This is a genomic window from Caulobacter sp. Root1455, assembly GCF_001426905.1.
Taxonomy (GTDB): domain Bacteria; phylum Pseudomonadota; class Alphaproteobacteria; order Caulobacterales; family Caulobacteraceae; genus Caulobacter.
Window position 1 is genome coordinate 111,866 of sequence record NZ_LMFQ01000021.1, and the last position, 54,949, is coordinate 166,814.

At 69.5% G+C, this 54,949-nt stretch carries 58 protein-coding genes (1 of these 58 only partly in view); 31 read left to right on the forward strand and 27 right to left on the reverse strand.

The genetic code is table 11. The features are described 5' to 3' along the window. Positions 1-45: 45 nt before the first annotated feature. Together gatA and gatC are read right to left on the reverse strand one after the other, a co-directional pair. Positions 46-1,518, reverse strand: coding sequence for an Asp-tRNA(Asn)/Glu-tRNA(Gln) amidotransferase subunit GatA (gene gatA / locus ASD21_RS12675; RefSeq protein ID WP_056441473.1), 1,473 nt, complete (start codon positions 1,516-1,518; stop codon positions 46-48). Positions 1,519-1,520: 2 nt separating this feature from the next. After that, positions 1,521-1,808 carry an Asp-tRNA(Asn)/Glu-tRNA(Gln) amidotransferase subunit GatC gene (gatC, locus tag ASD21_RS12680; RefSeq protein WP_056441476.1) on the reverse strand — a complete coding sequence of 96 codons (288 nt, stop codon included), beginning with the start codon at positions 1,806-1,808 and terminating at the stop codon, positions 1,521-1,523. Between the two features lie 200 nt (positions 1,809-2,008). On the opposite strand from gatC, the gene ruvX reads away from it, so the two are divergent. The 3 genes from ruvX (at position 2,009) to pyrC (ending at position 5,104) form a co-directional block, all read left to right on the forward strand. After that, a complete protein-coding gene (ruvX, locus tag ASD21_RS12685) occupies positions 2,009-2,503 on the forward strand; it encodes a Holliday junction resolvase RuvX (protein WP_056441479.1) in 495 nt (164 codons plus the stop codon). A 161-nt stretch (positions 2,504-2,664) separates the two neighbouring features. Beyond that, the gene (locus ASD21_RS12690) at positions 2,665-3,666 is read left to right on the forward strand and encodes an aspartate carbamoyltransferase catalytic subunit (protein WP_056441482.1); all 1,002 of its coding nucleotides are present in this window, start codon (positions 2,665-2,667) and stop codon (positions 3,664-3,666) included. A 136-nt stretch (positions 3,667-3,802) separates the two neighbouring features. Further along, positions 3,803-5,104: a dihydroorotase gene (gene pyrC / locus ASD21_RS12695; protein WP_056441486.1), complete on the forward strand. Its 1,302-nt coding sequence runs from the start codon at positions 3,803-3,805 to the stop codon at positions 5,102-5,104. A gap of 223 nt (positions 5,105-5,327) precedes the next feature. On the opposite strand, the gene ASD21_RS12700 is transcribed toward pyrC, so the two are convergent. Further along, positions 5,328-5,966 carry a glutathione S-transferase family protein gene (locus ASD21_RS12700; RefSeq protein ID WP_056441489.1) on the reverse strand — a complete coding sequence of 213 codons (639 nt, stop codon included), beginning with the start codon at positions 5,964-5,966 and terminating at the stop codon, positions 5,328-5,330. Between the two features lie 253 nt (positions 5,967-6,219). Between ASD21_RS12700 and plsY the strand changes: the two genes are divergently transcribed. The 6 genes from plsY to ASD21_RS12730 all read left to right on the forward strand — a co-directional run bounded on the left by plsY (position 6,220) and on the right by ASD21_RS12730 (position 14,008). Further along, positions 6,220-6,867, forward strand: a complete 648-nt coding sequence (gene plsY / locus ASD21_RS12705) for a glycerol-3-phosphate 1-O-acyltransferase PlsY (RefSeq protein WP_056441492.1) — start codon at positions 6,220-6,222, stop codon at positions 6,865-6,867. After that, a complete protein-coding gene (gene dprA, locus ASD21_RS12710) occupies positions 6,867-7,967 on the forward strand; it encodes a DNA-processing protein DprA (RefSeq protein ID WP_056441495.1) in 1,101 nt (366 codons plus the stop codon). Before plsY ends, dprA begins: the two co-directional genes overlap by 1 nt. Positions 7,968-7,969: 2 nt before the next feature. Next, positions 7,970-9,643 (forward strand): M61 family metallopeptidase, encoded by a 1,674-nt coding sequence (locus ASD21_RS12715; protein WP_056441498.1) that lies wholly within the window; start codon positions 7,970-7,972, stop codon positions 9,641-9,643. An 84-nt stretch (positions 9,644-9,727) separates the two neighbouring features. Continuing rightward, positions 9,728-10,744, forward strand: a complete 1,017-nt coding sequence (locus ASD21_RS12720; protein ID WP_056441500.1) for an alpha/beta hydrolase — start codon at positions 9,728-9,730, stop codon at positions 10,742-10,744. Between the two features lie 176 nt (positions 10,745-10,920). Further along, the gene (topA, locus tag ASD21_RS12725) at positions 10,921-13,596 is read left to right on the forward strand and encodes a type I DNA topoisomerase (RefSeq protein ID WP_056441503.1); all 2,676 of its coding nucleotides are present in this window, start codon (positions 10,921-10,923) and stop codon (positions 13,594-13,596) included. A gap of 49 nt (positions 13,597-13,645) precedes the next feature. Next, positions 13,646-14,008, forward strand: coding sequence for a hypothetical protein (locus ASD21_RS12730; protein ID WP_056441506.1), 363 nt, complete (start codon positions 13,646-13,648; stop codon positions 14,006-14,008). Positions 14,009-14,011: 3 nt separating this feature from the next. Here ASD21_RS12730 and ASD21_RS12735 read toward each other — a convergent pair whose 3' ends face one another. Then, positions 14,012-15,055, reverse strand: a complete 1,044-nt coding sequence (locus ASD21_RS12735) for an alpha/beta fold hydrolase (RefSeq protein ID WP_056441508.1) — start codon at positions 15,053-15,055, stop codon at positions 14,012-14,014. Positions 15,056-15,234: 179 nt separating this feature from the next. On the opposite strand from ASD21_RS12735, the gene rnr reads away from it, so the two are divergent. Then, the gene (gene rnr / locus ASD21_RS12740; protein ID WP_056441511.1) at positions 15,235-17,559 is read left to right on the forward strand and encodes a ribonuclease R; all 2,325 of its coding nucleotides are present in this window, start codon (positions 15,235-15,237) and stop codon (positions 17,557-17,559) included. A 26-nt stretch (positions 17,560-17,585) separates the two neighbouring features. On the opposite strand, the gene ASD21_RS12745 is transcribed toward rnr, so the two are convergent. Together ASD21_RS12745 and ASD21_RS12750 are read right to left on the reverse strand one after the other, a co-directional pair. Then, the gene (locus ASD21_RS12745) at positions 17,586-18,632 is read right to left on the reverse strand and encodes an SGNH/GDSL hydrolase family protein (protein ID WP_056441513.1); all 1,047 of its coding nucleotides are present in this window, start codon (positions 18,630-18,632) and stop codon (positions 17,586-17,588) included. Positions 18,633-18,663: 31 nt separating this feature from the next. Next, positions 18,664-19,959 (reverse strand): amidohydrolase, encoded by a 1,296-nt coding sequence (locus ASD21_RS12750; protein WP_082554778.1) that lies wholly within the window; start codon positions 19,957-19,959, stop codon positions 18,664-18,666. A gap of 212 nt (positions 19,960-20,171) precedes the next feature. On the opposite strand from ASD21_RS12750, the gene ASD21_RS12755 reads away from it, so the two are divergent. The 4 genes from ASD21_RS12755 to ASD21_RS12770 all read left to right on the forward strand — a co-directional run bounded on the left by ASD21_RS12755 (position 20,172) and on the right by ASD21_RS12770 (position 22,512). After that, the gene (locus tag ASD21_RS12755) at positions 20,172-20,900 is read left to right on the forward strand and encodes an NUDIX hydrolase (RefSeq protein WP_056441519.1); all 729 of its coding nucleotides are present in this window, start codon (positions 20,172-20,174) and stop codon (positions 20,898-20,900) included. A gap of 21 nt (positions 20,901-20,921) precedes the next feature. Further along, positions 20,922-21,368, forward strand: a complete 447-nt coding sequence (locus ASD21_RS12760) for a DUF6265 family protein (protein ID WP_056441522.1) — start codon at positions 20,922-20,924, stop codon at positions 21,366-21,368. An 81-nt stretch (positions 21,369-21,449) separates the two neighbouring features. Beyond that, on the forward strand, positions 21,450-21,617 hold the full coding sequence (gene rpmG, locus ASD21_RS12765) for a 50S ribosomal protein L33 (RefSeq protein WP_007673017.1): 168 nt from the start codon (positions 21,450-21,452) through the stop codon (positions 21,615-21,617). Positions 21,618-21,720: 103 nt separating this feature from the next. Continuing rightward, the gene (locus tag ASD21_RS12770; protein ID WP_056441525.1) at positions 21,721-22,512 is read left to right on the forward strand and encodes a glutaminyl-peptide cyclotransferase; all 792 of its coding nucleotides are present in this window, start codon (positions 21,721-21,723) and stop codon (positions 22,510-22,512) included. A gap of 88 nt (positions 22,513-22,600) precedes the next feature. Here the strand turns inward: ASD21_RS12770 and ASD21_RS12775 are convergent, their stop codons facing one another. Both ASD21_RS12775 and divK read right to left on the reverse strand, forming a co-directional pair. Beyond that, positions 22,601-23,965 carry a PleD family two-component system response regulator gene (locus ASD21_RS12775; protein WP_056441528.1) on the reverse strand — a complete coding sequence of 455 codons (1,365 nt, stop codon included), beginning with the start codon at positions 23,963-23,965 and terminating at the stop codon, positions 22,601-22,603. 4 nt (positions 23,966-23,969) lie between these two features. Continuing rightward, positions 23,970-24,338: a cell-cycle response regulator DivK gene (gene divK, locus ASD21_RS12780; protein WP_029916211.1), complete on the reverse strand. Its 369-nt coding sequence runs from the start codon at positions 24,336-24,338 to the stop codon at positions 23,970-23,972. 122 nt (positions 24,339-24,460) lie between these two features. Here divK and ASD21_RS12785 point away from each other — a divergent pair, with 122 nt between their 5' ends. Continuing rightward, complete coding sequence (locus ASD21_RS12785; RefSeq protein ID WP_056441531.1) at positions 24,461-25,108, forward strand: hypothetical protein; 648 nt, start codon at positions 24,461-24,463, stop codon at positions 25,106-25,108. Next, positions 25,105-26,361 carry a DNA polymerase IV gene (locus ASD21_RS12790; RefSeq protein WP_056441534.1) on the forward strand — a complete coding sequence of 419 codons (1,257 nt, stop codon included), beginning with the start codon at positions 25,105-25,107 and terminating at the stop codon, positions 26,359-26,361. Before ASD21_RS12785 ends, ASD21_RS12790 begins: the two co-directional genes overlap by 4 nt. A 145-nt stretch (positions 26,362-26,506) precedes the next feature. Here ASD21_RS12790 and rodA read toward each other — a convergent pair whose 3' ends face one another. The 6 genes from rodA to ASD21_RS12820 all read right to left on the reverse strand — a co-directional run bounded on the left by rodA (position 26,507) and on the right by ASD21_RS12820 (position 33,697). Continuing rightward, positions 26,507-27,664 carry a rod shape-determining protein RodA gene (rodA, locus tag ASD21_RS12795; RefSeq protein WP_056441537.1) on the reverse strand — a complete coding sequence of 386 codons (1,158 nt, stop codon included), beginning with the start codon at positions 27,662-27,664 and terminating at the stop codon, positions 26,507-26,509. Continuing rightward, entirely contained in the window at positions 27,661-29,715 is a 2,055-nt protein-coding gene (gene mrdA, locus ASD21_RS12800) for a penicillin-binding protein 2 (RefSeq protein WP_056441541.1), read from the reverse strand. The genes rodA and mrdA overlap by 4 nt, the downstream gene beginning before the upstream one ends. Before the next feature lie 4 nt (positions 29,716-29,719). After that, positions 29,720-30,229, reverse strand: coding sequence for a hypothetical protein (locus ASD21_RS12805; protein ID WP_056441543.1), 510 nt, complete (start codon positions 30,227-30,229; stop codon positions 29,720-29,722). 1 nt (position 30,230) lies between these two features. Continuing rightward, complete coding sequence (gene mreC / locus ASD21_RS12810) at positions 30,231-31,337, reverse strand: rod shape-determining protein MreC (protein WP_056441546.1); 1,107 nt, start codon at positions 31,335-31,337, stop codon at positions 30,231-30,233. A gap of 48 nt (positions 31,338-31,385) precedes the next feature. Continuing rightward, positions 31,386-32,429 (reverse strand): rod shape-determining protein, encoded by a 1,044-nt coding sequence (locus tag ASD21_RS12815; protein ID WP_004623009.1) that lies wholly within the window; start codon positions 32,427-32,429, stop codon positions 31,386-31,388. 371 nt (positions 32,430-32,800) lie between these two features. Continuing rightward, a complete protein-coding gene (locus ASD21_RS12820; protein ID WP_056441549.1) occupies positions 32,801-33,697 on the reverse strand; it encodes a DMT family transporter in 897 nt (298 codons plus the stop codon). 136 nt (positions 33,698-33,833) lie between these two features. Here ASD21_RS12820 and ASD21_RS12825 point away from each other — a divergent pair, with 136 nt between their 5' ends. Beyond that, positions 33,834-34,307 carry a hypothetical protein gene (locus ASD21_RS12825; protein WP_056441550.1) on the forward strand — a complete coding sequence of 158 codons (474 nt, stop codon included), beginning with the start codon at positions 33,834-33,836 and terminating at the stop codon, positions 34,305-34,307. A gap of 3 nt (positions 34,308-34,310) precedes the next feature. On the opposite strand, the gene ASD21_RS12830 is transcribed toward ASD21_RS12825, so the two are convergent. After that, positions 34,311-35,885: a 2-isopropylmalate synthase gene (locus tag ASD21_RS12830; RefSeq protein WP_056441552.1), complete on the reverse strand. Its 1,575-nt coding sequence runs from the start codon at positions 35,883-35,885 to the stop codon at positions 34,311-34,313. Positions 35,886-36,222: 337 nt separating this feature from the next. Next, positions 36,223-36,933 (reverse strand): TVP38/TMEM64 family protein, encoded by a 711-nt coding sequence (locus ASD21_RS12835; protein ID WP_056441553.1) that lies wholly within the window; start codon positions 36,931-36,933, stop codon positions 36,223-36,225. A 275-nt stretch (positions 36,934-37,208) separates the two neighbouring features. Here ASD21_RS12835 and ASD21_RS12840 point away from each other — a divergent pair, with 275 nt between their 5' ends. The 3 genes from ASD21_RS12840 (at position 37,209) to ASD21_RS12850 (ending at position 39,333) form a co-directional block, all read left to right on the forward strand. Next, entirely contained in the window at positions 37,209-37,874 is a 666-nt protein-coding gene (locus ASD21_RS12840) for an AAA family ATPase (RefSeq protein ID WP_056441554.1), read from the forward strand. Between the two features lie 176 nt (positions 37,875-38,050). After that, positions 38,051-38,737, forward strand: a complete 687-nt coding sequence (locus tag ASD21_RS12845) for an AAA family ATPase (protein WP_056441555.1) — start codon at positions 38,051-38,053, stop codon at positions 38,735-38,737. 62 nt (positions 38,738-38,799) lie between these two features. Beyond that, positions 38,800-39,333: an NADPH-dependent FMN reductase gene (locus ASD21_RS12850; RefSeq protein WP_056441556.1), complete on the forward strand. Its 534-nt coding sequence runs from the start codon at positions 38,800-38,802 to the stop codon at positions 39,331-39,333. A 181-nt stretch (positions 39,334-39,514) separates the two neighbouring features. On the opposite strand, the gene ASD21_RS12855 is transcribed toward ASD21_RS12850, so the two are convergent. Beyond that, entirely contained in the window at positions 39,515-40,126 is a 612-nt protein-coding gene (locus ASD21_RS12855) for a hypothetical protein (RefSeq protein ID WP_056441557.1), read from the reverse strand. A 263-nt stretch (positions 40,127-40,389) separates the two neighbouring features. On the opposite strand from ASD21_RS12855, the gene ASD21_RS12860 reads away from it, so the two are divergent. From ASD21_RS12860 to ASD21_RS12880, 6 genes are all read left to right on the forward strand, one after another. Next, positions 40,390-41,592, forward strand: a complete 1,203-nt coding sequence (locus ASD21_RS12860; RefSeq protein WP_056441558.1) for a pyridoxal phosphate-dependent aminotransferase — start codon at positions 40,390-40,392, stop codon at positions 41,590-41,592. 117 nt (positions 41,593-41,709) lie between these two features. Continuing rightward, entirely contained in the window at positions 41,710-41,856 is a 147-nt protein-coding gene (locus ASD21_RS24465; protein ID WP_200941434.1) for a hypothetical protein, read from the forward strand. 10 nt (positions 41,857-41,866) lie between these two features. After that, on the forward strand, positions 41,867-42,127 hold the full coding sequence (locus tag ASD21_RS12865; protein ID WP_056441561.1) for a hypothetical protein: 261 nt from the start codon (positions 41,867-41,869) through the stop codon (positions 42,125-42,127). 76 nt (positions 42,128-42,203) lie between these two features. After that, entirely contained in the window at positions 42,204-42,389 is a 186-nt protein-coding gene (locus ASD21_RS12870) for a hypothetical protein (protein ID WP_056441564.1), read from the forward strand. A gap of 77 nt (positions 42,390-42,466) precedes the next feature. Next, entirely contained in the window at positions 42,467-43,540 is a 1,074-nt protein-coding gene (locus ASD21_RS12875; RefSeq protein WP_056441567.1) for a sensor histidine kinase, read from the forward strand. A 96-nt stretch (positions 43,541-43,636) separates the two neighbouring features. Continuing rightward, the gene (locus ASD21_RS12880; protein WP_056441570.1) at positions 43,637-44,239 is read left to right on the forward strand and encodes a CAP domain-containing protein; all 603 of its coding nucleotides are present in this window, start codon (positions 43,637-43,639) and stop codon (positions 44,237-44,239) included. A 32-nt stretch (positions 44,240-44,271) separates the two neighbouring features. Here ASD21_RS12880 and ASD21_RS12885 read toward each other — a convergent pair whose 3' ends face one another. Continuing rightward, positions 44,272-44,913, reverse strand: a complete 642-nt coding sequence (locus ASD21_RS12885; protein ID WP_056441573.1) for a glutathione S-transferase family protein — start codon at positions 44,911-44,913, stop codon at positions 44,272-44,274. A gap of 91 nt (positions 44,914-45,004) precedes the next feature. Then, entirely contained in the window at positions 45,005-45,241 is a 237-nt protein-coding gene (locus ASD21_RS12890; RefSeq protein WP_056441575.1) for a DUF2171 domain-containing protein, read from the reverse strand. Between the two features lie 200 nt (positions 45,242-45,441). On the opposite strand from ASD21_RS12890, the gene ASD21_RS12895 reads away from it, so the two are divergent. Both ASD21_RS12895 and ASD21_RS23375 read left to right on the forward strand, forming a co-directional pair. Continuing rightward, positions 45,442-46,455, forward strand: a complete 1,014-nt coding sequence (locus tag ASD21_RS12895; protein ID WP_056441578.1) for a DUF6807 family protein — start codon at positions 45,442-45,444, stop codon at positions 46,453-46,455. 3 nt (positions 46,456-46,458) lie between these two features. After that, positions 46,459-46,635 (forward strand): DUF4169 family protein, encoded by a 177-nt coding sequence (locus ASD21_RS23375; protein WP_082554749.1) that lies wholly within the window; start codon positions 46,459-46,461, stop codon positions 46,633-46,635. Between the two features lie 164 nt (positions 46,636-46,799). Here ASD21_RS23375 and ASD21_RS12900 read toward each other — a convergent pair whose 3' ends face one another. Both ASD21_RS12900 and ASD21_RS23940 read right to left on the reverse strand, forming a co-directional pair. Next, positions 46,800-48,008 (reverse strand): outer membrane protein assembly factor BamB family protein, encoded by a 1,209-nt coding sequence (locus tag ASD21_RS12900; protein ID WP_056441581.1) that lies wholly within the window; start codon positions 48,006-48,008, stop codon positions 46,800-46,802. 91 nt (positions 48,009-48,099) lie between these two features. Further along, complete coding sequence (locus ASD21_RS23940; RefSeq protein WP_156390622.1) at positions 48,100-48,261, reverse strand: hypothetical protein; 162 nt, start codon at positions 48,259-48,261, stop codon at positions 48,100-48,102. A gap of 95 nt (positions 48,262-48,356) precedes the next feature. Here ASD21_RS23940 and ASD21_RS12905 point away from each other — a divergent pair, with 95 nt between their 5' ends. Continuing rightward, positions 48,357-49,271 carry a LysR substrate-binding domain-containing protein gene (locus ASD21_RS12905; protein ID WP_056441584.1) on the forward strand — a complete coding sequence of 305 codons (915 nt, stop codon included), beginning with the start codon at positions 48,357-48,359 and terminating at the stop codon, positions 49,269-49,271. On the opposite strand, the gene modA is transcribed toward ASD21_RS12905, so the two are convergent. The 4 genes from modA to ASD21_RS12925 all read right to left on the reverse strand — a co-directional run bounded on the left by modA (position 49,268) and on the right by ASD21_RS12925 (position 53,198). Next, positions 49,268-50,044 (reverse strand): molybdate ABC transporter substrate-binding protein, encoded by a 777-nt coding sequence (gene modA / locus ASD21_RS12910; RefSeq protein ID WP_056441588.1) that lies wholly within the window; start codon positions 50,042-50,044, stop codon positions 49,268-49,270. The two genes, ASD21_RS12905 and modA, sit on opposite strands and share 4 nt — an antisense overlap. 32 nt (positions 50,045-50,076) lie before the next feature. Further along, complete coding sequence (locus ASD21_RS12915) at positions 50,077-51,705, reverse strand: OprO/OprP family phosphate-selective porin (protein WP_056441592.1); 1,629 nt, start codon at positions 51,703-51,705, stop codon at positions 50,077-50,079. A 309-nt stretch (positions 51,706-52,014) separates the two neighbouring features. Further along, positions 52,015-52,419 carry a nuclear transport factor 2 family protein gene (locus tag ASD21_RS12920; RefSeq protein WP_056441595.1) on the reverse strand — a complete coding sequence of 135 codons (405 nt, stop codon included), beginning with the start codon at positions 52,417-52,419 and terminating at the stop codon, positions 52,015-52,017. After that, complete coding sequence (locus ASD21_RS12925; protein WP_056441598.1) at positions 52,416-53,198, reverse strand: Coq4 family protein; 783 nt, start codon at positions 53,196-53,198, stop codon at positions 52,416-52,418. The genes ASD21_RS12920 and ASD21_RS12925 overlap by 4 nt, the downstream gene beginning before the upstream one ends. A gap of 112 nt (positions 53,199-53,310) precedes the next feature. Between ASD21_RS12925 and ASD21_RS12930 the strand changes: the two genes are divergently transcribed. Continuing rightward, positions 53,311-53,538: a ribbon-helix-helix domain-containing protein gene (locus tag ASD21_RS12930; protein WP_056442407.1), complete on the forward strand. Its 228-nt coding sequence runs from the start codon at positions 53,311-53,313 to the stop codon at positions 53,536-53,538. Here the strand turns inward: ASD21_RS12930 and ASD21_RS12935 are convergent. After that, positions 53,535-53,771, reverse strand: a complete 237-nt coding sequence (locus tag ASD21_RS12935; protein WP_056441601.1) for a hypothetical protein — start codon at positions 53,769-53,771, stop codon at positions 53,535-53,537. The two genes, ASD21_RS12930 and ASD21_RS12935, sit on opposite strands and share 4 nt — an antisense overlap. An 11-nt stretch (positions 53,772-53,782) precedes the next feature. Continuing rightward, on the reverse strand, positions 53,783-53,983 hold the full coding sequence (locus ASD21_RS12940; protein WP_056441605.1) for a hypothetical protein: 201 nt from the start codon (positions 53,981-53,983) through the stop codon (positions 53,783-53,785). Positions 53,984-54,118: 135 nt separating this feature from the next. On the opposite strand from ASD21_RS12940, the gene ASD21_RS12945 reads away from it, so the two are divergent. Next, positions 54,119-54,949, forward strand: the start of a protein-coding gene (locus ASD21_RS12945; protein ID WP_056441608.1) for an ATP-dependent helicase. The gene runs 1,590 nt beyond the window's last position; 831 of the gene's 2,421 nt are visible here — the first part of the coding sequence; the start codon lies at positions 54,119-54,121; its stop codon lies beyond the right edge, outside the window.

Consider the following 54,949-nt stretch of genomic DNA (forward strand, 5'->3'; position numbering starts at 1 on the left):
GCTCCTCGCGGGGCCGCCCTTTTCGATGTCCGAGCTAGCGGCGGATCACCACCACTTGTCGGCCTTGGCCGTGAAGCCGGCGGCCTTCTCGATGGCGCCCGCCACCGAGAACACCGTGCCCTCGTCCAGCGGCTTGCCGATGATCTGCAGACCCAGCGGCAGGCCGTTGGCGTCCAGGCCGGCCGGCAGCGACAGGCCCGGCAGGCCCGCCAGGTTCGTCGTCACCGTGAACACGTCGTTCAGGTACATGGCGATCGGGTCGTTGCTGTTCTCACCCAGGCCGAACGCCGCCGACGGCGCCGTCGGGGTCAGGATGGCGTCGCACCTTTCCCAGGCGCTGTCGAAGTCCTCGGCGATGCGGCGGCGCACCTTCAGGGCCTTCAGGTAGTAGGCGTCGTAATAGCCGGCCGACAGCACGTAGGTGCCGATCAGGATGCGGCGCTTGACCTCGTCGCCGAAGCCCTGGGCGCGGGTGTTCTCGTAGACCTCGGTCAGGTTCGCGCCCTCGGCCCGCAGGCCGTAGCGCATGCCGTCGTAGCGGGCCAGGTTCGACGAGGCCTCGGCCGGGGCCACGATGTAGTAGGCCGGCAGGGCGTACTTGGTGTGCGGCAGGCTGATCTCGACGATCTCGCAGCCGGCCTCCTTCAGCCACGCGATGCCGTCGGCCCACAGCTTCTCGATCTCGGCCGGCATGTTGTCGACGCGGTATTCCTTGGGGATGCCGATCCGCAGCCCCTTGACCGACTTGCCGACGAAGGCGGCGAAGTCCGGCACCGGCACGTTCAGGCTGGTGGAGTCCTTGGGATCGTGGCCGCTCATCGAGGTCAGCAGGATCGCCGCGTCCTCGACGGTCTTGGCGATCGGGCCGGCCTGGTCCAGCGAGCTGGCGAAGGCCACCGTGCCCCAGCGCGAGCAGCGGCCGTAGGTCGGCTTGATGCCCACGGTGCCGGTGAACGACGCCGGCTGGCGGATCGAGCCGCCGGTGTCGGTGGCGGTGGCGCCCAGGCACAGGTCGGCGGCCACGGCGGCCGCGGAGCCGCCCGAGCTGCCGCCCGGGGTCAGGGCCTGGTTGGAGCCGGACTTGCGCCACGGATTGATCACCGGGCCGTAGGCGCTGGTCTCGTTGGACGAGCCCATGGCGAACTCATCCAGGTTCAGCTTGCCCAGCATCACCGCCCCGTCGCGCCACAGCTGGCTGGTGACGGTCGACTCGTAGTGCGGGACGAACGGCTCGAGGATCCGCGAGGCGGCCGTGGTCGGCACGCCGTCGGTGCAGAACAGGTCCTTGATGCCCAGCGGGGCGCCGTCCAGCCGGCCGGCCGCGCCAAGCGCGCGTCGGGCGTCCGAGGCGGCGGCCATCGACAGGGCCTTCTCGGGCGTCTCGTACAGGAAGGCGTTCAGGCCGCGCGCGGCCTCGACGGCCTCGATGTGGGCTCGGGTCAGCTCGACCGAGGTGAAGTCCCCGGCCTCCAGCCCGTCCAGCGCGCCCTTGAGGGTGAGAGAGGTCAGCGAAGTCATTGCTATTCAACCACCTTCGGGACCACGAAGAAGCCGCCCACCGACTTGGGGGCGTTGCCGGTGACGATGTCGGCGTCGCCGCCCATGGTCACCACGTCGTCGCGCAGCGGCAGGCCGGCGTGCACGACGCTGGTCAGCGGCTCGACCCCGTCGGTGTCGACCTCGGCCAGCTGCTCGATCCACGTCATGATGCCGTTGAGCTCCTGGGCCAGGGCCTCGATGCGCTCTTCGGGTTCGGCGATGCGCGCGAGCCGCGCGACCTTCCGCACGGTGGCGGCGTCAATGGCCATGGGGGCCTCCTGAAATTCGAGCGTGTGGGTTAGCCGTCATACGTCTTGGTTTCAAGGCGCGGCTTTGGCTTTCAACCTCATCCTGAGCTTGTCGCCCCTCCGAGTTTGGCTGGCGAAGCCAGCCAGGGGGACGAGGTTGACGCGCCGTGCGTCGTCCTCGTCCTTCGACAAGCTCAGGATGAGGACGTAAGAGTGGGTCCATGCCCGTCCTAGACATCGTCGAATTCGCCGCCGCCCTCCCCGACTTCGTGCCGATCGTCGGCCTGGACCCGGGCGAGAAGACCATCGGCGTGGCCGTGTCCGACGTCACCCTGACCGTCGCCAGCCCCCTGGCCCTGATCAAGAAGACCAAGTTCAGCGAGGACGCCGAGGTGCTGTTCAAGCTGATGGGCAGCCGCAAGGCGGCCGGCATCGTCATCGGCCTGCCGATGAACATGGACGGCACCGAGGGCGTGCGCTGCCAGTCCAACCGCGCCCTGGGCCGCAACCTGCTGCGCCTGCAGCCCCACCTGCCGATCACCTTCTGGGACGAGCGCCTGTCGACGGCGGCGGTGACCCGGGTGCTGATCGACGAGCACGACGTCAACCGCAAGCGCCGCGCCGAGGTGGTGGACAAGATGGCCGCCGGCTGGATCCTGCAGGGCGCGCTGGAGCGGATCCGGGGCATCCACGAGGCGGCCGGCAAGGGCTTTTAGCGTGGTGCGTCCTTCGAGGCTCGCCTGTGGCTCGCACCTCAGGATGAGGACCTCAGCACAGTCTTCCTCATCCTGAGGCGCCCGCGCAGCGGGCCTCGAAGGACGCACCGCGACCGACGAATCCTTCCCTCCCCGCCCAAAGCCGCCTATGACGCCCACTCATGACGGCCAAAACCCCGCCCCATGAGCCCGCCGACCCGATCGAGACGATCCGCAAGCGCATCTTCTCGTTCCCCCGGCGCCATTTCCTCTCGGCCGGCGACCTGAACGCCTTGCAGGCCACGGATCTGCTGGACCTGGCCGACGCCTTCGTCGCCCTCAATCGCCAGACGACCAAGTCTCTCGACCTCCTCAAGGGACGGACGCTGATGAACCTGTTCTTCGAGAACAGCACCCGCACCCAGTCCAGCTTCGAGATCGCCGGCAAGCGCCTGGGCGCCGACGTCGTCAACATGAGCCCGCGCACCTCGTCGATCACCAAGGGCGAGACCCTGATCGACACCGCCGTCACCCTGAACGCCATGCGCCCCGACCTGCTGGTCGTGCGCCACGCCTCGTCGGGCGCGGCCAGCCTGCTCTCCCAGAAGGTCAGCGGCAGCGTGATCAACGCCGGCGACGGCCAGCACGAGCATCCGACCCAGGCGGTGCTGGACGCCCTGTCGATCCGCCGCGCCTTCGGCCGGGTGTCGGGCCTGACCGTGGCGATCTGCGGCGACGTGCTGCACAGCCGCGTGGCCCGCTCCAACGTCGCCCTGCTCCACACCCTGGGCGCCAGCGTCCGGCTGGTCGGACCGCCCACCCTGATGCCGGCCCAGGCCGAGCGCTGGGGCGTGACCGTCCATCACGACATGAAGGCCGGCATCGCCGGGGCCGACGTGGTGATGATGCTGCGCCTGCAGCTGGAGCGCATGCAGGGCGCCTTCGTGCCCTCGACCCGCGAATACTTCCGCTTCTACGGCCTGGACCGCGAGAAGCTGGCCCGCGCCGCCCCCAAGGCCAAGGTCATGCACCCGGGCCCGATGAACCGGGGCGTCGAGATCGATTCCGACGTCGCCGACGATCCCGAGATCAGCCTGATCCAGGACCAGGTCGAGATGGGCGTCGCCGCCCGCATGGCCGTCCTGGCCTCCCTTGCCCACCGGCTCGAGGAGAACGGCCAATGAGAGGCCCCGCGTCCTTCGAGGTTTGGCTGCGCCTCGCACCTCAGGATGAGGGATTCAGCAGCAACAGAGTTCCTCATCCTGAGGCGCCCGCGCAGCGGGCCTCGAAGGACGCACCGCGCTCGACCGAGACCGCCGCATGAACGCCCCCCAACCCCTCGCCCTGATCAACGCCCGCCTGGTCGATCCCGAGAGCGGCTATGACGGCCCCGGCGGCGTCATCGTCTCCGAAGGCGTGATCTCGGACGTCGCCAAGGGCCGTGAGTTCGGCAAGCTCGGCAAGGACGTCCGGGTCATCGACTGCGGCGGGGCCATGCTGGCTCCTGGCCTGATCGACCTGCGGGTCAAGACCGGCGAGCCCGGGGCCGAGACCAAGGAAACCCTGGCCAGCGCCGCCAGGGCCGCTGCGGCCGGCGGGGTGACCAGCTTCGTCGTCCAGCCCGACACCGATCCGGCCGTCGACGATCCCAGCGTGGTCGACTTCATCCTGCGCCGCTCGCGCGACATCGACGCCGCCCGCATCCTGTGCGCCGGCGCGGCGACCAAGGGGCTGATGGGCGAGCAGATGGCCGAGATCGGCCTGATGCGCGAGGCCGGCTGCGTCTATGTGACCGACGCCGACAAGCCCATCGTCGACAGCAAGGTCATGCAGCGCATCCTGACCTATGCCAGGGGCTTCGACACCTTGCTGGCTCACCGCCCGATGGATCCCTGGCTGGCCAAGGGCGGCGCCGCGGTCGGCGGCGAATTCGCCGGCCGCATGGGCCTGCCCTCGATCTCGCCGATGGCCGAGCGGATCATGCTGGAGCGCGACGTCGCCCTGCTGGAGGCCACCGGCGGCCGCCTGCTGGTCGACCAGATCACCAGCGCCCAGGCCCTGGAGACCCTGGCCCGCGCCAAGGCCAAGGGCCTGCGCATCCACGCCAGCGTCTCGATCAACCACCTGTCGTTCAACGAACTGGACATCGGCGACTATCGCAGCTTCGCCAAGGTCACCCCGCCCCTGCGCGGCGAGGACGACCGTCAGGCGCTGATCGAGGCCCTGGCCTCGGGCCTGATCGACATCGTCGTGTCCGCCCACGCCCCGGCCCCGGCCGAGGACAAGCGCCTGCCCTATGACGAGGCCGCCCCCGGCGCCGTGGGCCTGGAGACCCTGCTGCCGGCCCTGCTGAGCCTCTATCACGAGGAACGCCTGGCCCTGGTCGACCTGATCCGCGCCGTGACCCTGGCCCCCGCCGCCCTGATCGGCCTGCAGTCGGGCCGCATCGCCCCCGGCGCCCCGGCCGACCTGGTGCTGTGCGACCTCGACGCCCCGTTGATCATCGACGCCGGCAAGCTGCTGTCGAAATCCAAGAACTCGCCGTTCGACGGCCGCCGGCTGCAGGGCCAGGTGCTGATGACGCTGGTGGACGGCCGCGTGGTGCACCGGGCGGAGGGGTAGCGCCGCCTGTCCGCCGGGGACATGCTCTCACGGCAAGGCCTCGGCCCATCGATCCGCGAATAGGGGGTGAGTGCGTGTCCCCAATGACATCCACGACGCTTCCAGGCCGTTCCGCTCCAAGAGCCGCGAACTCAGCGGATCCGTTGGGGACACGCTCTCACGGCGAGCCCTCTGCAACCCGGCCAGGGCCGTGGCGTGAGAGCATGTCCCCAGCGGCGGACCCCTATGCCGGTCTCTTCGCGTCGGCCGCCTCGAAGAGACCGACCTGGTCGGCCTGGGCCTTCCTGAACGCGGGGCGATCGGTGACGCGGGCCACATAGGCCTCGGTCGCCGGCCTGTCGCCGAGGGCGCGGACCTTCGGAACGCGCAGCACGTCCGCCATCAGCAGGTCCGCGACGGTGAAGCGGTCGGCCGCGAGCCATTCCCGCTCGCTCAGTATCTTTTCGACATGGTCGAGGCGCTGGCCCACCCAGCCGGTCAGGCCGTTGTTCTCATCGCCGCAAATGTTCAGGAACCACCACGGGACGGTGACCATCTCGATCGAGTTGAGCGCGGCGATGGTCCATTGCAGGGTTTCCGCTTCGCCGACGGGATCGCGCGGCATGAGCTTTTCGCTTTTCCGCGCCAGGTGCAGCAGCCCGGCGCCGCTTTCGAAGATCTCCAGCGCTCCGTCGTTCAGGAACGGAACCTGGCCGAAAGGCTGGCGCTCGAGATGGTTGGTCTCGCGACCATCGAACGGGATCGTTCGGACCGCGTAGGCCAGCTCGGCTTCCTCACACGCCCATCTCAGCCTCAGATCCCGCACAAAGCCGCGAGGGCCTTCAGGCACCCAGTCGTAGGTCCAGATGATCAGTTCGCTCATCGCGGCAAGCCTTTCCTGTCGTGGTCGCGGAACCCGCCGCGGACCGGGTCGGACCTTGGCGGCATCCGACGCGGTTGGAAACGGATCAACGCCCTTCTTCGACCAACAGATATCCGACGCCGGACATGAGCCGCCGGGGAAAACGATGTGGTCCCCGCCGACGGCGCCGCTATAAAAGTCGAAACAGGCGTTTTCGCCCTTGCCCTATGCCCGCTCCGCCGGGCAGCTTCACCACATCCATAGGTCGTAACTCGTGCAAGATCTCGCCCAAGCCGTCTACCTGACCCTCGGCCTCACGATCCTCGGCGGCTATCTGCTGGGCTCGATCCCGTTCGGCCTGATCGCCACGCGGCTGGGCGGGGCCGGCGACATCCGGCAGATCGGTTCGGGCAACATCGGCGCGACCAACGTGCTGCGCTCGGGCCGCAAGGACCTGGCGGCCATCACCCTGATCGGCGACGCCGGCAAGGGCGTGGTCGCGGTGCTGCTGGCCCGCTGGCTGACCCACGGCAATCCGGCGATCATCGCCCTGGCCGGCGGCGCGGCCTTCACCGGCCACCTATTCCCCGTCTGGCTGAAGTTCAAGGGCGGCAAGGGCGTGGCCACCTTCTACGGCGTGCTGCTGGCCGCCTGCTGGCCGGTGGGCCTGCTGGCCGCCGTCACCTGGCTGGTCGTGACCGCCCTGTTCCGCATCAGCTCGCTGGCGGCCCTGGTCGCCGCCGCCATGGCCGCGCCCTTCGCCCTGGCCACCGACCAGGCCTATCCCTTCCTGGGCCTGTGCCTGTTCATGGCCGTGCTGATCTTCATCCGCCACAAGGACAACATCGGCCGGCTGCTGAAGGGCCAGGAGCCCCGCATCGGCGAGAAGAAGACGGCCGAAGCGCCGCCCTCCGCCGGCTGATGTCGCGGGGCCTCTCGGACAGCGAGCGCCTGGCCTGGCTTCGGCTGGCGCGCACCGAGACGGTCGGCCCCGTCGCCTTCGACCATTTGCTTTCACGGTTCGGCTCGGCCGAACGTGCGTTGCAGGCCCTGCCCGACCTGGCCCGTCGGGCCGGCCGCGCCTCGCCTTTGCGGCCGCCGCCGGAGGACGAGATCCTTCAGGAACTGGAGAGCGGCGAGCGCCTCGGCGCGCGGCTGATCTGCGCCTGCGAACCGGACTACCCCCCGCGCCTAGCCGCCCTGGACCCGCCGCCGCCAGTGCTGTGGGCCCTGGGCCACGCCGAGCTCTTGTCCCAGCCCAGCCTGGCCATCGTCGGGGCCCGCATCGCCTCGGCCGGCGGCCAGCGCTTCGCCCGCCAGTTGGCGACCGAGCTGGGGCGGCACGGCTATGTGGTGGTGTCGGGCCTGGCGCGCGGCGTCGACGGCGCGGCCCATGAAGGCGCCCTGGCCACGGGGACGATCGCCGTGCTGGGCGGCGGGGTCAGCGACATCTACCCGCCCGAGCACGCCGACCTCCACGCCCGCATCGCCGGCGAAGGCGGCTGCGTGGTCAGCGAGAGCGCACCCGACCGTCGGGCCATCGCCAAGGACTTCCCGCGCCGCAACCGCATCATCTCGGGCCTGGCGCTGGGCGTGATCGTGGTCGAGGCCGAGCTGAAGTCCGGCTCGCTGATCACCGCCCGCCTGGCCGCCGAGCAGGGCCGCGACGTGTTCGCCGTGCCCGGCTCGCCGCTGGACCCGCGCGCCAAGGGCCCCAACGACCTGATCCGCCAGGGCGCGATCCTCTGCGAGGGCGTCGAGGACGTGCTGCGCTCGCTGTCGGGCCAGGCCCACCTGCGCGAGCGCGAGCGGCCCTATGCGGACGAGGGCGAGGGCGCCGACATCGACCACGACGCCCTGCGCGAAGCGGTGGCCCGCCTGCTCTCCCCCACCCCCGTCTCCCGCGACGAGCTGGTCCGCGCCACCCGCGCCCCGACCTCGGCGGTGATGGCCGCGCTGGTGGAGCTGGCCCTGGCCGAGCGGGCCGAGCTGTTGCCGGGCGGGATGGTGGCGGGGATCTAGACTTGCCGAAGGGGGACATCATTCAAGGCTGGAAACGACGGATCGCCGCCATCGCCCTGGCCGTGGCCCCGCCCGCCTTCGCCGCGCCGGACGCCGCCGTGACCTACGCCGTCTCGCCGCGTTTCGAGCAGGATGCACTGGTCGCCCTGGACGTCCGCGTCGCCTTCAAGGCCGACCCGGACGGCGAGACCCGCCTGTCCCTGCCGAGCCGCTGGATGGGTCACGACACGCTGTGGCGCAATCTCGCCGAGGTGCGGGTCGAGGGCGCGTCCGAGGTCGTCGAGGATGGTCCCGACGGCCGGCTCGTCCGGTCCCGCCCCGGCCAGGACCTGGCCCTGAGCTATGTCGTCCGCTCGGCGATCGATCACGACCCGGCGGAATCGGACGGCTATCCGGCGGAGCCCTGGGTGCGCCCCGACTGGTTCTACGTCGATGGCGAGAGCGCTCTGATCACGATCGACGGGCGCGAGGCGGCCCCGGTCCGGTTCGCCTGGCGCGGCTGGCCGGCCGAGTATCGCCTGGCCTCGAACCTGGAGGACGCCCGAGACGATCAAGCCGTCGAACAGACCGTGCTGATCGGCGGCAAGGACTTGCGCGTCGTCCGCGCGGGCCCGGTGCGCCTGGCCGTTCGCGGCCGCTTTCCGTTCGACGACGACGCCCTGGCCAAGGCGCTGGCGACGATCCTGCGGGCCGAACGCGGCTTCTTCGGCGACGCCCTGGACACGCCCTATCTGGTGACGGCCTCGACCATCGCGGCCGAGTCCGGCGCGGTGTTCGTCGGCACCGGCAAGGCCGGCGGCTTCGCCATGGTCGCCACGCCCGGCATGACCCTGGACGACCTGCGCTTGCTGCTGGCCCACGAGATCTTCCACGCCTGGAACCCCGCACGGCTGGGCAAGGTGATCGGACCGCGAGGCTACTGGTTCAGCGAGGGCTTCACCGACTTCTACGCCCGCCGCCTGCTGCAACGCGAGCGCCTGATCACCCCCGCCCAGTTCGCGGCGGCCTGGAACCAGACCCTGCGCGACTACGACCTCTCGCCGGTCAAGACCCTCACGGGCGCCCAGGCGGCCGACCGCTTCTGGACCGACGCCGACAAGCTGGCCTATCAGCGCGGGGCCCTGCTGGCCGTGCTGTGGGACCAGCGGCTGCGTCGGGCCGGATCCGGCCTCGACGCCGCCGTCCGCGCCCAGGCCGAGGCCTTCCCGCACCGTCAGGACGCGCCGCTGGCCGAACTGATCGCCGACGCCGCGGCCGGCCTGGGGGTCGAGGTGCGCGGCGACATCCGGGCCCATATCGACCAGGGCCTTCCCCTGGTCTTGCCCGCCGACGCCTTCGCGCCTTGCGCGCAGGTGCTGCAGGTGACCCGACCGGTCTTCGAGCTGGGCTTCACGCCCCAGGTCGACGCCCAAGGGGTGATGACGGCGGCCGGCCTGCGCCCCGGCAGCGCCGCCGCCCGCGCCGGCCTGCGCGAAGGCGCGATCGTGGTCGAGAAGCGGGCGGGCGTGAACGGCGACGCGCTCCAGCCCTACGACCTGAGGATCAAGGACACGCCCGAGAGCGCGGCGCGCACCGTCCGCTTCCTGCCCCAGGGCGAGGGCTCGGTCGCCTACCAGCAGCTGGTCCTGAACCCCGCGGCGGCCAGCGATCCTGGCCTGTGCGACTTTCGTCCATGAGCCCGAGGCTCCGCCGGCCGATCCCGGCTTGACCGGCCCCGTTCGCGACTACAACGTAGAATTGTCGTTCAGGGGGAAGCCTCCATGAAATTTTTCGGCGTCGTCGCCGGCCTGGCGCTGGCCGCGCTCGGCTGTTCCGCCATGGCCCAGGGCCTCGGACCCGACTTCTACGCCGGCACGCACCAGGCGGTGGAGGTCGAGCCCGGCCGCCATCTCAACCTCGTCTGCCTGGGCCAGGGCGCTCCCACCGTCATTCTGGAATCCGGCATGGGCGGCGACAGCCTGGCCTGGCGCAAGGTCCAGGCCGGCATGGCGGCCTTCACCCGGACCTGCGCCTACGACCGGGCCGGCTACGGCCTCAGCGACGCGGCCCGGCGGCCGTCCGACGCCGACAATATCGCGGCCGATCTGGCCCTGCTTCTGGACAAGGCGCCGATCCAGGGCCCCGTCGTGCTGGTCGGCCATTCGCTGGGCGGGCTCTACGCCACCCACTTCGCCAGCCTGCACCGCGAGCGGGTGGCCGGCCTGGTGCTGATGGATCCGGCGCATCCGGGCGACGGACGCGCCTTTGGCTCGCTCTGGGATCAAGGCCGCAAACGCACGATCGAGTCGCTGGCCGACAGCGAGGTCTGCCTGAAGGCCGCGCGGGAAGCCGACCTGACGGCGAGCCATAACCCGGCCGACTGCCTGGAGGACCCGCCCGGCTTCGATCCCGCCGTCCACGACGAGGTCAACAGGCGCTGGGGCAAGGCGAAATACATCGAGGCCAATATCTCGGAAATCCGCAGCATGTTGACCGACGACAACGGCGACAGCCTGGATTCCGCCCAGGCCGGACCCCGGCAGCGGGACTTCGGCGCCCTGCCGATGGTCGTGCTGGTGTCGGACCCGACCAAGCCGCCGAGCCCGCCGCCCACATGGGACGAATACCGGACGATCAAGCATCGCCTGAACCGCGAACTGGCGGCGCGCTCGACCCAGGGCCGGTTCCAGCCGGTCCCGGCCTCGGGGCACATGATCCAGTACGACGCCCCCCAGGTCGTGGTCGACGCCGTCCGATCGGTGGTCGAGGCGGCCCGCAAAGCGCCGCCGAAGCCCTAGGCGCCCGGCCCTGGCCCAGGGCGAAATATTCCTCTCTCTATAGAGAGAGCCGGGAACCAAATGCGTCGTCGGCCACGGCCGCCGTTGACAGACCCCTGGCGACGCCCCCACTTTCCGGCCCTCGTCGCCCTGGTTCGCCTGGGGGGCGAACCCAATTCCCAGGCATCAAGGTCCTAATGATCGTCGTCGTCGTCGAGAGCCCGGCCAAGGCCAAGACCATCAACAAGTACCTCGGGTCCGGCTACACGGTTCTCGCCTCGTACGGCCACATCCGCGATCTGCCGTCCAAGGACGGCTCGGTCGAACCGGACAACGACTTCGCCATGAGCTGGGAAGTCGACGCCAAGGCCGCCAAGCGGATCGGCGACATCGTCGACGCCATGAAGGGCGCCGACGGCGTGATCCTGGCCACCGACCCCGACCGCGAAGGGGAAGCCATCAGCTGGCACGTGCTGGAGGTGCTGCAGAAGAAGAAGGCGATCAAGGACAAGACCGTCCAGCGCGTCACCTTCAACGCCATCACCAAGGCCTCGGTGCTCGAGGCCATGGCCCATCCGCGCGACATCGACATGGAACTGGTCGAGGCCTACCTCGCCCGCCGCGCCCTGGACTATCTGGTCGGCTTCACCCTCTCGCCCGTCCTGTGGCGCAAGCTGCCGGGCAGCCGCTCGGCCGGCCGCGTGCAGTCGGTCTGCCTGCGCCTGATCGTCGATCGCGAGCTGGAGATCGAGCGCTTCAAGACCCAGGAATACTGGACCGTCGAGGCCGACGTCACGGCCGGCGCCGAGCCGTTCCTGGCCCGCCTGGTCAAGCACGAGAACAAGAAGCTCACCAAGTTCGACCTGGGCAACGAGGGCTCGGCCCTGGCCGCCAAGGCCGCCGTGCAGAAGGCCACCTTCAAGGTCGCCGCGGTCGAGAAGAAGCCCGGCAAGCGCTCGCCCGCCCCGCCCTTCACCACCTCGACCCTGCAGCAGGAAGCCTCGCGCAAGCTGGGCTTCTCGGCCCAGCGCACCATGCAGGCCGCCCAGAAGCTGTACGAAGGCATCGACATCGGCGGCGAGACCGTCGGTCTGATCACCTACATGCGGACCGACGGCGTGTCGGTCGAGCCGGAAGGCATCGCCGAGGCGCGCAGCGTGATCGGCAACGTCTACGGCGCGCCCTACGTCCCCGAGACCCCGCGCTACTACAAGGCCAAGGCCAAGAACGCCCAGGAGGCCCACGAAGCCATCCGGCCGACCAGCCTGAACCGCAATCCGGCCTCGCTGCGGCTGGAGCCGGACCTGGCCCGCCTGTACGAGCTGATCTGGAAGCGGATGATCGCCTCGCAGATGGAGAGCGCCCGCATCGAGCGCACCACCGTCGACCTGGAGAGCGCCGACGGCCAGACCGGCATGCGCGCCACCGGCCAAGTGGTGCTGTTCCCCGGCTACCTCGCCGTCTACGAGGAAGGCCGCGACGACGAGGGCGACGAAGACTCCGCCCGCCTGCCGATGATCGAGGAAGGCGCCAGCGCCAAGGTGCTGGACGCCCGCGCCGACCAGCACTTCACCGAGCCGCCCCCGCGCTATTCGGAAGCCAGCCTCGTCAAGAAAATGGAAGAGCTGGGCATCGGCCGCCCCTCGACCTACGCCTCGGTCCTGACCGTGCTGCGCGACCGCGCCTATGTCAAAATGGAGAAGCAGCGCTTCATCCCCGAGGACAAGGGCCGGCTGGTCACCGCCTTCCTGGAGCAGTTCTTCCGCCGCTACGTGGAGTACGACTTCACCGCGGCCCTGGAAGAGCAGCTGGACCTGGTGTCGGACGGCAAGCTGGACTGGAAGCAGTTCCTGCGCGACTTCTGGAAGGACTTCGCGGCCGCGGTCGGCGAGATCGCCGAGCTGCGCACCACCAACGTCCTGGACGCCCTCAACGAGTCGCTGGGTCCGCACATCTTCCCCGACAAGGGCGACGGCTCCAATCCGCGTCTGTGCCCGACCTGCGGCACGGGCATGCTGTCGCTGAAGGTCGGCAAGTTCGGGGCGTTCATCGGCTGCTCGAACTATCCCGAATGCCGCTTCACCCGCCAGCTGGCCACCAGCGAGGGCGAAGGCGAGGCCGAGGCCGCCGACAAGGAGCTGGGGATCAACCCGGCGACCGGCCGCGCCGTGTGGCTGAAGAACGGCCGCTTCGGTCCCTATGTCGAGGAGCCGGCGGCGGCCGACAGCGGCGACAAGCCCAAACGCTCCAGCCTGCCCAAGGGCTGGACGGCGGCGGCGGTCGACCTGGAAAAGGCCCTGCGCCTGCTGTCCCTGCCCCGCGAGGTCGGCAAGCACCCGGACGACGGCAAGATCATCACCGCGGGCCTGGGCCGCTTTGGGCCGTTCGTGCTGCACGACGGCACCTACGCCAATCTGGAGAACCCGGAAGACGTCTTCGACATCGGCCTGAACCGCGCGGTGGCCCTGCTGGCCGACAAGCGGGCCGGCGGCGGGCGTCCGCAACGCGGCCAGGCCGCGGCCCTGGCCGAGCTGGGCAATCACCCGGAAGACGGCAAGCCGATCCGCGTGCTGTCGGGTCGTTTCGGTCCCTACATCAAGCACGGCGACACCAACGCCAACGTGCCCAAGGGCGCGGATCCGGCGGCCTTGACCCTGGATGAGGCCGTGGCCCTGATCGCCGACCGCGTCGCCAAGGGCGGCGGCGGCAAGAAGCCGGCGAAGAAGGCGGCGGTGAAGAAGGCCCCGGCCAAGGCGAAAGCCGTCGCGGCCGACGGCGCCGCTCCGGCTAAGAAGGCGGCGGCCAAGAAACCGGCCGCCAAGAAGCCGGCGGCGAAGAAGCCCGCCGCGAAGAAGGCCAAGGCCGAGGCGTGACGCGCCTCGGCCGCTTGGTCGGAGGAAAATTGGGGGTTAAGCTGGGCTCATGACGTCGCTCGAACGCCCTCTGCCGCTGCCTGTCGTGGTCGTCATCCTGTCGGCGGTCAGCGTCGGCGGCTTCGCGTTCGGCCTCAAGAACGCCCTGCAGAAGAACGACCGCGAGGCGGTGTCGACCGCGCCGCTGGCCGAGGTTTCGGGCGTGCCGGTGCGCGAGGCCACGCCGGTGGTCGCCGAGGTCGCCCCGCCCCCGCCGGTCGAAGCCCCCAAGCCCAAGCCGGTCGAGGCGGTCGAGGCCCCGCCCGCCGAGGAGGCCCCGGTCGTCGAGGCCCCGCCCGTCGCGGCCGAGCCCGAGAAGAAGCCCGAAACCCCGCCGCAGACCCCGCCGCAGCGGATCGAGGATCTGTACTAGGGCTCAGCGTCCTGGCCGCCGTTCCGCGGCGAGCGCCACCGGCCGGACGTGCCGGTCAAGCAGCGCCAGATAGTCCGCCGCGTGGGTCTCGAGGGCGTGGTTGCCCGCGCCCGGTATGCTGACGAACATTTTCTTCGGCGCCGTCAGACCTTCCAGCCAGGCCCTGGCCATCGGCGCGGGCGCGCTGGTCCCCTCCTCGCCCTGGATCACGAACACGGGCACCGACAGGCGCGGCCCCAGCGACGCGTAGTCAAAACTCTCGCCCCAGGCGCGTCCCAGGACCTGATCGTTCCGCGCCGCGGCGGCCTGGGCGGCGGTGAGGTCAGCGACCGTCCAGTGCGGCGCGCTGAGCGCCTCCTGCATCGGGTTGGAGGGCACGGGACCGCGATACTTCACGAATGCTCTTTGGAAGGCGGCGATCCGGGCGGGATCGCGGGGCTCGCGAAACGGATCGGGCCCGCTGATCTTCAGGTCGGCCAGCGTGGCCTGGTCGCTGGCCGACGTCGCCAACCGCAGCAGACGCTCATAGCCGAAGCGCTCGCGCTCGGCGCGGGGCTTCACGATCTGCCCCGCGCCCACATAGGCCGAGAACAGCTCGGGGCGGGCCATGACCATCTTCACGCCCAGGGTCGAACCGAAATTGACGCCCAGCAGCACGATCTTCGCTTTGCCCAGGCGATGGCGCAGGTAGCCCGTCAGGTCCAGGCCGTCCTGAACCAGCCGCTCGATCGTCAGGTCGGGACCGATCGTTCCGCCGGCCGCGACAAAGGTCTTGCCCGCGCCGCGCGGGTCCCACTGGACGACGGTGAAGTCCTTCTCCCAGGGCTGGAAGGTGCGGACATAGGGGCTGAGGATGGCGCCCGGCCCGTCGACCTGGGTCCCGCCGACGATCAGCAGCACGGGATTGGCCCGGTCCTCGCCCCGGATCGTCACCCACTGCCTGATCCCGCCGATCTCGACGAAGTCTTCCTCATCGACACCGTTGGGGGTGGTGATCGCGTAGGGATTTTCCGCGAGCGGCGAACTGGCGAAGGCCGGACTGGCCATGAGGAGAGAAACGCAGGCCGAGAGGCCGCGGAGAAACTTCGCACGACAGATCATGGCTTCCAATCCAATTACGCATGTAATCTGCATGTGAGATTACATGCGTAATTTCGATAGTCAACCCGGCGTTCGGCGTTCCTTTCCCTTGGCCATCCGCCCCCTTGCCGGGTTAAGCCAGGGGCATGGCCAAACCCCGCTCGCCCAAGTCGTCCAAGTTCCCCGCCGCCTCCAAGACCGCGAAGCCGCCCGCCGGCCTGCCCGATCGCGAGACGCTGATCGCCTTCCTGCGCGACGCCGGCGAGGCCGGCAAAGCCGACATCGCCCGCCACTTCGGCCTGAAGGGCGCGGACCGCCGGGCCCTGCGCGAGATGTTGCGCGAACTGGAGGCCCAGGGCGCCCTGGGCAAGCGCGGACGGCGTGGTTTCGCGGAGGCCGGGGCGCTGCCCCCGGTCGGCGTGGTCGACGTGGTGGAACGCGACGCCGACGGCGATCTCTATGTCCGCCTGACCAAGGGCGGCGAGGACCTGCCCCAGGTGCGCCTGGCCCCGGGCAAGGGCGACGCCTCGGCGGGCGGCGCGCCGGGCATGGGCGACCGCCTGCTGGTCCGCTTCGAGCAACTGGAGAGCGGCGAGACCGAGGCCCGCCTGATCAAGCGCCTGGGCCAGAGCGCCCACAAGGTGCTGGGCGTCATCCGCAAGGTTCGCCGCGAGACCCGGGTCGAGCCGGTCGACCGCAAGTCCAAGGAAAGCCTGCTGCTCAACGAGCAGGAGGCCAAGGACCTCAAGGACGGCGACCTGGTGTTGGCCCAGGTGGGCACGGCCTCGGCCCGCTACGGCCCCAAGTTCGGCAAGGTGCTGGAGGTGGTGGGCAGCGAGGACGATCCGCGCGCCGCCTCGCTGATCGCCATCCACAGCCACGGCATCCCGACCGGCTTCAGCGAGGAGGCCGAGGCCGAGGCCGGCGCGGCCCGGCCGCCGACCCTGGAAGGCCGCGACGACCTGCGCGACCTGCCGTTCGTGACCATCGACCCGGTCGACGCCCGCGACCACGACGACGCCGTCTACGCCCATCCCGATCCGGACGCCGGCAATGTGGGCGGCTGGATCGTCTGGGTGGCCATCGCCGACGTCGCCGCCTATGTGCGCCCCGGCTCGGCCCTGGACCGCGACGCCCGCGAGAAGGGCAACAGCGTCTACTTCCCCGACCGGGTGGAGCCGATGCTGCCCGAGACCCTGTCCAACGGCCTGTGCAGCCTGCGCGAAGGCGAGAACCGCGCCACCCTGGCCGTGCGGATGGTGTTCGACGCCCAGGGCCGCAAGAAGAGCCACAAGTTCGTGCGCGGCCTGATGCGCAGCGCCGCCAAGCTGTCCTACGAGCAGGCCCAGGCCGCCATCGACGGGGTCGCCCCGCCCGACGGCCAGGACGGCGACAAGGCCGGTCCGCTGCTGGACCCGATCCTGCGCCCCCTGTGGGCCGCCTTCCGCCTGATGGGCAAGGGCCGCGAGCAGCGCTCGCCCCTGGCCATCGAGAGCGACGAGCGCCGCATCATCATCCAGGAAGGCGAGATCCAGTCGATCACCCGCCGCGCCAGCCTCGAGGCCCACAAGCTGATCGAGGAGATGATGATCCAGGCCAATGTCTGCGCGGCCGAAAGCCTGGAAGCCAAGCGCACGCCGCTGATCTACCGGGTGCACGACACGCCCAGCCAGGAAAAGGTCATGAGCCTGGTCGAGTTCCTGCAGACCCTGGAGGTCAAGTGGTCCAAGGGCGAGGCCCCGACCACGGCGCGCTTCAACAAGCTGCTGGACGACACCCGCGAGAGCCCGCACGCGGCGATCATCAACGAGGTGGTCCTGCGCACCCAGATGCAGGCCCACTATTCCAGCGACAACCTGGGTCACTTCGGCCTGAACCTGGCGCGCTACGCCCACTTCACCAGCCCGATCCGCCGCTACGCCGACCTGATCGTCCACCGGGCCCTGATCCGCGCCCTGGGCCTGGGCGACGACGGCCTGACCGACCAGGACATCTCGCAGATCAAGGACACCGCCGAGGTCATCACCCACGCCGAGCGCCGGGCCATGGCCGCCGAGCGCGACGCCACCGACCGCTACATCGCCGCCTTCCTGTCCGACCGGGTGGGGGCGACCTTCGCCGGCCGGATCACCGGCGTGACGCGTTTCGGCCTGTTCGTGAAGCTGGACGAGACGGGCGCCGACGGCCTGGTGCCGGTCTCGACCCTGGGCGAGGAATATTTCGTCCACGATGACCGCATGCACGCCCTGGTCGGCGAGCGCACCGGCAAGCGCTTCCCGCTGGGCCTGGCGGTCGAGGTCAAGCTGCGCGAGGCCACCCCAGTGACCGGCGGCCTGCTGTTCGAGATGCTGACCGACGCCTTGCCGAACGATCCGAAGGCGCCGAAGCCGAGGCTGGGCATCCGCGGCAAGCCGGCCATCAAGCCCCGCGGGGGGCTGCCGAAGGGCGTGCGGCGGGGGAAGCGCAGATAACACCCTCTCCCCATGGGAGAGGGTGTTTAGGGAAGAACCACTCTCGCCGCCTCTTCCAGCCGATCGGCCATCATCCGCTGGTCCGCCACCGACGGGTGCCAGTCGCAGGCGCCCAGGTCCATGCCGGTGATCCGCACCGGGGTGGCAAGACCCGGCGCCTCGGCGTCGACGGCGCTCGCCACCTGCTCCACATCGGCCGCGAAACTGTCCCCGGCGATCAGCAGGAAACGCGCCTGGGGCTGGCGCCGGGCCAGGTCGCGCACGAAGGCGGCATAGGCCCGGCGATAGTCGGCGCGCAGGGCCGTCTCGTCGGCCCAGGCCTCGCCGGGCGCGACGGGCGTCGAGAAGTCGTTCGTGCCCAGGCCGATGACGATCAGGTCGGGCCGCCAGGCCTCCGCCGGATCCATGCTGGGTTCGGCCTGGCCGGGGATCATCCGCGAATAGAGCACCGGCAGGGACTGGCCCGGCGCCGCGCCGCCGTAGTTTCGCACCACGCCCCGGCCGGAGAAGGCGACGATCCGGTAGTCGGCGTCCAGCCGGCGCGCCAGGATCGGACCGAAGGCCAGGCTGGTGTCGGTCAGGTCGTGGATCTCGGCCTGGGTGCAGCTGTGCTTGGCGGCGCGCACGCCGTAGCCGACGGTGTGGGAGTCGCCGATCAACTCGATCCTGTGCGGACGGCTCGGCGGCGGCAGGGCCTGGCCGCCCTTGCCGACGGTGAAGCCGAGGAACCGCGCCGAGCCCGTCTGGCTCTCGGTCAGCTTGTCCACCCGAACGACATGCTCGCCCGGGCCCAGGTCGTCGAAACTCATGCGCGCGACGCCGGGCAGGTCCAGCTCGGTGCGGACCTTGCCGTCGATGCTGACCGCCAGGTGATCGAGCTGCGGATCGACCGCCACCTCGACCGAGCGCCCGGTGAACCGCCCCTCGAAATAGACGCCGGGCCAGCCGAAGTCGTAGCCGCCCTCGGGCAAGGCCACGACCCGGCCGCCGATGTTGGGCGTCAGGTCGGTCTGGGCCGCCGCCGGGTTCGACAGGGCCAGGGCCGCGACGGCGGCGAGAAACAGGAATCGCAAGCAAGTCTCCTTCGAAGCGCGTCCGGGAGCGCTACTTCTTCGCCAGATAGTCCAGCGCCAGCAGCACCTCGGCCTTCACCCCGGTCTCGAACACCGCCTCGTCGACGTCGAAATAGGGCGAGTGGTTGGCCGGAGCCGTGGCGGCGGGCACGCTGGCCGGGCGGCCGCCCAGCTGGATGAACACCGCCGGGGCCTTCTCGCCGTAGCGGGAGAAGTCCTCGGCCCCGGTGACCAGGGCCGCCTGGTCGTCGACCTTGCCGGGCGAGGCCTGCTCCAGCACCGGCTTGACCCAGGCCGACAGGGCCGGGTCGTTGGTGGTGACCGGATAGGGCTGGGTGAACACCGCCTGGGCTTTCGCGCCATAGCGGTCGCCGATGGCGGCCACGGCCTTCTGGACCTTGTCCATCACGTCGGCGCGCCGCTCCGCGTTGAAGGTGCGCAGGGTGCCGGTCATGGTCAGGTCTTCGGGGATGATGTTGTTGCGCACCCCCATGTTGATGGTGGCCACGGTCAGCACGGTGGGCGAGGCGCCGACGTCGACCTGGCGGGCGGCGATCTGGTTGAAGGCCTGGACGATGTCGGCCGCGACGCTGGCCATGTCGACGCCGGCCCACGGCCGCGCCCCGTGGGTCTGCTTGCCCTTGACGGTGATGGTCAGGCGGTCGGAGCCCGCATAGAAGCCGCCGGCCCGGTAGTTCAGCGCGTGGGCGTCGCCGGGGCCGATGTGCAGGCCGAAGACGGCGTCGACCTTGGGACGGTCCAGGGCGCCGTCGCGGATCATCAGGCCCGCCCCGCCCTCCTCGCCGGCCTGGGAGCCCTCCTCGGCCGGCTGGAAGATCAGCACCACAGCGCCGGGGATGTCGGCCTTCATGCCGGCCAGCACCGTCGCGGTTCCCAGCAGCATGGCCACATGGGTGTCGTGGCCGCAGGCGTGCATGACCGGCAGGGTCCGGCCCTCCCACTGGGCGGTGACGTGCGAAGCGAACGGCAGGCCGGTCTTTTCCTCGACCGGCAAGGCGTCCATGTCGGCGCGCAGGGCCACGACCTTGCCCGGCTTGCCGCCCTTCAGCACCCCGACCACGCCGGTGCGGCCCACGCCCTCGCGGACCTCGAAGCCCAGGGCGCGGAGCTCCTTGGCCACCAGGGCCGCCGTGCGGACCTCCTGGTTGCCCAGCTCGGGATGCTCGTGGATATCGCGCCGCCAGGCCACGACCTTGGGCTGGACGGCCTTGGCGGCGGCGGCCACCTGGGCGGCGGACGGCGCGGCGAGCGCGGATCCGGCCAGCAACGCGGCGGCCAAGGCCACCCCGGAAACCCTTGCGAACACGGCCATCCCCTCGATTCCTGAAATCCCCGCCGGGAGCTTGGGCGGGCGAGCGCGCGCCGGTCAAGCGCCGGGAATGGATTTGGGGACACGCCGCGAGGGCATGTCCCCGCCACGCGCTGGGGACATGCCCTTGCGGCGTGTCCCCGCTCCCTCACCGCCAGTTGCCCTTACGGACGGATGGCGTCGTCGTGAGTCGGGTCTAAGCTTGGAAGATGGACGAACCGATCGAAGCCAAGTTCGACACCCGCAACGACGGCGACGTCCGCGATCCGCGCGCCGGCGTGCTGAAGCCGCGCCATGCCGCCACCCTGATCGTGGTCCGCGACGACGGGCCCAAGCCGCGCCTGCTGATGGGCCGCCGCAACCGGGGCCTGGCCTTCATGGCCGACAAGTGGGTGTTCCCCGGCGGCCGGGTCGACCGCGGCGACTACCTCGCGCCGTCGGCCAGCGAACTGGCGCCCGAAACCGCGGCGCGCCTGAGCCTGGAGCCGCGCCACGCCAGTCCCGCCCGCCTGGCCCGCGCCCTGGCCCTGGCGGCGGTGCGCGAAACCTTCGAGGAAACCGGCCTGCTGCTGGCCCAGACAGCGCCCGAGCGGCCCGGCGCCGGGGCCTGGCGGCCGTTCCTGGCCCAGGGCGCCCTGCCCGACCTGGCGCCGCTGGCCTTCGTGGCCCGGGCCATCACCCCGCCCTATCGCACCCGCCGCTTCGACGCCCGGTTCTTCATGGCCCCCGCCAGCGCCCTGCTGAGCCTGGACCGCCAGCCCGACTGCGGCGAGCTGGACGAGATCGGCTGGTTCGACTTCGACCAGGCCCGCGCGCTGGACCTGCCCAACATCACCCGCTTTGTCGTCCACGAGGTGGCCCAGCGCCTGGCCGACCCTGGACGCCCGGCGCCGTTCATGCGCTTCCTGCGCGGGGCGCGGCAGTTGAGTTATCTCTAGAGCGCCCCAGGGAGCCCTTCGATGCTCGCCCTCGCTCTCGCCGCCGCCCTGGCGGGCCCGCCCGCCACGATTGACCAGATGGCCTGGCTGAAAGGCTGCTGGATCCAGACCAAGCCGGGCGGCGTGGTCGAGGAGCGGTGGATGGGTCCGGGCGGCGGCGTCATGCTGGGCATGGGCCGCACGCTCAAGGACGGCAAGCTGCGCGACTACGAATTCACCCGCATCGTCGAGGCCGACGGCTCGCTGGCCTACATGGCCGAGCCCTCGGGCCAGGAGAAGGCGACCTTCCCGCTCAAGAGCCTGACGCCGGAGATGGCGGTCTTCGAGAACCCCGCCCATGATTTTCCCCAGCGGGTGATCTATCGCCGCCTCGGCGCCGACGAGATCATCGGCCGGATCGAGGGGCAAATCGGCGGCCAGGCCAGGAGCGTCGATTTCCCCTACAAACGATGCGAGACCGGCAATTGACTTTGCGCCGCCGGTGAGTATGTTCCGCGCCTCTTATTTCGACCGCGTAGGGACCTGCGCGACCATCGCAGGGATTCGACCATGGCCAAACCGGCTTCCATCAAGATCCGCCTGAACTCGACGGCGGACACCGGCTTCTTCTACGTGACCAAGAAGAACGCCCGCACCAAGACCGAAAAGATGGTGCTGAAGAAGTACGATCCGGTCATCCGCAAGCACGTCGAATTCAAGGAAGGCAAGATCAAGTAGGTCTTGCGTCCAACGCGATGTGACAAGACGCCCGGCTGCGAAGCCGGGCGTTTTTCGTTTAGGCCGTCTTGTTTTCGCCGCCGAGGGAAGGCCTAGCTGGGCCATGCGTAGTCTCCCGCTTTCGTCCCTCTGGCTGGCCGTTGTTTTGCTGTTTGGCGCCGGTTCGCCGCTGGCTCACGTGGCCCAGGCTCACGCCGCCACGCCGGTCTACGGCTACGAGGTGGTCCGCACCTACCCCCACGACCCCAACGCCTTCACCGAGGGCCTCTTCCTGCGGGACGGATTTCTGTACGAGAGCACGGGCCTGGAGGGCGCCTCGTCGATCCGCAAGATCGTGCTGGAGACCGGCGGCGTCGAGAACGAGCGCTCGATCTCCAGCCAGTACTTCGGCGAGGGCATCGTCGACTGGAAGGACCGGCTGATCGAGCTGACCTGGAAACACCAGATCGGCTTCGTCTACGGCCTCGACGACTTCGAGGCGCGCGGCGAATTCAGCTATGAGGGCGAAGGCTGGGCCCTGACCCGCGACGACAAGCGGCTGATCATGAGCGACGGAACGTCGCGCCTGCGGTTCCTGGATCCGGAGACCCTGAAGGAGACCGGCGGGATCACCGTCACCGACGAGGGCCGGCCGGTGGATCAGCTGAACGAGCTGGAATGGGTCAAGGGCGAGATCCTGGCCAACATCTGGAAGAGCGACCGCATCGCCCGCATCGACCCGGCGAGCGGCAAGGTGACCGGCTGGATCGACTTGACGGGCCTGCTGCCGTTGGAGGATCGCGCGCGCACCGACGTGCTGAACGGCATCGCCTACGACGCCAAGGCCGACCGGCTGATCGTGACGGGCAAGCTGTGGCCGCGGATGTACGAGATCAGGGTGGTGGCGAAGCCCTGACGGGGACATGCCCTCGCGGCGTGTCCCCATCGGTTATCGCGGCGCCTGGAAATGGGGGACACGCCGCAAGGGCATGTCCCCGGCCGTGCTAGGCCGCCTTGCCCACCACGGCGTTGCGGCCGGACTTCTTGGCCTCGTACACCGCCTCGTCGGCCCGCTTCATCAGGGTTTCGGGGGTGTCGTCCGGGCCGCTGGTGGCCGAGACGCCAATCGAGATGGTCACGGTCAGCAGCTCGCTGCCCTGGGCGACGCGGAACGGCGAGCCGGAGACGTGCATGCGGATCCGCTCGGCGATGCGCAGGGCGTCGGCCAGCTGGGTGTCGGGCATGATCACCGTGAACTCCTCGCCGCCGTAGCGGCAAGGCAGGTCGATGGCGCGGACGTTGGAGGCCAGACGCAGGGCGAACTCGCGCAGCACCTCGTCGCCGACGTCGTGGCCGAAGCCGTCGTTGATCTTCTTGAAGTGGTCGATGTCGATCAGCAGGGCCGCGACCGGGTCGCCGCCCAGGGCCGCGCGCTTGACCAGCGAGTCGAGCTGGCCGGACATGTAGCGGCGATTGTGCAGGCCGGTGAGCTGATCGGTGACCGCCAGCTCCAGGCTGTGGTCGAGGTTCTGGCGCAGGTAGTCGGTATAGCGCTTGCGCTGGATCTGGGTCTTGACCCGGGCCGACAGCTCCTGCGGATCGATCGGCCGGGGCAGGATGTCGTTGATGCCGATCTCCAGCGCCTTGACCAGGCGCTGGCGCTCGTCGGGATCGACCATGGCCAGGATCGGCAGGTGGCGCGTGCGCTCGTCCGACCGCAGCGAGGCGGCGAAGCGCAGGCCGTCGAAGCCCTTGGCCGCGGCGTTGATGATCACCAGGTCGACCGGTCCGCCGGCGCTGATCTGGGCCTTCACGGGATCGGACTCGACCACCGGGCGGTGTTCGACCGCCAGCTCGGCGGCCACGCGCTGGGCCTGGCGTTCGTTGTCGTCGACCACCAGCACCCGGCCGCCCAGGCCGTCCAGGCGCGAGGCGGCGCCGGCGATCACGCCCATGCGCCGGCCCGAGGCCTCGCGCTGGCGCAGTTCGTCGATCACCAGCTTGAAGCGGGTCAGGCTGCGCACGCGGGCGAACAGCATGACGTCGTCGATCGGCTTGGTCAGAAAGTCCGAGGCGCCCGCCTCCAGCCCCTGGATGCGGTCGGCGCGGCCGTCCAGCGCCGTGACCAGCACCACCGGGATGTGGCGGGTGGTCGGATCTTCCTTGAGCTTCTTGCAGACGGTGAAGCCGTCCATGCCGGGCATCATCACGTCCAGCAGGATCACGTCGGGCAGCTCGCTGGCCGCCAGGGTCAGGGCGGTGGGGCCGTCATGGGCGACCGAGACCTGGTAATATTCCGCCGACAGCTTGGCCTCGAGCAGGCGGACATTGGCCTCGATGTCGTCGACGACCAGGATGCGCGCGCTCACGAGCCTACCTCTCCAGCAACCGGCGAATGGTGTCCAGGAAGTGCGACACCGAGATGGGCTTGGAGATATAGGCCTCGCAGCCGCCCTCACGGATGCGTTCCTCGTCGCCCTTCATGGCGAATGCCGTAACGGCGACGACGGGGATATGTGACAGATCGTCATCCTCCTTGAGCCACTTGGTGACTTCAAGGCCGGAGATCTCGGGCAGCTGGATATCCATCAGGATCAGGTCCGGACGGTGCTCGCGGGCGATCGACAGAGCCTGCAGGCCCTCGCGGGTCTGCAGGGTCTCATAGCCCTGGGCTTCGAGCAGATCATGAAAGAGTTTCATGTTCAGCTCGTTATCCTCGACGATGAGGACCTTCTTCGTCATCCTGACCCCGACCATTCCGGTCCGTGGCGACGCGTGAGGGATTCGCGTCGCTTCTGGATTCCAGATCGCACGAATATCCTTAAGCCCGCGCTAATCGCGTTTATCTCGGCCAATCGCAGATCATGGAACCCAGTTTTTCCGACCTTCAGACCTGCATCGTGCGCCCGGACGCGCCGCTGGTCATCGTCGATGTCGACGAGGTCCTCGCGCGGTTCATGCATGGCTTCGGAACGTTCATCGGACGCCACGGATTCGAGCTGCGATTCGACCGCTACGCCCTGTTCCAGAACATCTATCGCCCCGGCGAGACCGAGCATGTGGACCTGATCGCCGGCCGGGCGCTGTTCAACGACTTCTTCCGCGACGGGGCCGACGACCTGCTGCCGGCCGAGGGCGCGGCCGACGCCCTGGCCGACCTGTCGACCCGCGCCGACGTGGTGATCCTGACCAACGCCCCCGAGCACGGCCGCCAATCGCGCGCCCGCTGGCTGAAGACCCATGGCTTCGACTATCCGCTGGTGATCAACAGCGGTCCCAAGGGGCCGTCGGCGGCCCACCTGTCCGAGCGGACGGCCTCGCCGTCGGCGTTCATCGACGACCTGCTGCCGCAGCTGGACTCGGTGGCGGAAAGCGCGCCGTGGGTGAACCGCTTCCAGATGGTGGCCGACGAGCGGCTGCGCCCCCTGGCCCCCAGCGATCCCGAGCGGCACGCCCGGATCGACCTGTGGCCGGACCTGAAGACGGCCATCGAGCGCAAGCTGTTCCGATGAAAGCGCTGTGCCGCGACTGCCTGGCGACGGGCGAGACCAAGGTCTCGCGCTGTCCGTCCTGCGGTTCGCCGCGGGTGATCTTCCACGAGGAGCTGGGCCAACTGTCCATGGCGCACCTGGACTGCGACGCCTTCTACGCGTCGGTCGAGAAGCGCGACGACCCGTCCCTGCGCGACAAGCCGGTGATCGTCGGCGGCGGCAAGCGCGGGGTGGTGACGACCGCCTGCTACATCGCGCGCATGAGCGGCCCCCGCTCGGCCATGCCGATGTACAAGGCGCTGAAGCTGTGCCCCGACGCGGTGGTCATCAAGCCCAACTTCGCCAAGTACAAGCACGAGAGCCGGCGGATCATGGCCAAGCTGGAGGCCCTGACGCCCCTGGTGCAGCCGCTGTCGCTGGACGAGGCCTGGATCGACCTGTCGGGCACCGAGCGCCTGCACGGCGCCCCGCCGGCGGTGATGCTGGCCCGGGTCCAGCGCGAGATCGAGGCCGAGGTCGGGATCACCGTCTCGATCGGCCTGGCTCCCAACAAGTTCCTGGCCAAGATCGCCTCGGAGCTGGACAAGCCGCGCGGCTTCTCGGTGATCGGGGCGGCGGGGATCGTCGAGTTCCTGGCCCCGCGGCCGGTGTCGATCCTGCCCGGCGTCGGCCCCGCCACCGTCACGGCCCTGGCCTCGGAGGGCCTGCGAACGGTCGGCGACATCGCCAACGCCGACCTCAAATGGCTGGTCAAGGTGTTGGGCTCGGGCGGCCTGCGGCTGCACCACCTGGCCCACGGCCGCGACACCCGGCTGGTCGATCCCGACCAGGAGCGCAAGACGATCAGCGCCGAGACCACGTTCAACGATGACCTCTACAAGCGCGAGGACCTCGAGGACGAGTTGTGGCCGCTGTGCGAGAAGGTCGCCCGCCAGGCCCGGGCCGGCGGGGTGGCGGGCCGCGTGGCCACGCTGAAACTGCGCACGCCCGACTTCAAGATCCACACCCGCCGGCGCACCCTGCCCGTGCCGATCCAGACCGCGCGGACCCTTTTCCAGGTGGCGCGCGAGCTGCTGGCGGCCGAGCCGGGAGGCCTGCACTACCGCCTGATCGGCGCGGGCCTGACCGACTTCGTGCCCGCCGAAGGCGCGGCCGACGACTTCTTCGCCGGCGAGGAGCGCAAGGCGCTGAAGAGCGAGACGGTGATCGACGGGCTGCGGGGGAAGTACGGGGCGGGGGCCGTGGTGAGTGGAAGGGCGCTGAAGGGAAAATAGTGGCTCACCCACTTGCCCCCACCTGACCGCTTCGCGGTCTGTCCGCCCCCATAGGGGGCGGAGGCCGCGCACCTCCTCTTCCCCCTATGGGGGAAGACGATCGCGAAGCGATCCGTAGGGGGCAAGTGTTCGCCCCCACCAAACCCTACATCAGCGAGCCCTTGCCGCTGGTCACTTCGGTATAGCGGTGCACCCGCACGGCCTGGACCAGGCCGAACCCGACCATGACCGTCAGCATCACGGTGCCGCCATAGCTCAGCATCGGCATGGGCACGCCCACCACCGGGGCCATGCCCATGACCATCGCGCCGTTGATCAGCACGTAGAGGGCGAAAGTGGCCGTCACCCCGGCCGCCGACAGGCGTCCGAAGTGGCTGTGGCTGATCGAGGCGATGCGCAGGGCCATGAAGATCGCCACGCCGTACAGGAACAGCACGCTGAAGCAGCCGATGAAGCCGAACTCCTCGGCCAGGGTGGCGAAGATGAAGTCGGTCTGCTTCTCGGGCAGGAAGTTCAGCTGGCTTTGCGAGCCCAGGCCGAAGCCCTTGCCCATCAGCCCGCCCGAGCCCAGGGCGATCTTCGACTGCATGATGTGGTAGCCGTCGCCCGACGGGTCCTTCTCCGGGTCCATGAAGGTCAGGATCCGGTTGCGCTGATAGTCGTGCAGCACGAAGAAGATGAACGGCGGCAGGGCGGCCAGGGCGCCGACCATCCCGACGATGATCAGCCTCAGCGACAGGCCGGCCAGCACCATGACCGCCAGGCCCGGCAGGGCGATCAGCATCGCCGTGCCCAGGTCGGGCTGGTGGGCCACCAGCAGGACCGGCATGCCGATCAGGACGGCCGGGATCAGCAGCTTCCAGGACAGCCGGGCGCTGTCGGCCGACAGGCCGTGATAGTAGCGGGCCAGGGCCAGGACGACGCCGATCTTCATCACTTCGGACGGCTGGAAGCGGACCGGTCCGAGCACCAGCCAGCGCTGCGCGCCCAGCGAGGAGTCGCCGACCAGGGCCACCGCCACCAGCAGCAGCAGCCCGACCCCGTAGATCGGATAGGCCAGGCTGAACCAGACCCGCAGGTCGACCATGGCCAGGATGATCATCATCACGAAATAGACGCCGAATCGCAGCAGATGCTTGTCGGCCCACGGTTCCCAGGAACCGCCGGCGATCGAAAACAGCATGAGCGCCCCGGTGCCGGCGATCAGACACAGGACCAGACACAGGGTCCAGTCGATCTCCATGAACTTGATGATCGGCCGATCGCGTTCGCCAGGCCGGCTGAGGCCGCCGCTGAGGGTCATCGGGGAGCTCCGGGGACGGAAGGCGCGGGAACGGTGGGGGTCGCGGGGGCCGGCGACGGCGGCGGCGCGCCCACGATCGGCTCGTCGGGCGCGGCGCCCTCGACCGAGCCGTCGGGCGTGGTTTCGACCGGCTCTTCGGGCATCGGCATGGGCCGCTCGATGCGGGCGCGGACCTCGGGATCCTTCAGCAGCGCCACGCGCATCACCTCGCGAGCCCGCGGGGCGCCGGCGGTGGCGCCGCCCAGGCCGCCGTGCTCGATGATCACGGCCACGGCGTAGCGCGGGTCGTCATAGGGGGCGAAGGCCACGAACAGGTTGTGGTCCTTGAGCCGCCAGGCGACGCTGGTGCTCTTGCGGTTGGCGACCTTGTCGTAGCTGCGCACCTGGGCCGTGCCGGTCTTGCCGGCCATCTTCACGTCGCCCAGGCCCAGCTGGCTCTGCCGGTAGGCGGTGCCGCGCACGTCGTTGGCCACGGCCTCCATGCCGCCGCGCACATAGGTCAGGTGCTCCTGGCTGAACGGCAGGTCGGGCACGGCCGCGCCGCTGGGCTGCTCGACGCCGCCGACCGACTTGATCAGACGCGGATTGAGCGCCTTCTTGCTGTTGGCCAGGCGGGCGGTCATCACGGCAAGCTGCAGGGCGTTGACGCTCAAGGCCCCCTGCCCGATCCCGTAGCTGGGCGTTTCGCCCGGAAACCAGATCTGGTTGGCCGGATTCTTCTTGTTGGCCCGCTTCTTCCAGGCCCGGTCGGGCACCAGGCCCTTCTTCTGGCCTGGAATGCCGATGTCGAAGGTCTCGCCGAAGCCCATCGCGCGCGCGGCCGTGGCGATGGCGTCCGGACCGATCTTCAGCGAGGTCTGGTAGAAGTAGATGTCGCACGAGTTCTTGATGGCCTCGTGCATGTTCTGCGAGCCGTGGCCGCCCTTTTCCCAGCACCGCCAGGTCCGCCCGCCGTAGTACCAGCTGCCGCCGCAGTTCACGCGAACCTCGGGATCGATCCCGGCGGTCAGGGCGGCCAGGCCGACGGTGGGCTTGAAGGTCGAACCGGGCGGGAAGTTGCCGCTCAGCGCCTTGTCCAGCAGCGGCTTGCGCTCGTATTCGGCCAGCGCCTTGTATTCCGGACCCGACAGGCCCTTCACGAACCGGTTGGCGTCGAAGCTGGGGGCCGAGACCATGGCCAGCAGGTCGCCGTTGCGGATGTCCATCACGACGATGGCGCCGCTTTCGTCGCCCATCACCTCCAGGGCGCGGTTCTGGATGTCGGCGTCCAGGGTCAGCCGCACTTCCTTGCCCGGGGTGGGCGGGATGTCGCCCTCGGGGTCCAGGCGCACCACGCGGCCCTGGGCGTCGACCTCGGCCTTGGTGGCGCCGGGACGGCCGCGCAGCTCGCGGTCCAGGGCCTTTTCGACGCCCTGCTTGCCGATCCGGAACCCCGGATGGTGCAGCAGGTCCTGGTCCTGGGTCGGATCGGACTTGGCCTTTTCCAGGTCCCGGTCGGAAACCTTGGCCACATAGCCGATCACGTGGGCGAAGGCCCCGCCGAACGGATAGACCCGCACCTCGCCCATGTCGGCGGTCACGCCGGGCAGCTCGGGCGCGCGGATGTTGACGCGGGAGAATTCCTCCCAGGTCATGTCCTCCATCACCGCCACCGGGGCCTTCCTGGGCGCGCGGGCGATGTCCTTGATCAGGCGGGCGCGGCGCGTGCCGTCGATCGGCACCAGCAGGGCCAGGTCGTCCAGGGTGGCCTCGACGTCGAAATCCTTGGATTCCTTGGTGACCATCAGCCGGAAGTTCGGGCGGTTCGAGGCCAGGGCCACGCCGTTGCGGTCCAGGATCAGGCCGCGCGGCGGGGGCATGAGGCGGTAGTTGAACTGGTTGCCGGCCGAAAGCTTCTGGTAGCGCCGGGCCTCGACCAGCTGCAGCTGGGCCAGGCGGCCGCCCAGGGCCAGCAGGCCGCCGCCGGCCAGGCCGCCCATCAGGAACGCCCGGCGGTGGAAGACCCCCTGCCGCTCGTTGACCTCGAAGAAGAAGATTGACGGTTCGCTCATGGCGTCACCGGAACCGAACGTCCGCGTCCTCGAACCGGTCGATCAGCCGGTGGGCGAACGGGAACAACAGGGCCGTGACCAGAAACTGCCAGAACACCGCCAGCAGGCTGGGCATGGCCAGGCTGTCGAGCATGCTGAACAGGAATCCGGCGGCCATGGCCACCGCGGTGACCCCGCCGAACCAGGCCCACATCATCGGCCGGCTCTGGCCGGTCATCATGTTGCGGCCGGTCAGGGCGGTGGCGTAGGCGACCAGCAGCGACAGGCCCCACAGGCCGGTCGGTCCGCCCCAGAACATGTCCAGGAACAGGCCCAGCAGCAGCAGGGCGAAGGGCGCCAGGATCGACGGCCGGATCAGGGCCCAGGCGAAGGCCGGCACCATGGCGAACACCGGCTCGGGCAACTGCAGGCCGTAGATGCGGATCGGCGCGGCGAAGGCGATGGTCGCCAGCACGCAGAACAGGGCGGGCACGCCCAGCCACCGGCCGGGATGCAGAGGCCGCGCGCCGCCCACCTCAGATCCCCCCGCCGGTCGGCTGCCCCGCCGTCGGCTTCGGGGCCGCGGGTTTCGGGGCCGGCGTCGTCGCGGGCTTGGCCGCGGGCGGCGGCGGCGTGGAGGTCGTCGGCGCGGCCGGCTTAGCCGGCGCGGCGCTCGGAGTGGCAGCGCCCGTCTGGGCCTGCGGCTTGGCGGTGGCGGCCGGGCCCAGGATCGAGACGTCGGGATCCTCGGTGGTGACCGGCGGCAGGCTGCGGGTCAGCAGGGCCTTCTGGTCGGCCAGCTGCGAGAAGTCCTTGAACAGCAGGATGCGGACATAGTCGATGGCGCTGTCGTCGGCGAACAGCACAACGCGCCAACGGCCGTCCAGGCCCTTGACCGCCGCGCCCACCGGCAGGCCGCGCGGCACCACGCCGCCGTCGCCCGAGGTGACGACCCGGTCGCCTTCCTTGATCGGATCGACGCCGCGCAGATATTCGAGCTTCGGGTTGGGGCCGCCGTCGCCGGTCAGGATGGCGCGGGCGTTGGTGCGGTCGATCATCACCGGCGTGCGCGAGGCGATGTCGGTCAGCAGCAGCACGCGGCTGGCCCCGTGGGCCACGCCGACCACGCGGCCGACCAGGCCGCGCTCGTTCATCACCGGATTGCCGACCACCACGCCCTTTTCCGCGCCGGCGTCGGCCAGGCGGGTGTTGGCGAACGGGCCGCGGGTGTCGCTGACCACCCGGGCGGCGACCATCGGGATCGGCGGATCGGTGCGCAGGCCCAGCAGCGTGCGGTAGCTCTGGTTCTTGTCGACCTCGGCCAGGTACTGGTCGCGATAGCCGCGCATCTCCTTCAGCTCGGCCTTCAGCCGGCGGTTTTCGGACGCGGTGAAGAAGTAGCTGCTGATGAAGTCGACGCCCAGGCCGGTCCAGCGCCCCGGGGCGGCGATCACGCCGCTGACCGGCTTGGACACCGTGTCGACCGTCTGACGGGTGACGCCATAGGCCTGTTGCTGAAGGGTCTCGCGCCGATCGGCCAGCAGGAACGCCACCGCGATCACGATCGCGACGATCAACGCCACGGCCGCGGTCCAGGTAAGCGGCACTTTCAGGTCGCCGAGCGGACCTTCGCGAAAGGGCACGTACTAGTTCTCCCGACGCCCCCCGCGGCGTCCAGATGGAATTGACGCCTAGGCGAGAGTCGATTCAAGCACGCCCTTCATCCACTTGGGATGCTCGAGCACCTTGCCGCAGCCCAGGGCCACGCACGACAGCGGATCGTCGGCCACGGTGACCGGCAGGCCGGTGTGGTCGCGGATCTCGGCGTCCAGGCCGCGCAGCAGCGCGCCGCCGCCGGTCAGCATGATGCCCTTGTCGGCGATGTCGCTGGCCAGTTCCGGCGGCGTGGCTTCCAGGGCCACCTTCACGGCTTCGACGATCTGCCCGACCGGTTCGGCCAGGGCGTCGGCGGCCTGCTTTTCCGAAATGCGCACTTCGCGCGGCACGCCCTGCATCAGGTCGCGGCCCTTGACGTCGATCGACAGGCCCTCGCCGTCGGCCGGGGCGCGGGCGGTGCCGATTTCCTTCTTGATGCGCTCGGCGGTCGTTTCGCCGATCAGCAGGTTATGGTGGCGACGCATGTAGCTGATGATCGCCTCGTCCATCTTGTCGCCGCCGACGCGGACCGAGCGCGAATAGACGATGCCCGACAGCGACAGCACGGCCACCTCGGTGGTGCCGCCGCCGATGTCGACGACCATCGAGCCGGTCGGCTCGTGGATCGGCAGGCCGGCGCCGATCGCGGCGGCCATCGGCTCGTCGATCAGGCCCACGCGGCGGGCCGAGGCGTTCAGGCAGCTGTCATTGATGGCGCGGCGTTCCACGGCGGTGGCGCCCGACGGCACGCAGACGATGACCTTGGGGTTCACGAAGCCCTTGCGGTTGTGAACCTTGCGGATGAAGTACTTGATCATCTCCTCGGCGACTTCGAAGTCGGCGATGACCCCGTCGCGCATCGGGCGAATGGCTTCCATGTGGCCCGGCGTGCGGCCCAGCATCTGCTTGGCCTCGATCCCCACGGCGTGAACGATCTTGCGGCCGCCGACATTGCGCAGCGCGACCACCGACGGCTCGTTCAGAACGATGCCCTTGCCCTTCATGTAGATGAGGGTGTTGGCGGTGCCCAGGTCGATGGCGATGTCGTTGGAGATGACGCCGAAGAGGGAAGAAAACATTGAAAGCCCTGACTGAGGGGATAAGGGGCGAGGCGGCTGGGTCTTTAGAAAGCGAAGGCGGCGGATATGCGAAACGGAGCCATTTGCGCCGGCGAACCGGTGAAGGCGAAGGGAAAAGATGGCTCCTACTTCAATTCCTAAGGAGGACAACATGATTCCCGCGAAATGCGGGGTTATGTCCCACTGACGAGCGCCTGCCGCACGACGGGAGCGCTGGCCCCCGCCGCGCCGTCGTCTGACTGCCACGAAGCTGCCGACGAAGCCCGTTTGCCCTGCGAAAGCGTTGATTTCAAGGTCTATTACACCCCTTGGATCACCTGTTTGCGCAGAACGGCGGCGCGGGGGGTTTCATCGCAGAAACATGGCGTTTTCTAGCCGAGCGCCGCCATGGCCACGCCGGCCGCCGCGACCAGGCCGAAGATCATCTGAACGGCGGTCAGCCGCTCCGCGAACAGACGGCGTCCCGCCAGGGCGGCGATGGGCGCCTCGACCACCCCGACGGCCCTCACCTGCCCCGCCGGCGCCAGGGCCAGGGCGATGAACCAGCCCGCCGAGGCCGCCGCGCCCCAGAACCCGGCCCCTAGGGACGGCCGCCAGGCCCGCGCCACGGCGACCAGGGCGGCGCGGTCGCTGACGGCCAGGAACAGGCTCAAGGCCAGGGTCTGGGCGATCTGGACAGTCATCAGGGTGACCACCGCGGCGAAGATCGGATGGTTGGGCTCCAGGGCGTGGCCCGCTTGCCGGAAAGCGTTCAGGCAGAAGCCGAACGCCAGGCCCGACAGCAGGCCGTAGACCGCGCCGCTGACGGGCTTCTCGCCCGAGGCTCCGGTCCGCGGCCAGGTGACCACCAGCAGGGCCACGCTGGCCAGGGCCACGCCGGTCCAACCCAGCGCGCTCAGCGTCTCGCCATAGACCAGCAGGCCCAGCAGGGCGGCCAACGGGATCGAGCTCTGCTGGACCGCCGTGGCCACCGCGAAGCCGGCCCGGCGCATGGCCACCAGCAGGGCGGCGGTGGCGGCGATCTGGCTGGCCCCGCCCAGCAGGGCGGCGGCCCAGAAGGCCGGGGTCGCGTGCGGGTGCTCGCCCCGCGTCAGGGCGAAGGCGACGCCGACGAACACCGCCGTGAACGGCAGGCCGAACAGGAACCGCACCAGGGTCGCGCCCCAGGGTCCGGCGCTTCCGCCCTCGCCGTCCATGATCGAGCGCTGGGCCGCGTTGCGGGCCACCTGGGCGAACGAGGCTGCGATGGTGATGGGAATCCAGATCATGCCCGTCCCTCAGTACTTCCTTATGCCGCCCTTATGCGGGCGGCGTGTTTCCGAATGGAGGCCTTAGGCGGTTTCGGCGCACACCCTGGCCGTCGGCCCGTCCGGTGACGGGCGCGACCAGCTTGAGGTTTCGACCATGTCGTCCCATCCGTTCCGTCAGGCCGCGCAGTTCCTGCTCGGCGTTCCGACCGACGGGATCCATCCCACGCTCGGGCGCATGCTCGCCTTGGCCCAGGCCACGCCGCTGTGCTTCGTGGCCGTGACCGGACCCGACGCGGGCGAGGCGATGAGCGTGCTGTGGCGCAAGGGCTACGACCGCGTGGAGGCCGCCCGCCGAGCCACCTGCCGCGCGGCCGACGAGCAGAGCGACGTGCTGCTGATCGTGGGCTGCCCGACCGTGGCCGACGCCCGCGCCGCGGCGGCCTCTACCCTGACCATGCTCCGCCCGGGCGGGGCGCTGGTCATCGACGCCGGCGCGTTCCTGGACCAGGAGCCACGCCGGGCGCTGTGCGAGGATCTGCGGGCGATGGGCCTGGAGGTCGAACCCCAGGCCTGCCTGTCGGCCGAACTGCTGGCGACGCGGCCGTTCTCGAAGCGAGAAGCGGCCTAGCGGCTAGAACCCGCTGGCGATCGCGGCTTCCGGCCGGCTCTTTTCCTTGCGCGCCATGAGGTTGTTCAGGGCGTTGACATAGGCCTTGGCCGAGGCGGTCAGGGTGTCGGTGTCGGCGGCCTGGCCGGTGGCGATGCGGCCGTCTTCCTCCAGACGGACCGAGACCTGGGCCTGGGCGTCGGTGCCCTCGGTCACCGCGTGCACCTGGAACAGGCGCAGGGCGGCGTTGTGCGGCACGATCTGCTGGATGGCGTTGAACACCGCGTCGACCGGACCGTCGCCCGAGGCCTGCGAGGTCTTCACCTCGCCGTCGACTTCCAGGGTCAGCTCGGCCGACTGGCCGTCGGTGCCGGCCACCACGCGCAGGCGCTGGACGCGGATGCGCTCGGAGCCGCGCGCCAGGGCGTCGTCGACCAGGGCGATGATGTCGTCGTCGTAGACATGCTTCTTGCGATCGGCCAGGTCCTTGAAGCGGCCGAAGGCCTCCTTCAGGGCGTTCTGGCCCAGCTCGTAGCCCAGGTCCTTCAGCTTGGCGCGGAAGGCGTGGCTGCCCGAGTGCTTGCCCATGACCAGGCTGGACGGGGCCTGGCCGACCGATTCGGGGGTCATGATCTCGTAGGTCTCGCGGTTCTTCAGCATCCCGTCCTGGTGGATGCCGCTTTCGTGCGCGAAGGCGTTCTTGCCGACGATGGCCTTGTTGTACTGCACCGGAAAGCCGGTGATGGCCGAGACGTAGCGGCTGGCGCGGGTGATGTGGGTGGTGTCGATCCGGGTCTCGAAGGGCAGCTTGTCGCCGCGCACCTTCAGGGCCATCACGATCTCTTCCAGCGCCGCGTTGCCGGCCCGCTCGCCCAGGCCGTTGATCGCGCACTCGATCTGGCGCGCTCCGCCCTGCACGCCGGCCAGGCTGTTGGCGACGGCCAGGCCCAGGTCGTTGTGGCAGTGGGTCGAGAAGATCACCTTGTCGGCGCCCTCGACGTTCTGGGTCATCCAGCTGAACAGGTCGGCATATTCCGACGGGTAGGTGTAGCCGACGGTGTCGGGCAGGTTGATCGTCGTGGCGCCGGCCTTGATGGCGGTCTCGATCGCGCGGCGCAGGAACTGGCGGTCGCTGCGGGTGGCGTCCTCGGCCGACCACTCGACGTCGTCGCGCAGGTTGCGGGCGTGGGTCACCGAGCGGGCGATCACGTCGATGACGGCGTCCGGCTCCATCTGCAGCTTGTGCTTCATGTGCAGGTCGCTGGTGGCGATCACCACGTGGATGCGGCCGCGCTGGGTGCCCTTCAGGGCCTCCGCGCATCTATCGATATCCACCTGATGGGCGCGGCACAGGCCGGCGATGGTGGAGTTCTTGACGATCTTGGCGATCTCGCGGACCGCTTCGAAGTCGCCGTTCGAGGCGATCGGGAAGCCGGCCTCGATGACGTCGACCCCCATCTCCTCGAGGATCTTGGCCAGTTCCAGCTTTTCGTCGTGCGACATCGAGGCGCCCGGCGACTGCTCGCCGTCGCGCATGGTGGTGTCAAAAATGACGACGTTGTCGCGCTTGTCGAAAGCTGCGGGCGATACGGAGTTCATGGGTCTACTCGTCGGAAGGGTGTCTGCGTGGGGGCGGCGGCGGGTTTAGTCATCCCCTGCGCGCCCGGCCACGACGATGCGCGGCCCCTAGAGCGCCCAGGGGTTGGTAAGCCGAAGCAGAAGCAGTTGGCGCGCGACGTTCATGACTGCTTTCTACACAGCGGCCCAAAAACCAGCAAGCTTTTTGCTTTATTCGAGCAATTCGCCGCATACAGAGCAATTTTCGACCGGGACGCGCCGTGATCGGGGCCGACTCTGTCGCGAGATCGGAGCTTCGCGCGTCAAACGCCCCGGCGATGACGTTCACGGGGCGCGAACCGCCCTCGCCCCAGCCCGTCTAGTCCGCCGCCGCTTCGCGCTTCTTGAGCCAGGCGCGGGCGACCAGGCCGGCGGCGATCCAGACCGCCACCGCGACGATCAGCATGACGATGTGCCGGTTGCCGCCGCCCTTGAGGGCCTGGACGATCGAATTGCCGGCGAAGGCGGTCAGGGCGATCTTCGGGACGATGCCGACGGCGGTGCCGGCCGCGAAGTCGCGCAGCTTCATCGGCGTGACCCCGGCGGCCATGTTGACCACGATGAACGGGGCCGAGGGCACCAGCCGGACGATCAGGCTGGCCAGGAAGCCGTTCTTGCCGATCAGCTTCATGAACTTGGCCACGCCGTCGCCGGCCAGGTCCTTCAGCAGACGGCCGCCGAACGTGCGTCCCAGCCAGAACCCGACCAGGGACGAGACCAAGGTCCCGATCCAGCTGTAGGCGAAGCCGGTCCAGGGCCCGAACGCCACCACCGCCGCGGCGATCAGCACGAACTGCGGCACCCCGATGAAGGCCAGGGCCGCGAAGGCCCCGACCGCGACCGGCAAGGCCCAGGGCCCATGCGCCGCGCCCAGCCACTGCTCGACCGTGACCTCGCCGTTCAGGCCCAGCAGCTGGGCGCCGAACAGGAACACTACCCCCACCCCGCCGAACAGCACGAACGACACGGCGACCGTGCGCCAGGCCCTGGCGTCCATGTTGGTGAAGAAGTCGATCAGGCGACGAAGCATCCGCCTGCCTCGCCCATGGCCCAAGCGCGGTCAAGAGGGAGGGCGCGGTCAAGGGGGCGGGGTCAAGCCCGGCGCGAACGCAAATCGCCCGCCGAACGCTCATTTTGTCGTCACGCTTCCCGTGGCGCGGGCCGCATCAAGGTTAAGTTTCCCTCAACACGACATTCCCGTTGCGAAGCTGTCGTAAGGCGCGGCTAAGTTATCCACAGGCTCCTGGCCCTGCGGAAGGCGCCGTGGACAGGATGCGGTTTCGTCTTGGGGGAGGAGCGTCGGACGTGAAAACCCTGGCTGTGATTTCCCGCAAGGGCGGGGCCGGCAAGACGACTCTGTCGATCAATCTGAGCCTTACCGCCCATCTGGCGGGATGGAAGACCCTGCTGGCCGACATCGATCCGCAGCGCTCCGCCTCGGACGCCCTGCGGGCGCGCGGCGAGCCCGGCCCCAGCCTGGCCGAGATCAACGCCGGCAAGCTGTTCCAGACCCGCTCCCAGGCGGTGCACGACGCCTATGACGTGATGCTGATCGACACGCCCGCCGCGCCGGACGCCGACGTCGCCGTGGCGGTCAATTCCGCCGACCTGTGCCTGCTGGTCTGCCGCCCGACCTTCCTCGACATCGCCTCGGTCGCCCGCTCGGCCGAGATGGTCCGGCGACTGGGCAAGGCGGGGCTGATCGTGCTGAACCAGGCGCCGTCCAGGCGCGCCGGGCTGGAGCCGGCCAGCGTGCAGCAGGCCGTCGAGGCGCTGCGCTTCTGCGGCCTGCCCATCGCGCCGATCGGCCTGCGCTCGCGCGCCATCTATCAGCAGGCGATCGCCCGCGGTCTGTCGGTCGGCGAATGGGACAGCCAGGCGCCGGCCGCCCAGGAGATCGACCGGCTCTGGAGCCATGTCGCCGCCCTGCTGACCCTGGATGGTCGTGGGCGAGACGCCCGCGCCGTCTGAACACTTCGCCCAGCCGCGTTTCCCTGGCGGGCCAACGGTTGCGGCCTAATTTCGCACCGGCGTCAAATAATCCACAGGTTGAAGTTCTGTTCATACCTTCGCCATAACAGTTGCACACCTTGGGGAACCTTGCGGCCGCGGGACCGGCCGTTCGGTTTGGGCAAAGAGTGCAAGTCGTGAAGACAATTACCGTGCTTTCCCGGAAGGGTGGATCCGGCAAGACGACCGTGGCCGTGAACCTGGCGCTGATGGCCTTCCTGCGGGGGCACAAGGTTCTATTGGCCGACATGGACCCGCAGCGGTCCGCGTGGGACGCCCTGCGGTCGCGCAGCGAGCCCGGACCGGCCCTGGCCGACATCACCGCCGGCAAGCTTTTCCTGACCAAATCCAACGCGATGCGGGAAGGTTTCGACTATCTGTTCATCGACACGCCCGCCGCGCCGGAGGCCGATGTCGCCCAGGCGGTGAACATCGCCGACTTCTGCCTGGTGGCGGGCCGGCCCTCGTTCCTCGACCTGGCGCCGATCGTGCGCTCGGCCGAAGCGGTGCGGCGCCTGGGCAAGAGCGGGCTGGTGGTGCTGAACCAGGCCCACACCAACAAGCCGGAGGTCGCCCCGGTGGCCTTCCCCGAGATCATGGAAGCCCTGCGGTTCTGCGGCCTGCCGCTGGCCCCGCACGGCCTGCGCTCGCGCGAGGCCTTCCAGAAAGCCATGGCCCAAGGCCGCTGCGTGGTCGAGCAAGAGCCGGACAGCCCGGCCGCCCGCGACGTGGAACGTCTGTGGGCGCATGTCGAGGCCAGCGTGAGCGGTCTTGGTTCGAGTGGTTTGAACGAAACCGCGATGAAGACCGCCCTCACCGGCTGATCCGTCTATCCCTCGGGATCGGCCCTCTCTAGGTTCGCCACGTCAGCGGCGGAGCCTTTTGCATGAAAATTCTCGGCGTCTCGGGCAGCCTGCGGGCCGCCTCGTTCAACACGGCCCTGCTGCGCGCCGCCCAGGAGTGCGCGCCCGACGGCGTGACGATCGAGATCTTCGGCCTGCACGACCTGCCGCTGTTCAACCAGGACGTCGAGGACCAGGGCGATCCCGTCCCGGTCAAGGCCTGGAAGGACGCGGTGCGCTCGGCCGACGCCCTGCTGCTGGCCTGTCCCGAGTACAACGGCGGGATCACCGGCGTGCTGAAGAACGCCATCGACTGGGCCTCGCGCGGCTCGCCCTCGGCCCTGCAGGGCAAGACCGCCTGCATCGTCGGCGCCTCGCCGGGCGTCACCGGCACGGTCCGCGCCCAGGACGCGCTGCGCCAGTCCCTGCGCAAGGTCTCGGCCGAGTACTGGCCGCTCAGCGAGATGCTGGTCGGCCAGGCCCACACCAAGATCGAGGGCGGAGTCCTGACCGACGAGAAGACCCTGGCCTATCTGGGCCGGCACCTGGCGGCGTTCGTCGAGCACATGCGGGGGTAACGCTGATAGCCCCTTTTACCTCTCCGCTCGTCATCCCGGGCCTTGTGCCCGGGCCCCCTCTGTCCACCGCAGGTGCAGTGGGGTCGGCTCGCTGGCGAGCCGCTTGCAACTCACGTGCGGGCTGAACCAGGGTTCCCGGGCACAAGGCCCGGGATGACGACCGAGATAGACTGAGCCCGGCCTATTTCCCCATCGTCGCCGGGTCGTAGTTGGGGCCGAAGTCCAGCACGAACAGCGGACCCAGCACCACGGTCTGCTTGGCGGCGCCCAGGTGCAGGGCCACGCCCGCCCCGCCCTTGTCGGCGTCCATGCCGGCGCGGCCGCTGACCGTGTAGATCCGCCACTCGCCGTCCGTGACGGCGACCTTGCCCTCGACGATGCCGCCCCAGGGCTCGGCCGACTGCTGGACGCGCACCGAGGTGATGTCGGCCGTCGCCGGCCCGCCGTCGACCGGTTCGGCCTTGGCCCAGAAGGCGATGGTGATGATGTCGCCCTTGGCGATCTTGCCGGTCACCGCCTGGCCGGCGCTGTTGGTCCAGGGCTGGTCCGGCGTCGGCGCCGTGACCTGGACCCGGATTCCGCCGCCGCCGATCACGGCCTTGTCCTTGACCGGCGCGTTGGTCTGGCCCGGTCCATAGATGTTCCAGGCCGTGGACGGCTTGTTGATGGCGTATTTCATGATGCCTTCGGCGGCCGGCTCGGCGGCGCGGGCCGCCACCGGCGCGACGGCGGCCAAACCAAGCGTGGACAGGCCAAGCACGGCCGCGGCGGCCAGGATCGCGATCTTCGTCATGGTTTCCCCCTTCAAGAGACGTCGTTGCGTCGATCGTCCGCCATCGGCGGTCGATATGGTCGTTTCCTCCCGCGGGGCCGCCCGCCATGCGGCGCGGCCTCTCGTGCTTATGATGATAGCGGTACCGTGCAGCTTGAACCGACGCAAGAACGCCGCGCCATACGGCCTTTGTTGCGTTGCACCGCGGCAAGCGCGGGCGTAAAGACCGCCGCAATCCTGAAACGGACTTCCGAGTCCACGTCCTCCCAGGGGAGCCCTGAACCATGTCGCTCGAGTCCGCCGCCCTGCGGCGCATCGCCCCGTCCGCCACCATCGCGATCAGCGCCAAGGCGCGCGCCCTGAAGGCGACCGGCCGGGACGTGATCGCCCTTTCCGCCGGCGAACCGGACTTCGACACGCCCGACAACATCAAGGAAGCCGCCATCGCGGCGATCCGCGCCGGCAAGACCAAGTACACCGACCCCGACGGCATGCCCGAGCTGAAGGCCGCGATCTGCGCCAAGTTCAAGCGCGAGAACGGCCTGGACTACAAGCCCAGCCAGGTCCACGTCGCCCCGGGCGGAAAGCCGGTGATCTACAACGCCCTGGTCGCCACCCTGGACCCGGGCGACGAGGTGATCATCCCCGCCCCTTACTGGGTGTCGTACCCCGACATGACCCTGCTGGCCGGCGGCACGCCGGTGTCGGTCGAGACCACCGCCGAGAGCGGCTTCAAGATCACGCCGGCCGCCCTGGAAGCGGCGATCACGCCCAAGACCAAGTGGCTGATCATCAACAGCCCGTCCAACCCGTCGGGCGGCGCCTATACCCGCGCCGAGCTGCAGGCCATCGCCGACGTCCTGCTGCGCCACCCGCAGGTCTGGGTGCTGACCGACGACATGTACGAGCACCTGGTGTTCGACGACTTCGAGTTCACCACCATCGCCCAGGTCGAGCCCAGGCTCTACGACCGCACACTGACGATGAACGGCGTCTCCAAGGGCTATTCGATGACCGGCTGGCGGATCGGCTACGCGGCCGGCCCCGAGGCGCTGATCAAGGCCATGGGCAAGATGATCAGCCAGACGACCTCGAACCCCTGCTCGATCTCGCAGTGGGCGGCGCTGGAAGCCCTGAACGGTCCGCAGGACTTCATCAAGCCGAACGCCAAGCTGTTCCAGGAGCGCCGCGACCTGGTCGTGTCGATGCTGAACCAGGCCACCGGCCTGCACTGCCCGACCCCGGAAGGCGCGTTCTACGTCTATCCGTCCTGCGCCGGCCTGATCGGCAAGACCGCGCCCAGCGGCAAGGTCATCGAGACCGACGAGGACTTCGCCGTCGAGCTGCTGGAGACCGAGGGCGTGGCCGTGGTGCACGGCGCGGCCTTCGGCCTGTCGCCGTTCTTCCGCATCAGCTACGCCACCGCCAACGACGTGCTGGAAGACGCCTGCCAGCGCATCCAGCGCTTCTGCGCCAGCGTCAAATAGACGCTTGCTCCCCTTGTGGTCGTCATTCTCGCCATTTTGGCGAGGATGACGGCTGTAAGTCGAACCCGAACCGCGCTAGGGCTCCTTTTCGCCGCCTCCCGCGGCCAGGAGATCGTCATGGCGCGCACCCCGAACTACAATTTCGAACGCCAGGAACGCGAACGTCTGAAGGCTCAGAAGGCCGCTCAGAAAGCCGCTGAAAAGGCCGCCGCCAAGCAGGCGGCCGAAGAGGCCGCTCCTAAACCTCCGACCGACGATCAGTGAAAGACGGCGCATGCCCAGCTCGACCTCGTTCAACCACGAAACCGTGTCGCTCGACGGCGAGCATTTCTCCGACTGCGAATTCCGTGACTGCCGCCTGACCTTCGCCGGCGGCCAGGCCCCGGTGTTCAAGAACTGCAAGATCGTCGACTGCGAGTGGAAGTTCGAGGGCGCCGCCGAGCAGACCCTGGCCCACCTGAGGGCCGTGTGGAACGCCGGCGGCAAGGCCCCGGTCCAGGCGCTGATCAAGGAAATCACCGGCGGCGGCCGCTGAGTCTTCTCGGAGCCTTGTGCGCCGCCCGGGGTTAGTAACCTGCGGCACGGCGGCACAGGATCGAAGGGACCAGCCCATGCTCGACGCCAAGGACTGCCTGGCGCGCGCCAACGACATGGAGCGGCGCGCCGGGTCGTGCGGCTCGGCGCGCCTCGAGACCGACCTGCTGTCGGCGGCCGCGACTTGGCGCTACCTGGCGCAACAGGCCCTGTGGCAGGACGCGTTCGCCGCTCAGACGGTTCAGGACTCCGGCCGAGATTGAGCCTAGGGTGGAGGTATCGGCGCCCATCCGTCGCCGTCCGCGAACGTCCTTGCGCCTAGGATCGGATTCCCATTCGCATGAAGCGTCCGATCCCCGGGATTGAAGACGCACAGACGCTGGCTCAAGCGATCGTGGACACCATCCACGAGCCGCTGCTGGTGCTCGACTCCGCGTTTTCCGTTCTGGCGGCCAGCCGGTCGTTCTACGAGACCTTCAAGGTCGATCCCGAGAACACGATAGGCTGCCCGCTCTTCGCCCTGGGCGACGGTCAGTGGGACATCCCCGCCTTGCGCGAGCTGCTGGAGACCATCATCCCGGAGCGGGTGGTGATGAACGGTTTCGAGGTCAATCACGACTTTCCGGGCCTGGGCCGGCGGATCATGCTGCTGAACGCCCGCAAGGTGATCTACGAGACCAGCACCAACTCCACCATCCTGCTGGCCTTCACCGACATCACCGCCCGGCGGGCGATCGAGCGCGAGAAGGAAAGCCTGCTCGACCGCACGCGCGACCTGCTGGGCCAGAAACAGGTGCTGCTGCAGGAAATGCAGCACCGCGTCGCCAACAGCCTGCAGATCATCGCCAGCATCCTGCTGCTCAAGGCCAGGGCCGTCACCTCCGAGGAAACCCGCTTCCACCTCAAGGACGCCCATCAGCGGGTGATCTCCGTGGCCGAGGTCCAGTCGCACCTGCACGCCTCGGGCGGCGTCGACCAGATCGAGGTCGGCCCCTATCTGACCAAGCTGTGCGCCAGCCTGGCCGCCTCGATGATCGGCGACAGTCAGCCGATCGTCCTGAAGGTCGTCGCCGACCACGGGACGATCGGCTCGGACAAGGCTGTCAGCATCGGCCTGATCGTCACCGAGCTGCTGATCAACGCCATCAAGTACGCGTTCCCGGTTTTCAAGGAAGACGCCCGGGTCACGGTGACCTACGCCAGCGACGACGACGCCTGGACCCTGACGGTCCGCGACAACGGGGTCGGCAAGGCCAACGAGGCCGCGTCGGGCAAGCACGGCGGGCTGGGCACGGTGATCGTCGACGCGCTGGTCAAGCAACTGGACGGCCAGATGACGGTGGTCGCCACCGACGGCCTGAAGGTGACGATCCGGCACGCCCATGTCGCGGCCTTGAAACCCGTCATGGCCTAGCTGGCTCTTGCCGGGCCGCGACATTCCGCGCGACTGCACGCATCGCCGGAGCATGCTAGGTCAGGTCAGGGGCGTCTGATTCACGGGAGCGCGCGCATGCGCCTTTCCGGCCGCATGGCCTTGGTTCCGGCGATCGCCGGCGCGCTGTTCCTCGCCCTGACGCCCGCCGTCCAATCCGCGTCCATGGCCGCGTCCCTGGCCGGCCGCCTCGACGACGCCGTCCTCGACGAGCTCAACTTCGCCCGCGTCAGGCCCGCCGACTACGCCCGCGAACTGCGCCGCGAGCTTCGCCGGAGCGACGACCCCGCCGCCGTCGAGGAGGCCATCGGCTTCCTCGAACGCCAGGCCTCGCTGCCGCCCCTGGAATCGGACCGCCGCGTCGCGGCCGCCGCCCGCCAGCACACCCAGGCCCAAGGCGCGCGCGGCGACGTCGGCCACGGCGCGGCCGGCGGCCTGGGCCAGAGGCTGCGCGGCCAGGGCGTCTGGGCCGGTCTTTCGGCCGAGAACATCTCGTACGGCTATGAGGATCCCCGCGACGTCGTCCGCCAACTGATCATCGACAGCGGCGTCCCCGGACGGGGCCACCGCCGCAACATCTTCGCCTCCGGCTATCAGCTGGCCGGCGTGGCCTGCGGTCCGCACCGGGCCTACGGCTTCATGTGCGTGATCGACTTCGCCGGCGCCCTGCCCCCGCGCTGACGCCGGTTGCCTGGCGTGGACGCCACGACGTCCTAGCCGTCAATCCAGTCGGTCAGCCCCTCGCGGGCATGGACCTCGCGCAGCGACGGCATGGCGCGCATGCGGGCCAGATAGCGGGCGATGTTGGGCCAGGCGGTGGCGGGCTTGGGCATGTTACGCGACCAGCGCATCAGCATGGTCGCCAGGAAATCCACCGCCGAGAGGCGCTCGCCCAGCATGTGGGGACCGGCCTGGGCGGCCAGGTGGGCGTCGATGCGGTCCCAGATCCCTTCCAGCCGCGTGCGCGCCACGGCCGCGGCCGCCTCGCTCGCCGCCTCTCCCGCGGGTTCGTGCGGATAGAACCAGGCTCGGAAAGCCGGCATCACCGTGTTGGCCAGATAGACCATCCACTGCAGCCAGGCGGCCCGTTCGGGCGCGCCGACCGCCGGGGCCAGGCCCTTTTCGGCATGGCGTTCGGCCAGCAGCATCAGGATCGCCGCGACCTCGCAGACCGGCGCGCCGTCGACGATCAGGGTGGGCACCACGCCGCTGGGATTGAGCTTCAGATAGTCGGGGCTCTTCTGGGCGCCGGTCGCGGTGTCGGTCAGGACCAGCTCGAACGGGACGCCGAGTTCGGTCAGCATCCAGTGCGCCGCCAGGCTGGCCGTGCTGGGGCTGTAATAGAGTTCGTACATGCGAAAAATCCCTCACCCGTTGCGGGCGAGGGATCGTTCAGGACGGGGAAGCTGTCAATCGCCGTGCGGCGGGCACGCGGCGTCGCGCGGCTCAGTGCTTTTCCCGCCAGCGCGCCTTGGCGTCGTCCTTGGTCAGGTTCAGGTGCACGCCGTCGTCGTCGACATGGTCGACCCAGGTGACCGGGATCAGGTGGTGCTTGAGGCCGCCGCCCAGGTCCAGCTTGGCCAGCTCGATCTCGCCGGCGACCACGTGGTCCACCCGGCCGACGTGTTCGCCGTCCGATCCGACCACTTCCAGATGTTCGCGAATTTGCGAGGCGTCGATCATGGTGTTCCTCCTTTGATGGACGTCAGCAGGGCAAACGGGCGAGGTCGCGGCGCAGTTTCCAAAGGCTGTTCCAAGCGGCTTGCGTGACGCGAATGTTCGCTTTATGTTCTAGCCAAGGTTGCGGCTTTGCGGATGTCGCGTTCCTGGCTATCACTCGAAAAGCCGCCGCTCCTGAAACCGTTGGGCCCTGGGGAAACACGATGATCCGACCGCTCGCCGCCGCCCTGCTTGTGCTGACCGGCGCGACGACCTGGACAGCAACGGCCTGGGCCCAGACCGCGCAGGCCGTGTCGGCGGAGACCGCGCCGGCCGCGGCCGCGCCGGCGGCTCCGGAAACCCCGACCGCGCCGCCGGCCCCCGTCACCCCCCTGCCCCGGGTCGACGCGGTGTTCGCCGCCGACGGGGTGACCATCACCGACGGCGGCAAGAGCGTGCTGTTCTACCGCACCGCCCCCGCCGATCCACGCGAGCCCGGCCGGCTGAACTACGTCCATCCGATCTGGGCGCCCGACGGCGCGGTGCTGACCGAGGACCGCCCCGCCGACCACCTGCACCAGCGCGGGGCCTTCTGGAGCTGGCACCAGGTGCTGGTCGACGGGAAGGCCGTCGCCGACGGCTGGTTCATGAAGGGCCTGACCTTCCATGTCCGCGAAAAGCGCTTCAAGGGCGACACGGCCGGCGGCGGGACCCTGGTGGTCAACGCCGACTGGATCGTCAATTCGGGGCCCGAACTGGCCTATGTGGCGCGCGAGACCACCAAGGTCCGCGTCTATCCGCTGAAGGACGGCGCGCGGCGCATCGACTTCGACACGGTGATCACCGCCCGTAGCGACACCCTGGCCCTGGGCGGCAGCGACGACGCGAAGGGCTATGGCGGCTTCTCGGTGCGGCTGATCAAGCCCGACCGCCTGACCTTCGGCTCCGGCGGCAAGACCGTGACCCCGGCGGTCGGCCCGGTCGAGGCCGGCAAGGCCATGGGCTTTGCCTGGACGCCCGGCGGCGGCTCGCCCGCCTGGACCGTGGGCCTGGCCTGCAAGGCCAACGGCGCGCCGATCACCCGCTGGATCCTGCGCAAGGAACTGTCGATGCAGAACTGCGTCTTTCCCGGGCGGGCGCCGTTCATTCTGAAGAAGGGCGAGACCCTGCGTCTGCAGTCGACCCTGATCCTGCGGCCGGCGACGCCCGCCCCGGCCGGGCCGAAGAAGAAGGGCTAGCCGATGGCCGAGATCCTCAACCTGAACCAGGCCCGCAAGGCCAAGACCAGGACCGACGCCAAGACCAAGGCCGTCGAGAACCGCGCCAAGTTCGGCCGCACCAAGGCCGACAAGGCGTTGGACGCGGCGCGGGCCGACAAGCTGAAGCGCGACCTGGACGGGGCCAAGCGCGAGGACTGAGGCGTTCCGGCCCGAAGGCTCCTCGACGTTCGGCGCTGGTGCGTGGTCCTTGTCCTTCGACAAGCTCAGGATGAGGACCCTGTGCAGGCGGCGGCGGTGGAAAACCTCATCCTGAGCCTGTCGAAGGACGAGGTTTTCGCCGCCGAGGCCGAGTGTCGATCAGCCTACTTCCCCTCCGGCGTGAAGGCGTAGAGCGTGCCGTTCTCGGCGCCGACATAGACCACGCCGCCCTCGATCCAGGCCGTGCCGATCAGGCGGCCGTCGCTGCCGGCGCCGGACACGCTCTTCCCGTCGGCCAGGCTCAGTTGGTGGAGCAGGCCGCCGAACGTGCCGATGACCAAGGTCCCGCCCGTGACGGACGGCGACGAGAAGGCCGCGCCGCTCAGCTCGGTCCGCCACACCTCGGCGCCGGTCTTCAAGTCGACGCACTGGACGACCTTCCAGTCCGAGCTGCCGACGCAGGCCTTGCCGTCGACGACGGCCGGCGAGCCGATCACCCACGACCCCTTGTGCGGCGCGATCCAGGCCGGCTTTCCGGTGGCGGCGTCCAGCGCGTAGAGCCGATAGTCGCGGCTGCCGAACAGCACCAGCCCGTCGGCCACGGCGGCCGAGGACTGGATCGACCCGATCTTGAAGTCGCTGTTGCCCTGGGTCTGGAACGACCAGGCCAGCTTTCCGTCCGCCCGCTCCAGGGCGTACATCGCGCCGTCGAAGCCGCCGACGAAGATCCGCTGGCCGTCGGTGGCCGGGGTGGCGCGCACCCGTCCGCGCGTGGCGTAGGTCCAGATCACCGCGCCGGTGCGGGCGTCCAGCGCCCGGACCACGCCGTCGCCGCCGCCGATATAGATCGCGCCGTCAAAATACAGCGGCGACGACGCCCAATAGTCCCAGAAGTCGACGCCGGGCTTGTAGTTCATGAACGGCAGGTCCGCGCCGGTCGTCCGCTTCCAGGCCAGCTCGCCGTCGGCCGCGCGCACCGCATAGATCGTGCCGGCGTCCGACTGGAAATAGGCCAGGCCGCCGGCGATCGCGGCGCTGGCGGTGACCGGGGCGTCGGCGACGAACCGCCAGCGGGTCTTGCCGGTCGCCCGGTCCACCGCGCTGAAGCCGCCGTCCTTGGCGCCGAGATAGATCACGCCGTCGCAGAGCGTGGGGCTGGCGATGATCGGTCCGCCCAGCGGAACCTTCCAGGCCTGGCCGTCGATGCCGGCGGGCGCTGGACCGGGCTGGACGCCCAGATGGTCGGGACCGTTGCGGAACTGGCAGCGATCTCCCGCCGCCGAAGTCGCGTGCGCGGCGCCGACGCCGAACGCCAGACTCATGCCGAACACCGCTATCGTCCGCGCCCACGCGCCGCCATGATTCCGCGACATCGATGTTTCCCCCAAGCGGGCGTGGTCGCTCGACGAGCGCCGCCCTTGCGCCACCCATAGCTGAGTCGCGCGTCGGGAACTCGACCCTCGCCTAGCGCGGCGCGAGATGCCGGCGGGACGCGGTCCTCGCCGCCTCCCCCGCCTGTTCGCGCGCCAGCCGGTCCAGCCGTGCGCGATAGGCCGCGATCAACTGCTGGATCGTCAGAACCCAGCCAAACGTGGTTTCCTTATGGGTCTTGACCGCTTCGTCCATCACCGTCGGCTCCTTAGTGTTGCCATGACGGGAATTTCACGCTTGAAGCGTCGCGTGACAAACGCGGCTTCCTTGCGTAATCATAAGCTCCACTTATGTCAGACATCCTCGCCAGCCTGCCGCTCAGCGCCATCCGGATCTTCGAGGCCGCCGCGCGCCTGAAGAGCTTCACCCGCGCCGCAGACGAACTGGGCGTCAGCCAGGCGGCCGTCAGCTGGCAGGTGAAGGCCCTGGAGCAGCGCCTGGACCAGCCGCTGTTCACCCGCCTGCCGCGCGAGGTGGCCCTGACCCCGGCCGGCGAGCGCCTGTCGCGCGCCGCCACCGAGGCGATCAGCATCCTGCGCGTGGCGGTGTCCGACCTGGTCGACACCGAGGAAGGCATATTGTCGATCACCACCGTCCAGAGCATCGGCGGCCACTGGCTGGCCCCGCGCCTGGGCGGCTTCCAAATCGCCCATCCCCGCATCGCCGTGCGGCTGGACGCCTCCAGCCGGGTCGTCGACCTGCAGCGCGAACCGTTCGACCTGGCCCTGCGCGCCGGCGGCGGCGACTGGCCCGGAATGGAGGCGCACTTCCTGATCCCCTCGGTTCAGACCGTGCTGTGCACGCCGACCGTTCTCGCCCAATCCGGCGGCGTGAAGCGCCCGGCCGACCTGCTGCACGCCCCCCGCATCGGGTCGCCGGAGTTCTGGGTGCGCTGGTTCGAATCGGCGGGCGTCGATGCGCGTGACGACCGCGCCCCGCCGCGGCTGTCGGCCGACGCCCAGGCGCTGGAGGTGGCCAGCGCCCTGGCCGACCAGGGCTTCGCCCTGGGCTCGCCGATCTTCTTCGCCCGGGAGATCGCCGAGGGGCGGCTGATCGCCCCGTTTCCCATCACCGCATACTATGGCGGCGGCTATTGGCTGGCCTATCCGGCCGAACGCCGCCGGGTGCGCAAGATCGTCGCCTTCCGCGACTGGATCCTGGCCCAGGCGGCGGCCGACCCGCTGATCGCCCGCTATCGGTCCTAGGGGCGGACCTCGTAGCCGTAGCGCTTGATGATCGTGACGGCGGCCGGCGACCTGAGGAAGGTCAGGAACGCCCTGGCGGCGGGGTTCTTCTCGCCCGTCTTCAGCAGCACCGCCTGCTGCGCGATCGGCGCGTGGAGGGTCGCCGGCGTCAGCCAGCGCGATCCGCCCGGCTCGCCGATCACCTGGGACAGGGCCACGAAGCCCAGTTCGGCGTTGCCGGTGGCGACATACTGATAGGTCTGGGCGATCGACGACCCCGTGACGATCCGAGGCGCCAGGGCGTCGTAGAGCTTCAGCTTGCGCAGCGTCTCGACCGCCGCCCGGCCATACGGCGCGGCGGCCGGGTCGGCGATGGCCAGCTTGACGAACCTGTCCGAGCCGAGCACCGCGCCCTTGGCGTCGACCAGCCCCGGCGTCTTGGAATACAGCACCAGCCGGCCGACGGCGTAGGTGTAGCGCGTACCGGCGACGGCCAGGCCCTCCTGTTCGGCCTTCCGGGGCCGCTCGGCGTCGGCCGACAGGAACACCTCGTACGGCGCCCCGTGGGCCATCTGAGTGTAGAACTGGCCGGAGGCGCCGAAGCTGAGGACCGCCGTATGGCCGGTCTTGGCCTTGAAGGCGGCGGCGATCTCCTTGGCCGGCTCGGTGAAGTTGGCGGCGACGGCGACCTGGGTGTCGGCCGCCAGGGCGGGCGCGGCGCCCAGGGACGCGAAGAGGGCCAGGGCGCCCCCGAACAAGGCCAGGCCGACGAATTTGAAGCGACCGGTGATCATGTTCGGGAGGCCCTTTCGGTTTGCGGCGACGCCTAGAACGCCATTTGCGAGCGCAGGGAGATGACCTGGTAGCGCTGGCCGATCTGCGCGCCCACCGGCGTGGCGTAGGCGGTGGCGGACGGCGACAGGCGATCGATCTTGACGTCCTGATAGTCGAGCATGAAGCGGACGATCGAGTTGAGGTACCAATTGACCCCGCCCGAAACGACCGTCTGCTCGCCGCCGCGAACGGCGCTGGCGCCGGGCGCCGTGCCGAGGGCGCCCGGCTGGTAGTTGAGGTCGACGGTCGAATACCGGCCCGCCAGCTCGAACGCGCCCCAGGCGCCGGTCAGCGGACTGAACGGGTGAGTGATGCTCGGCGCGTCGAAAGCGAAGGTGTTGGGGTTATAGCGGCGCTTTTCGCCGGTCAGCATCCAGCTGCCCTCGACATACCAGCCGTCGAAATGGGGATCGCTGACCCCGGCTGCCGGATTGCGCCGCTCGATGCCGATCCGCTCGTATTCGGCCTGGATCATCAGGGTCTTGTATTGGCCGGCGGCCTCCACGCCCCCCGTGCTGACGTGATCGGCGTCGATCGCCCCGGTCGAGATCAGCCGGGTTCCGTCGACGCGCAGTTCCGGACGCTCCTGCAGGGTCACGCCGTAACGGACCGCGCCCGCCGCGGTGTCGGGGCCGCCGGTGTCGGCGGTGCGGGCGACATAGCTGCCGTGGACGCCCAGGTGGACGAGGCGGTCCTTGTCCTTGAGCGGCAGGAAGGCGGCGCGGCCGACATAGGCCAGGGCGCTGTCATAGGGCTGGGCGGCGCCGGTGGCTTGCGAATTGACCACCCCGACCGTGCGGCCGGTGATCGAGCCGGCGGCGTACCAGCGCTCGCCCGCCGCCCACGCCATGGCAGCCTCCCGGAAATCGCCGCCGGCCACGCCGCGGGCGATGTCGGCCGCAGCCGGGCGTTCCAAGAACGGGGCGCCGAAGACCGAACCCTGGTCCTCCAGCCCGATGGACGGCGCGAAGGCCCCGACCCGGAAATGGAACGGCTTGAGGCCGGAATACTGGAACCACAGCTCCTGGATATGGCCCGCGTCCTCCATGCCCGCACCGCCGTACTCAAGCAGCACGTTGTATTCGAAGTCGCCGAACGCCTTGCCGTCGACGCCGATGCGGGCCCGGCGGAAGTTGGTTCCCGAGGCCAGGTCGCGGGCGTGGGCGGTGTCGGCGGGCGTGGCGCCGCGCCGGAAGTCGCTGGTGATCGGTCCGGGCGGATCTTGCCTGTAGTCGGCGGCGTCGAACTGCATTCCGCCGTGGAAGGTGGCGGCGAAGCGTCCGTCGGTGCTCTGGATCGATGGTTTGCCGACCACGATGCTGGCGACCGCGCTCGAGGGCGGGACGCTGGCGACGGGCGGCAGGCTCTGGATCGGCGCGGGCGGCGGTGTCAGCGCGGCGGCGGGCGTGGGAGGCGCGAACGCGGTCCTGCGCTCCATCATCTCGACCTTGGCGGCCAGCGCTTCGAGCTGGCTTTGCAGCGCCTCGATCCTGGCGTCGCGCGGGTCGGGCGCGGCGGCGACGGGCGATGCCTTGGCGGCGGCGCCGGCGTCCGTGACGCCGAGACTGAAGCCCACGGCGAGAGCCAGCGCGGAAGCGCCGAGGAAGTGTCTGCTGTCCATTTCAACTCAATCCAAGCTTCGCCCCCGGAAGGGAGGGGTCTTGGGCGGGTTGTAGAGCGGCGCCGTGGAAAGGGCTTGATAAGCGTCAAGCTGCGCCGTGCAACTTCGTCGCACCCTTGTCGAGCCGTCGCGGAACGGGCTTCGCCTGGGTGCTGGTGCTGGCCGACGAGCTTGAGGGTCACGTCCGGATCCGTCTCGTCATCGGGCTTCCGGACGCTCCGGGGCGAGACGCGTTATCGTTATGTATTGCCATTACATAACGCATCTCGCCGTCAAGCTCCCTTTTGGGGCGAACGGCGCAAAGACCCGCTAACCGCGCAGGAACCCGTCCACCAGCGCCTGGTCGCCGTCATAGACCCAGCACTCGGCCAGCAGGTCGTCGGCGATCCGATAGACGAGCACGCGATCCAGCTCGGTGACGACGCCGTCGCGCTCGAAGGCCTCGCGGGCGATCACCACGGCCCGCTCCGGTCCGGCGGTCACATCGACGATGCGGACCAGCTTGCGGCGCGTGCGACGGCTGACCTCGGCAAGGGTCGCCAAGGCGGCGGCCAGGCCGACATGGTCGCCGGTCAGCGGGTGATCGCCGAAATAGTGCAGGGTGAAGTCCGGATGATAGCAGGCGCGCAAGGCCGCCAGGTCGCCCGCCGCCCACGCCTTGGCGTAGCGCTCGGCGACCGCGCGGTTGGCCGCCGCTCGGATCTCGGTGGTCACGCGGCCTCGGCGATGCGGTCGCGATACTGGGGCGGGATGGCCTGATAGGCGGTGTTCGGCGCGACCTTGTAGGTCCGGCGCGCCTCGTCCAGCGGCATGGCGAACAGGGCGGGATAGTCGACCGCCGGCAGCCAGGCGGCCGAGCGGCCGTTGCGCCAGGCCTCGCGCACGGCCTTGCCGTAGGGCTGGCCCAGCCTGGCCTTCTGGAACTGGCGCGCGCCGGCCAGGGCGATGACCGCGAAGCCCAGGCTCCGGGTCTGGGCGTACGAAAAGGCCACCACGCAGACCTCGCCCAGGGCGTCGGTGCCGTAGCCGGTCAGCACGTGCCAGACATCGTGCACGTCGCGCATGCGCCGGGCGTACCAGGCCAGCGGATGGGCGGCGTCGACGTCGGACTCGGGAATCTTGCGGCTCTCCTCGGCCAGGCCTTCCGCCGACAGGCCGCGCGGCGCGATGAAGTCGCGATAGGCGGCGCCGACCGTGCCCGGACCGAACTGCGCCAGCCAGACGGGATCCGACAGCCGCTCGGCGAACTCGTCGTGTTCGTAGGCGATGCGGCCGCCCTCGGGCGTGCTCAGCAGGCGACGGTAGCCCTTCGGGATCGCGTTGCCCGCCAGGGCGCGCATGATCTCGAACACCTGGGCGGTGTCCTCCTTGTCGGCGATCAGGCGCCGGACAGCCCGAAGCGCCCGCAAAGGCTGCAGGTTGAACGACTGACGCCCCCGCTGCATCGGTTGGCGCGACTTTGGCCCACCGAGCACTTGCGTGGCTGCGATCATAAGGCATGCTCCTGCTGAACCCGATAAAGATGACATGGCGTCATTTTTATTCAAGAGGGTTCAGCGACCCCCGATCTGCGACGTGATCAGACAGCAACAGGGGATGGGCATGATGGGCAGTCTGAAGAAGCGTTCGATCAACCTGGCCGGCCACGCGACCTCTCTGGCCCTGGAGCCCGAGTTCTGGACCGTGCTGCAGGCGGCGGCCAGCGCGGACAAGATCAGCGTCGCCGGCCTGATCCAGCGCATAGACGCCGGGCGCGGCGAGCGCCCGCTGGCCTCGGCCTGCCGGGTGTTCGCCCTGCTGCATGCCCAGGCCGGCGAGGGCGGAACGGTCTAGCTCTGCGCCACGCCCGGACCGGGCTTGGGCAGCGGAATAGGCTCCGGGATGGGCGTTCGCCGAGGCAGGGCCGGCGCCTTCGGCATCTGCATCGACAGATCGGCCGTCCGCACGGTCAGCAGGCCGGAGCGCCAGCCGCCGATCACCAGGGCGGCGATCAGCAGCAGCACCCCCAGCAACGTCAGACCGGCCACGCCCAGATGCTGGGGCCGGATGTCGTCGCGACGCGCCATGGCGCCCTCCCCTAGCCGGCCGGCTTGGGCGCGTCCGGAACCTTGGGCGCGTCGAGCTGCGGCGCGGAAACATTGACGTCGACGGTCTTCTTGTGGCTCACGCCGCCGGTGAAGACGAAGTAAGCGATCACCGCCACGACCACCACTAAGGCGCCGATGATGAACGCCATGCCGGTCCCGCCGCCGCCGCTCGTATTGGTTTCTTCAGCCACTTTCGTCTCCTGTGATTTCCATCCCCGCCGAACAAACGGGAGGTGGAGGTCGAGGTTCCGGCGCGAAGCGCGACGCCGGCGCGGCGGATGGGCGCGAGGGCTTAAGCCGGACGAACTTTGTGCTACATATGTTCCATGTCTCAAGGCTTCGACTCGTCCAAGTTCCCCGGCATCCCCGGCGACTTCCCCGGTGATCTCCCCGCTCCGCGCATCTCCGACCTGGCCCGCCCGCGCGGACCGGACGGCGGCGGTCCCACGCCGAACTATCTGGAGGGGCTGAACCCCGAACAGCGCGCCGCCGTCGAGGCGACCGAGGGTCCCGTGCTGGTGCTGGCCGGCGCCGGCACCGGCAAGACCCGGGTGCTGACCACCCGCCTAGCCCACATCCTGGCCACCGGCCGCGCCCGGCCGTGGGAGCTGCTGGTCGTCACCTTCACCAACAAGGCCGCCCGCGAGATGCGCGAGCGGATCACCCACATCATCGGCGACGAGGCCGAGGGCCTGCGCTGGCTGGGCACCTTCCACTCGGTGGCCGCCCAGATCCTGCGCCGCCACGCCGAGCTGGTGGGACTGAAATCCAGCTACACGATCATCGACACCGACGACCAGGAACGGCTGCTCAAGCAGCTGATCGAGGCCGCCGACATCGACGCCAAGCGCTGGACGCCGCGCGCCCTGGCCGGGCTGATCGACACCTGGAAGAACCGCGGCTGGACGCCCGACCGCGTACCGCAAAGCGAGGCCGGCGAGTTCGCCAACGGCCGGGGGATCACCCTCTATCGCCAGTACCAGGAGCGGCTGCGCATCCTGAACGCCTGCGACTTCGGCGACCTGCTGCTGCACAACATCACCATCTTCACGGCCAATCCGGACGTGCTGGCCGACTTCCAGCGGCGCTTCCAGTACGTGATGGTCGATGAGTACCAGGACACCAACGTCGCCCAGTACCTGTGGCTGCGACTGCTG

Coding starts and splice junctions, on each gene's coding strand:
- gatA (WP_056441473.1), bottom strand. CDS start 1,518: ATGACTTCGCTGACCTCTCTCACCCTCAAGGGCGCGCTGGACGGGCTG.
- gatC (WP_056441476.1), bottom strand. CDS start 1,808: ATGGCCATTGACGCCGCCACCGTGCGGAAGGTCGCGCGGCTCGCGCGC.
- ruvX (WP_056441479.1), top strand. CDS start 2,009: ATGCCCGTCCTAGACATCGTCGAATTCGCCGCCGCCCTCCCCGACTTC.
- ASD21_RS12690 (WP_056441482.1), top strand. CDS start 2,665: ATGACGGCCAAAACCCCGCCCCATGAGCCCGCCGACCCGATCGAGACG.
- pyrC (WP_056441486.1), top strand. CDS start 3,803: ATGAACGCCCCCCAACCCCTCGCCCTGATCAACGCCCGCCTGGTCGAT.
- ASD21_RS12700 (WP_056441489.1), bottom strand. CDS start 5,966: ATGAGCGAACTGATCATCTGGACCTACGACTGGGTGCCTGAAGGCCCT.
- dprA (WP_056441495.1), top strand. CDS start 6,867: ATGTCGCGGGGCCTCTCGGACAGCGAGCGCCTGGCCTGGCTTCGGCTG.
- ASD21_RS12720 (WP_056441500.1), top strand. CDS start 9,728: ATGAAATTTTTCGGCGTCGTCGCCGGCCTGGCGCTGGCCGCGCTCGGC.
- topA (WP_056441503.1), top strand. CDS start 10,921: ATGATCGTCGTCGTCGTCGAGAGCCCGGCCAAGGCCAAGACCATCAAC.
- ASD21_RS12730 (WP_056441506.1), top strand. CDS start 13,646: ATGACGTCGCTCGAACGCCCTCTGCCGCTGCCTGTCGTGGTCGTCATC.
- ASD21_RS12735 (WP_056441508.1), bottom strand. CDS start 15,055: ATGGCCAGTCCGGCCTTCGCCAGTTCGCCGCTCGCGGAAAATCCCTAC.
- rnr (WP_056441511.1), top strand. CDS start 15,235: ATGGCCAAACCCCGCTCGCCCAAGTCGTCCAAGTTCCCCGCCGCCTCC.
- ASD21_RS12755 (WP_056441519.1), top strand. CDS start 20,172: ATGGACGAACCGATCGAAGCCAAGTTCGACACCCGCAACGACGGCGAC.
- ASD21_RS12760 (WP_056441522.1), top strand. CDS start 20,922: ATGCTCGCCCTCGCTCTCGCCGCCGCCCTGGCGGGCCCGCCCGCCACG.
- rpmG (WP_007673017.1), top strand. CDS start 21,450: ATGGCCAAACCGGCTTCCATCAAGATCCGCCTGAACTCGACGGCGGAC.
- ASD21_RS12770 (WP_056441525.1), top strand. CDS start 21,721: ATGCGTAGTCTCCCGCTTTCGTCCCTCTGGCTGGCCGTTGTTTTGCTG.
- divK (WP_029916211.1), bottom strand. CDS start 24,338: ATGACGAAGAAGGTCCTCATCGTCGAGGATAACGAGCTGAACATGAAA.
- ASD21_RS12785 (WP_056441531.1), top strand. CDS start 24,461: ATGGAACCCAGTTTTTCCGACCTTCAGACCTGCATCGTGCGCCCGGAC.
- ASD21_RS12790 (WP_056441534.1), top strand. CDS start 25,105: ATGAAAGCGCTGTGCCGCGACTGCCTGGCGACGGGCGAGACCAAGGTC.
- rodA (WP_056441537.1), bottom strand. CDS start 27,664: ATGACCCTCAGCGGCGGCCTCAGCCGGCCTGGCGAACGCGATCGGCCG.
- mrdA (WP_056441541.1), bottom strand. CDS start 29,715: ATGAGCGAACCGTCAATCTTCTTCTTCGAGGTCAACGAGCGGCAGGGG.
- ASD21_RS12815 (WP_004623009.1), bottom strand. CDS start 32,429: ATGTTTTCTTCCCTCTTCGGCGTCATCTCCAACGACATCGCCATCGAC.
- ASD21_RS12820 (WP_056441549.1), bottom strand. CDS start 33,697: ATGATCTGGATTCCCATCACCATCGCAGCCTCGTTCGCCCAGGTGGCC.
- ASD21_RS12825 (WP_056441550.1), top strand. CDS start 33,834: ATGTCGTCCCATCCGTTCCGTCAGGCCGCGCAGTTCCTGCTCGGCGTT.
- ASD21_RS12830 (WP_056441552.1), bottom strand. CDS start 35,885: ATGAACTCCGTATCGCCCGCAGCTTTCGACAAGCGCGACAACGTCGTC.
- ASD21_RS12835 (WP_056441553.1), bottom strand. CDS start 36,933: ATGCTTCGTCGCCTGATCGACTTCTTCACCAACATGGACGCCAGGGCC.
- ASD21_RS12850 (WP_056441556.1), top strand. CDS start 38,800: ATGAAAATTCTCGGCGTCTCGGGCAGCCTGCGGGCCGCCTCGTTCAAC.
- ASD21_RS12855 (WP_056441557.1), bottom strand. CDS start 40,126: ATGACGAAGATCGCGATCCTGGCCGCCGCGGCCGTGCTTGGCCTGTCC.
- ASD21_RS12860 (WP_056441558.1), top strand. CDS start 40,390: ATGTCGCTCGAGTCCGCCGCCCTGCGGCGCATCGCCCCGTCCGCCACC.
- ASD21_RS24465 (WP_200941434.1), top strand. CDS start 41,710: ATGGCGCGCACCCCGAACTACAATTTCGAACGCCAGGAACGCGAACGT.
- ASD21_RS12865 (WP_056441561.1), top strand. CDS start 41,867: ATGCCCAGCTCGACCTCGTTCAACCACGAAACCGTGTCGCTCGACGGC.
- ASD21_RS12870 (WP_056441564.1), top strand. CDS start 42,204: ATGCTCGACGCCAAGGACTGCCTGGCGCGCGCCAACGACATGGAGCGG.
- ASD21_RS12875 (WP_056441567.1), top strand. CDS start 42,467: ATGAAGCGTCCGATCCCCGGGATTGAAGACGCACAGACGCTGGCTCAA.
- ASD21_RS12880 (WP_056441570.1), top strand. CDS start 43,637: ATGCGCCTTTCCGGCCGCATGGCCTTGGTTCCGGCGATCGCCGGCGCG.
- ASD21_RS12885 (WP_056441573.1), bottom strand. CDS start 44,913: ATGTACGAACTCTATTACAGCCCCAGCACGGCCAGCCTGGCGGCGCAC.
- ASD21_RS12890 (WP_056441575.1), bottom strand. CDS start 45,241: ATGATCGACGCCTCGCAAATTCGCGAACATCTGGAAGTGGTCGGATCG.
- ASD21_RS12895 (WP_056441578.1), top strand. CDS start 45,442: ATGATCCGACCGCTCGCCGCCGCCCTGCTTGTGCTGACCGGCGCGACG.
- ASD21_RS23375 (WP_082554749.1), top strand. CDS start 46,459: ATGGCCGAGATCCTCAACCTGAACCAGGCCCGCAAGGCCAAGACCAGG.
- ASD21_RS12900 (WP_056441581.1), bottom strand. CDS start 48,008: ATGTCGCGGAATCATGGCGGCGCGTGGGCGCGGACGATAGCGGTGTTC.
- ASD21_RS23940 (WP_156390622.1), bottom strand. CDS start 48,261: ATGGACGAAGCGGTCAAGACCCATAAGGAAACCACGTTTGGCTGGGTT.
- ASD21_RS12905 (WP_056441584.1), top strand. CDS start 48,357: ATGTCAGACATCCTCGCCAGCCTGCCGCTCAGCGCCATCCGGATCTTC.
- modA (WP_056441588.1), bottom strand. CDS start 50,044: ATGATCACCGGTCGCTTCAAATTCGTCGGCCTGGCCTTGTTCGGGGGC.
- ASD21_RS12915 (WP_056441592.1), bottom strand. CDS start 51,705: ATGGACAGCAGACACTTCCTCGGCGCTTCCGCGCTGGCTCTCGCCGTG.
- ASD21_RS12925 (WP_056441598.1), bottom strand. CDS start 53,198: ATGATCGCAGCCACGCAAGTGCTCGGTGGGCCAAAGTCGCGCCAACCG.
- ASD21_RS12930 (WP_056442407.1), top strand. CDS start 53,311: ATGGGCAGTCTGAAGAAGCGTTCGATCAACCTGGCCGGCCACGCGACC.
- ASD21_RS12935 (WP_056441601.1), bottom strand. CDS start 53,771: ATGGCGCGTCGCGACGACATCCGGCCCCAGCATCTGGGCGTGGCCGGT.